The 55,874-nt window shown below is 67.0% G+C and carries 57 protein-coding genes (2 of these 57 only partly in view); 28 read left to right on the top strand and 29 right to left on the bottom strand.

All coding sequences use genetic code 11. The annotated features are described in order from the left end of the window. The 4 genes in view from A5744_RS20705 to A5744_RS20690 are tightly spaced (at most 24 nt apart) and all read right to left on the bottom strand, a layout consistent with a single transcriptional unit that may run on beyond the window. Window positions 1-752: the start of an acetolactate synthase large subunit gene (locus tag A5744_RS20705; RefSeq protein WP_076064240.1), read on the bottom strand. It extends 799 nt beyond the left edge of the window; only the first 752 of its 1,551 coding nucleotides appear in the window; it begins with the start codon at window positions 750-752; its stop codon lies beyond the left edge, outside the window. Beyond that, window positions 749-1,573, bottom strand: a complete 825-nt coding sequence (locus A5744_RS20700; RefSeq protein WP_076064239.1) for an amidohydrolase family protein — start codon at window positions 1,571-1,573, stop codon at window positions 749-751. The genes A5744_RS20705 and A5744_RS20700 overlap by 4 nt, the downstream gene beginning before the upstream one ends. Before the next feature lie 24 nt (window positions 1,574-1,597). Then, window positions 1,598-2,365, bottom strand: a complete 768-nt coding sequence (locus tag A5744_RS20695; protein WP_076064238.1) for a fructosamine kinase family protein — start codon at window positions 2,363-2,365, stop codon at window positions 1,598-1,600. A gap of 4 nt (window positions 2,366-2,369) precedes the next feature. After that, on the bottom strand, window positions 2,370-4,010 hold the full coding sequence (locus tag A5744_RS20690) for an acyl-CoA synthetase (RefSeq protein ID WP_076064237.1): 1,641 nt from the start codon (window positions 4,008-4,010) through the stop codon (window positions 2,370-2,372). A 64-nt stretch (window positions 4,011-4,074) separates the two neighbouring features. Here A5744_RS20690 and A5744_RS20685 point away from each other — a divergent pair, with 64 nt between their 5' ends. Both A5744_RS20685 and A5744_RS20680 read left to right on the top strand, forming a co-directional pair. Beyond that, window positions 4,075-4,887 (top strand): crotonase/enoyl-CoA hydratase family protein, encoded by an 813-nt coding sequence (locus tag A5744_RS20685; protein ID WP_076064236.1) that lies wholly within the window; start codon window positions 4,075-4,077, stop codon window positions 4,885-4,887. A gap of 101 nt (window positions 4,888-4,988) precedes the next feature. Continuing rightward, a complete protein-coding gene (locus A5744_RS20680; protein ID WP_076064235.1) occupies window positions 4,989-5,828 on the top strand; it encodes a hypothetical protein in 840 nt (279 codons plus the stop codon). A gap of 58 nt (window positions 5,829-5,886) precedes the next feature. Here the strand turns inward: A5744_RS20680 and A5744_RS20675 are convergent, their stop codons facing one another. From A5744_RS20675 to A5744_RS20665, 3 genes are read right to left on the bottom strand one after another with little or no spacing between them, the layout of a single operon-like run. Continuing rightward, a complete protein-coding gene (locus tag A5744_RS20675) occupies window positions 5,887-7,086 on the bottom strand; it encodes a cytochrome P450 (protein WP_076064234.1) in 1,200 nt (399 codons plus the stop codon). After that, window positions 7,083-7,799 (bottom strand): acetoacetate decarboxylase family protein, encoded by a 717-nt coding sequence (locus A5744_RS20670; RefSeq protein WP_076064233.1) that lies wholly within the window; start codon window positions 7,797-7,799, stop codon window positions 7,083-7,085. Before A5744_RS20670 ends, A5744_RS20675 begins: the two co-directional genes overlap by 4 nt. Window positions 7,800-7,842: 43 nt before the next feature. After that, window positions 7,843-8,874 (bottom strand): LLM class F420-dependent oxidoreductase, encoded by a 1,032-nt coding sequence (locus A5744_RS20665; protein ID WP_076064232.1) that lies wholly within the window; start codon window positions 8,872-8,874, stop codon window positions 7,843-7,845. 64 nt (window positions 8,875-8,938) lie between these two features. Here A5744_RS20665 and A5744_RS20660 point away from each other — a divergent pair, with 64 nt between their 5' ends. The 4 genes from A5744_RS20660 to A5744_RS20645 are packed head-to-tail and all read left to right on the top strand — an operon-like array spanning window position 8,939 to window position 12,628. Continuing rightward, window positions 8,939-9,934, top strand: a complete 996-nt coding sequence (locus tag A5744_RS20660) for an OB-fold nucleic acid binding domain-containing protein (protein ID WP_076064231.1) — start codon at window positions 8,939-8,941, stop codon at window positions 9,932-9,934. Window positions 9,935-9,948: 14 nt separating this feature from the next. Next, a complete protein-coding gene (locus A5744_RS20655; protein ID WP_076064230.1) occupies window positions 9,949-11,013 on the top strand; it encodes a thiolase domain-containing protein in 1,065 nt (354 codons plus the stop codon). Next, window positions 11,013-12,200, top strand: a complete 1,188-nt coding sequence (locus A5744_RS20650; protein ID WP_076064229.1) for a thiolase domain-containing protein — start codon at window positions 11,013-11,015, stop codon at window positions 12,198-12,200. Before A5744_RS20655 ends, A5744_RS20650 begins: the two co-directional genes overlap by 1 nt. A gap of 2 nt (window positions 12,201-12,202) precedes the next feature. Next, window positions 12,203-12,628: a nuclear transport factor 2 family protein gene (locus tag A5744_RS20645; RefSeq protein WP_076064228.1), complete on the top strand. Its 426-nt coding sequence runs from the start codon at window positions 12,203-12,205 to the stop codon at window positions 12,626-12,628. Window positions 12,629-12,719: 91 nt separating this feature from the next. Here the strand turns inward: A5744_RS20645 and A5744_RS20640 are convergent, their stop codons facing one another. Further along, window positions 12,720-13,244 (bottom strand): gamma carbonic anhydrase family protein, encoded by a 525-nt coding sequence (locus A5744_RS20640; RefSeq protein ID WP_076064227.1) that lies wholly within the window; start codon window positions 13,242-13,244, stop codon window positions 12,720-12,722. A gap of 115 nt (window positions 13,245-13,359) precedes the next feature. Between A5744_RS20640 and A5744_RS20635 the strand changes: the two genes are divergently transcribed. Next, the gene (locus tag A5744_RS20635) at window positions 13,360-14,529 is read left to right on the top strand and encodes a Rieske 2Fe-2S domain-containing protein (protein WP_076064226.1); all 1,170 of its coding nucleotides are present in this window, start codon (window positions 13,360-13,362) and stop codon (window positions 14,527-14,529) included. A gap of 4 nt (window positions 14,530-14,533) precedes the next feature. Then, complete coding sequence (locus A5744_RS20630; RefSeq protein ID WP_076064225.1) at window positions 14,534-14,986, top strand: hypothetical protein; 453 nt, start codon at window positions 14,534-14,536, stop codon at window positions 14,984-14,986. A 1-nt stretch (window position 14,987) separates the two neighbouring features. Here the strand turns inward: A5744_RS20630 and A5744_RS20625 are convergent, their stop codons facing one another. Further along, window positions 14,988-15,542 carry a TetR/AcrR family transcriptional regulator gene (locus A5744_RS20625; RefSeq protein WP_240563125.1) on the bottom strand — a complete coding sequence of 185 codons (555 nt, stop codon included), beginning with the start codon at window positions 15,540-15,542 and terminating at the stop codon, window positions 14,988-14,990. Window positions 15,543-15,633: 91 nt separating this feature from the next. On the opposite strand from A5744_RS20625, the gene A5744_RS20620 reads away from it, so the two are divergent. Then, window positions 15,634-15,924: a hypothetical protein gene (locus A5744_RS20620; protein WP_240563124.1), complete on the top strand. Its 291-nt coding sequence runs from the start codon at window positions 15,634-15,636 to the stop codon at window positions 15,922-15,924. On the opposite strand, the gene A5744_RS20615 is transcribed toward A5744_RS20620, so the two are convergent. The 7 genes from A5744_RS20615 to A5744_RS20585 form a co-directional block, all read right to left on the bottom strand. Then, entirely contained in the window at window positions 15,925-17,070 is a 1,146-nt protein-coding gene (locus tag A5744_RS20615) for a sulfotransferase (protein WP_076064223.1), read from the bottom strand. It lies immediately after the preceding gene. After that, window positions 17,070-17,852 carry an SDR family oxidoreductase gene (locus tag A5744_RS20610; RefSeq protein WP_076064222.1) on the bottom strand — a complete coding sequence of 261 codons (783 nt, stop codon included), beginning with the start codon at window positions 17,850-17,852 and terminating at the stop codon, window positions 17,070-17,072. Before A5744_RS20610 ends, A5744_RS20615 begins: the two co-directional genes overlap by 1 nt. 2 nt (window positions 17,853-17,854) lie before the next feature. Further along, the gene (locus A5744_RS20605; RefSeq protein WP_076064221.1) at window positions 17,855-18,982 is read right to left on the bottom strand and encodes a hypothetical protein; all 1,128 of its coding nucleotides are present in this window, start codon (window positions 18,980-18,982) and stop codon (window positions 17,855-17,857) included. Between the two features lie 88 nt (window positions 18,983-19,070). Continuing rightward, the gene (locus A5744_RS20600) at window positions 19,071-19,370 is read right to left on the bottom strand and encodes a hypothetical protein (RefSeq protein ID WP_076064220.1); all 300 of its coding nucleotides are present in this window, start codon (window positions 19,368-19,370) and stop codon (window positions 19,071-19,073) included. A gap of 33 nt (window positions 19,371-19,403) precedes the next feature. Next, a complete protein-coding gene (gene dmpG / locus A5744_RS20595; protein ID WP_076064219.1) occupies window positions 19,404-20,444 on the bottom strand; it encodes a 4-hydroxy-2-oxovalerate aldolase in 1,041 nt (346 codons plus the stop codon). Beyond that, entirely contained in the window at window positions 20,441-21,355 is a 915-nt protein-coding gene (locus A5744_RS20590) for an acetaldehyde dehydrogenase (acetylating) (protein WP_076064218.1), read from the bottom strand. The genes dmpG and A5744_RS20590 overlap by 4 nt, the downstream gene beginning before the upstream one ends. Before the next feature lie 44 nt (window positions 21,356-21,399). Then, window positions 21,400-22,185: a 2-keto-4-pentenoate hydratase gene (locus A5744_RS20585; RefSeq protein ID WP_076064217.1), complete on the bottom strand. Its 786-nt coding sequence runs from the start codon at window positions 22,183-22,185 to the stop codon at window positions 21,400-21,402. A gap of 71 nt (window positions 22,186-22,256) precedes the next feature. On the opposite strand from A5744_RS20585, the gene kstD reads away from it, so the two are divergent. From kstD to A5744_RS20565, 4 genes are all read left to right on the top strand, one after another. Continuing rightward, entirely contained in the window at window positions 22,257-23,960 is a 1,704-nt protein-coding gene (gene kstD, locus A5744_RS20580) for a 3-oxosteroid 1-dehydrogenase (RefSeq protein WP_076064345.1), read from the top strand. 1 nt (window position 23,961) lies between these two features. Continuing rightward, window positions 23,962-24,822 carry a MaoC family dehydratase gene (locus tag A5744_RS20575; RefSeq protein WP_076064215.1) on the top strand — a complete coding sequence of 287 codons (861 nt, stop codon included), beginning with the start codon at window positions 23,962-23,964 and terminating at the stop codon, window positions 24,820-24,822. A gap of 81 nt (window positions 24,823-24,903) precedes the next feature. Next, window positions 24,904-26,667 (top strand): cyclic nucleotide-binding and patatin-like phospholipase domain-containing protein, encoded by a 1,764-nt coding sequence (locus A5744_RS20570; protein ID WP_076064214.1) that lies wholly within the window; start codon window positions 24,904-24,906, stop codon window positions 26,665-26,667. A 142-nt stretch (window positions 26,668-26,809) separates the two neighbouring features. Next, complete coding sequence (locus tag A5744_RS20565) at window positions 26,810-27,757, top strand: adenylate/guanylate cyclase domain-containing protein (RefSeq protein WP_076064212.1); 948 nt, start codon at window positions 26,810-26,812, stop codon at window positions 27,755-27,757. 91 nt (window positions 27,758-27,848) lie between these two features. Here the strand turns inward: A5744_RS20565 and A5744_RS20560 are convergent, their stop codons facing one another. The 6 genes from A5744_RS20560 to A5744_RS20535 are packed head-to-tail and all read right to left on the bottom strand — an operon-like array spanning window position 27,849 to window position 33,786. Beyond that, window positions 27,849-29,018 carry a lipid-transfer protein gene (locus tag A5744_RS20560; protein WP_076064211.1) on the bottom strand — a complete coding sequence of 390 codons (1,170 nt, stop codon included), beginning with the start codon at window positions 29,016-29,018 and terminating at the stop codon, window positions 27,849-27,851. Next, the gene (locus tag A5744_RS20555; protein ID WP_076064344.1) at window positions 29,018-29,419 is read right to left on the bottom strand and encodes a MaoC family dehydratase; all 402 of its coding nucleotides are present in this window, start codon (window positions 29,417-29,419) and stop codon (window positions 29,018-29,020) included. The genes A5744_RS20560 and A5744_RS20555 overlap by 1 nt, the downstream gene beginning before the upstream one ends. Continuing rightward, entirely contained in the window at window positions 29,416-30,369 is a 954-nt protein-coding gene (locus tag A5744_RS20550; RefSeq protein WP_076064209.1) for a bifunctional MaoC family dehydratase N-terminal/OB-fold nucleic acid binding domain-containing protein, read from the bottom strand. The genes A5744_RS20555 and A5744_RS20550 overlap by 4 nt, the downstream gene beginning before the upstream one ends. Beyond that, window positions 30,366-31,529: an acyl-CoA dehydrogenase FadE29 gene (gene fadE29 / locus A5744_RS20545; RefSeq protein WP_076064207.1), complete on the bottom strand. Its 1,164-nt coding sequence runs from the start codon at window positions 31,527-31,529 to the stop codon at window positions 30,366-30,368. Before fadE29 ends, A5744_RS20550 begins: the two co-directional genes overlap by 4 nt. After that, on the bottom strand, window positions 31,520-32,533 hold the full coding sequence (locus A5744_RS20540; protein WP_076064206.1) for an acyl-CoA dehydrogenase family protein: 1,014 nt from the start codon (window positions 32,531-32,533) through the stop codon (window positions 31,520-31,522). The genes fadE29 and A5744_RS20540 overlap by 10 nt, the downstream gene beginning before the upstream one ends. Further along, entirely contained in the window at window positions 32,533-33,786 is a 1,254-nt protein-coding gene (locus A5744_RS20535) for a cytochrome P450 (protein ID WP_076064204.1), read from the bottom strand. The genes A5744_RS20540 and A5744_RS20535 overlap by 1 nt, the downstream gene beginning before the upstream one ends. Before the next feature lie 160 nt (window positions 33,787-33,946). Here A5744_RS20535 and A5744_RS20530 point away from each other — a divergent pair, with 160 nt between their 5' ends. Genes A5744_RS20530 through A5744_RS20515 form a run of 4 tightly spaced genes read left to right on the top strand, consistent with a single transcriptional unit; the run spans window position 33,947 to window position 36,428 of the window. Next, window positions 33,947-35,110 carry a steroid 3-ketoacyl-CoA thiolase gene (locus tag A5744_RS20530; protein WP_076064202.1) on the top strand — a complete coding sequence of 388 codons (1,164 nt, stop codon included), beginning with the start codon at window positions 33,947-33,949 and terminating at the stop codon, window positions 35,108-35,110. Continuing rightward, window positions 35,111-35,497: a hypothetical protein gene (locus tag A5744_RS20525; protein WP_076064200.1), complete on the top strand. Its 387-nt coding sequence runs from the start codon at window positions 35,111-35,113 to the stop codon at window positions 35,495-35,497. A 20-nt stretch (window positions 35,498-35,517) separates the two neighbouring features. Then, window positions 35,518-35,973, top strand: a complete 456-nt coding sequence (locus A5744_RS20520; protein ID WP_076064198.1) for a nitroreductase family deazaflavin-dependent oxidoreductase — start codon at window positions 35,518-35,520, stop codon at window positions 35,971-35,973. Window positions 35,974-35,975: 2 nt separating this feature from the next. Then, complete coding sequence (locus A5744_RS20515) at window positions 35,976-36,428, top strand: nitroreductase family deazaflavin-dependent oxidoreductase (protein ID WP_076064197.1); 453 nt, start codon at window positions 35,976-35,978, stop codon at window positions 36,426-36,428. On the opposite strand, the gene A5744_RS20510 is transcribed toward A5744_RS20515, so the two are convergent. Next, window positions 36,425-37,330 carry an SDR family oxidoreductase gene (locus A5744_RS20510; protein ID WP_076064195.1) on the bottom strand — a complete coding sequence of 302 codons (906 nt, stop codon included), beginning with the start codon at window positions 37,328-37,330 and terminating at the stop codon, window positions 36,425-36,427. The genes A5744_RS20515 and A5744_RS20510 overlap by 4 nt on opposite strands. Before the next feature lie 25 nt (window positions 37,331-37,355). Then, the gene (locus tag A5744_RS20505) at window positions 37,356-38,141 is read right to left on the bottom strand and encodes an SDR family oxidoreductase (RefSeq protein WP_170874548.1); all 786 of its coding nucleotides are present in this window, start codon (window positions 38,139-38,141) and stop codon (window positions 37,356-37,358) included. Window positions 38,142-38,197: 56 nt separating this feature from the next. Here A5744_RS20505 and echA20 point away from each other — a divergent pair, with 56 nt between their 5' ends. The 4 genes from echA20 to ipdC are packed head-to-tail and all read left to right on the top strand — an operon-like array spanning window position 38,198 to window position 41,709. Beyond that, window positions 38,198-38,956: a (7aS)-7a-methyl-1,5-dioxo-2,3,5,6,7,7a-hexahydro-1H-indene-carboxyl-CoA hydrolase gene (gene echA20 / locus A5744_RS20500; protein ID WP_076064193.1), complete on the top strand. Its 759-nt coding sequence runs from the start codon at window positions 38,198-38,200 to the stop codon at window positions 38,954-38,956. Next, window positions 38,953-39,837, top strand: a complete 885-nt coding sequence (ipdA, locus tag A5744_RS20495) for a cholesterol ring-cleaving hydrolase subunit IpdA (protein ID WP_076064191.1) — start codon at window positions 38,953-38,955, stop codon at window positions 39,835-39,837. Before echA20 ends, ipdA begins: the two co-directional genes overlap by 4 nt. Before the next feature lie 8 nt (window positions 39,838-39,845). Continuing rightward, window positions 39,846-40,589 carry a cholesterol ring-cleaving hydrolase subunit IpdB gene (gene ipdB, locus A5744_RS20490; RefSeq protein WP_076064189.1) on the top strand — a complete coding sequence of 248 codons (744 nt, stop codon included), beginning with the start codon at window positions 39,846-39,848 and terminating at the stop codon, window positions 40,587-40,589. A gap of 49 nt (window positions 40,590-40,638) precedes the next feature. Continuing rightward, on the top strand, window positions 40,639-41,709 hold the full coding sequence (gene ipdC, locus A5744_RS20485) for a (3aS,4S,5R,7aS)-5-hydroxy-7a-methyl-1-oxo-octahydro-1H-indene-4-carboxyl-CoA dehydrogenase (RefSeq protein ID WP_076064188.1): 1,071 nt from the start codon (window positions 40,639-40,641) through the stop codon (window positions 41,707-41,709). An 82-nt stretch (window positions 41,710-41,791) separates the two neighbouring features. Here the strand turns inward: ipdC and fadA6 are convergent, their stop codons facing one another. From fadA6 to ipdE1, 4 genes are read right to left on the bottom strand one after another with little or no spacing between them, the layout of a single operon-like run. After that, the gene (gene fadA6 / locus A5744_RS20480; protein WP_076064186.1) at window positions 41,792-42,952 is read right to left on the bottom strand and encodes a steroid 3-ketoacyl-CoA thiolase FadA6; all 1,161 of its coding nucleotides are present in this window, start codon (window positions 42,950-42,952) and stop codon (window positions 41,792-41,794) included. 55 nt (window positions 42,953-43,007) lie between these two features. Beyond that, window positions 43,008-43,610, bottom strand: a complete 603-nt coding sequence (gene kstR2, locus A5744_RS20475; RefSeq protein ID WP_139329560.1) for a TetR family transcriptional regulator KstR2 — start codon at window positions 43,608-43,610, stop codon at window positions 43,008-43,010. 45 nt (window positions 43,611-43,655) lie between these two features. After that, entirely contained in the window at window positions 43,656-44,444 is a 789-nt protein-coding gene (gene ipdF / locus A5744_RS20470; protein ID WP_076064182.1) for a (5R,7aS)-5-hydroxy-7a-methyl-1-oxo-2,3,5,6,7,7a-hexahydro-1H-indene-carboxyl-CoA reductase, read from the bottom strand. Continuing rightward, window positions 44,441-45,589 (bottom strand): acyl-CoA dehydrogenase IpdE1, encoded by a 1,149-nt coding sequence (gene ipdE1 / locus A5744_RS20465; protein ID WP_076064180.1) that lies wholly within the window; start codon window positions 45,587-45,589, stop codon window positions 44,441-44,443. Before ipdE1 ends, ipdF begins: the two co-directional genes overlap by 4 nt. A gap of 46 nt (window positions 45,590-45,635) precedes the next feature. On the opposite strand from ipdE1, the gene fadD3 reads away from it, so the two are divergent. The 5 genes from fadD3 to A5744_RS20440 are packed head-to-tail and all read left to right on the top strand — an operon-like array spanning window position 45,636 to window position 51,351. Continuing rightward, window positions 45,636-47,171, top strand: a complete 1,536-nt coding sequence (fadD3, locus tag A5744_RS20460) for a 3-((3aS,4S,7aS)-7a-methyl-1,5-dioxo-octahydro-1H-inden-4-yl)propanoate--CoA ligase FadD3 (RefSeq protein WP_076064178.1) — start codon at window positions 45,636-45,638, stop codon at window positions 47,169-47,171. Between the two features lies 1 nt (window position 47,172). Then, on the top strand, window positions 47,173-48,306 hold the full coding sequence (locus A5744_RS20455; protein ID WP_076064176.1) for an acyl-CoA dehydrogenase family protein: 1,134 nt from the start codon (window positions 47,173-47,175) through the stop codon (window positions 48,304-48,306). After that, entirely contained in the window at window positions 48,306-49,241 is a 936-nt protein-coding gene (locus A5744_RS20450; protein WP_076064174.1) for an acyl-CoA dehydrogenase family protein, read from the top strand. Before A5744_RS20455 ends, A5744_RS20450 begins: the two co-directional genes overlap by 1 nt. Beyond that, window positions 49,238-50,188: an acyl-CoA dehydrogenase family protein gene (locus A5744_RS20445; protein WP_076064173.1), complete on the top strand. Its 951-nt coding sequence runs from the start codon at window positions 49,238-49,240 to the stop codon at window positions 50,186-50,188. The genes A5744_RS20450 and A5744_RS20445 overlap by 4 nt, the downstream gene beginning before the upstream one ends. After that, window positions 50,185-51,351 (top strand): pyridoxal phosphate-dependent aminotransferase, encoded by a 1,167-nt coding sequence (locus A5744_RS20440; RefSeq protein WP_139329561.1) that lies wholly within the window; start codon window positions 50,185-50,187, stop codon window positions 51,349-51,351. The genes A5744_RS20445 and A5744_RS20440 overlap by 4 nt, the downstream gene beginning before the upstream one ends. Here A5744_RS20440 and A5744_RS20435 read toward each other — a convergent pair. Then, on the bottom strand, window positions 51,348-52,178 hold the full coding sequence (locus tag A5744_RS20435) for an arylamine N-acetyltransferase (RefSeq protein WP_076064171.1): 831 nt from the start codon (window positions 52,176-52,178) through the stop codon (window positions 51,348-51,350). The two genes, A5744_RS20440 and A5744_RS20435, sit on opposite strands and share 4 nt — an antisense overlap. Window positions 52,179-52,312: 134 nt before the next feature. Here A5744_RS20435 and A5744_RS20430 point away from each other — a divergent pair, with 134 nt between their 5' ends. Both A5744_RS20430 and A5744_RS20425 read left to right on the top strand, forming a co-directional pair. Beyond that, window positions 52,313-55,477 carry a serine/threonine-protein kinase gene (locus A5744_RS20430; protein ID WP_076064169.1) on the top strand — a complete coding sequence of 1,055 codons (3,165 nt, stop codon included), beginning with the start codon at window positions 52,313-52,315 and terminating at the stop codon, window positions 55,475-55,477. 123 nt (window positions 55,478-55,600) lie between these two features. Further along, window positions 55,601-55,874 carry the 5' portion of a hypothetical protein gene (locus A5744_RS20425; protein ID WP_240563123.1) on the top strand. Its footprint extends 170 nt past the window's final position, so 274 of the gene's 444 nt are visible here — the first part of the coding sequence; it begins with the start codon at window positions 55,601-55,603; the stop codon falls past the right edge of the window.

Genomic DNA, 55,874 nt, shown 5'->3' with positions numbered 1-55,874 from the left:
GCGAAGTATGCGAGCCGCTCGACGGCGGGCACACCGGCGCCTCGTTCCAGCCGCGTCGGGAACGTCTCGCAGAGCAGGCGCGCGCTCGTCGCCGCGGCGATCCGCGCGGCCGCGGCCAGCCCGGGTCCGCGGGTGGCGTCCCCGCCCAGCATGATCACCGCGGGCTCCCCCGACCGCAGCACCTCCAGCACCTTGGGTGCCAGGAGCGGATCGGCGCCCGCGGGTTGCGCGGGTACCACCTTGGCGGGCTGGGCGCCGTCCGACCAGGACGCGTCCGCGGGCAGGATCAGGGTGGAAATGCATGAGCCCGACCTGCTGGCCGCGATGGCCTCGGCGGCATCGGACGCGACATCGCCGGCCGCACCCGTCCGGCGCACCCATCCCGAGACGCTGCCGGCAAGCGCGTCGATGTCGGATTCCAGTGGGGCGTCGTACTTCTTGTGATAGGTGGCATGGTCGCCGACGACGACCACCATCGGCACCCGGGCCCGGCGCGCGTTGTGCAGGTTGGCCAGGCCGTTGCCCAATCCGGGGCCCAGATGCAGCAGCACCGCCGCGGGCCGGTCCGCGATGCGCGCATAACCGTCGGCCGCGCCGGTGGCGACACCTTCGAAGAGGGCCAGCACACCGCGCATCCCCGCGACGTCGTCGAGCGCGGCAACAAAGTGCATCTCCGAGGTGCCAGGGTTGGCGAAGCACACGTCGACGCCGCCGTCCACCAGGGTGTTGATCAGGGCCTGGGCACCGTTCACTTGACTGCCTCCAATTTGAAGACGCGTTCGGCGTTGCCGCGCAGAAAGTCGCGGCGAGCCTCGTCGTCGAGTCCGAGTTCGTCGAGCCCTGCGAGCGCGTGGGCGTGGCCGATCATCGGGTAGTTAGTGCCGAACAAGACTTTGCGTTGTCCGGTAGGAGTTTTCATGAAGCGGACGAGCTCTTGCGGGAGCCGCTTGATCGTGTAGGCCGAGGTGTCGATGTAGACGTTCTCGTGCTTGCGGGCGACGGCGACCATCTCCTCGGTCCACGGATAGCCGACGTGCCCGCACACGATCACCAACTCCGGAAAGTCGAGGGCCACCTGGTCGACGTAGGGGATGGGTCGTCCCGTCTCCGACGGCCGCAGCGGGCCCGTGTGACCGACCTGGGTGCAGAACGGCACACCGGATTCGACGCATTCGGCGAACAGCGGGTAGTAGCGGCGATCGGTGGGCGGGGCGTTCCACAGCCAGGGCACTACCCGAAGGCCCACGAATCCCTCACTCACGCGGCGCCTCAGCTCGCGGACCGCCTCCATCGGGCGATCGAGATCGACCGCGGCCAGGCCGGCAAACCGGGTGGGGTGCAACCGAATCCATTCGGCGACCTCGTCGTTGGAGACGAGATCCAGCCCGCCGGGCCCGCGCCACGCGCTGAGCAAGCCCAGCTGCACGTCGGCCGCATCCATCGACGCGACGGTCGCGTCGATCGGGATGTCGCCCTCCGGAATGGTGCCACCGGTCCAGCGCCGCAACGAGGCCAGCATGTCGCTGCGCAGGAACCGCGCGGTCGGATGCTGCATCCAGACGTCGATCGTCATCGAGAACTGACTCTAGACCGGCGTTCAGCCGGCCAGTGCGGCGCGGGCGACGGCCCGCGTCTGCCCCACATATCCGCCCCCGTAGAGCGCGACGTGCGCCAGCAGCGGAAAGAGTTGGTGCAATCCAATGCGGTTGCGCCAGCCGGGTTTCAGCGGTCGCACCTCCTGGTAGCCGGCGAGGACCGCGTCGTAGTGCGGGCAGCCGAACAGCGCGAGCATCGCGAGGTCGGTCTCGCGGTGCCCCGCGTGCGCGGCCGGATCGATCACGACCACCCCGCCGGGCGTCCACATCACGTTGCCGCTCCACAAATCGCCGTGCAGCCGTGCGGGCGGATCGTCGTCGTCGAAGTCGCCCGCACGGCAGCGCGCCGCCACCGAGTCGACCGCGTCGCGCGTCGATGCGTCCAGCGCCGGCGCCGCGAGCTCGGCCATCGGGACCAGCCGCTCGTCGGCATAGAAATCGCCCCAGCGCCGGTGTTGCCGCAACGACATCGGCAAGGGCTGGGATAAGGGCCCGAAGAACCCGGGCCCGCCCCACCCTTCGGGACCCGCGCCGAACGCCGCCCCACCCGCGTCGTGCGTGACGGCGAGCCGGTTACCGAAGACGCGCGCCGCCTCGCGGCTCGGGGCCGCCGACTCAAGCCGCCGCAGGGTCAGGCTGGTCGCGTCGAAAGAAACAACCTGCGCGCAGGGCACGCCGCCGTCGACGCTCGCAAGCCAGCGCAGCCCGGCCGCTTCCCAGCCGAAGTAGCCGGCGGGCGCGCCCGCGTGCTGTTTGACGAAGTCGGTCAGGGCGTCAGGCGGTTACGTGAGCGGCATGCACGTCGTCGGCGGGCCGCGCCTCGGTCTGCTCCTTGGCCCAGCGGTAGTCGGGTTTGCCGGCCGGCGAGCGCTTGACCTCGTCGACCAGCCAAAGGCTGCGCGGCACTTTGTATCCCGCGATCTCGGAGCGTACGAAGCCGTCCAGCTCCGACAGCGTCGGCCGCGAGCCCGGCCGGGCCTGCACGACGGCGGCCACGTGCTGGCCGTAGCGGGGGTCGGGCACACCGACCACCAAGGCGTCGAAGACGTCGGGGTGGGCCTTGAGCGCGGCCTCGACCTCCTCGGGGTAGATCTTCTCGCCGCCGCTGTTGATCGACACCGATCCGCGGCCCAGCATCGTGACGGTGCCGTCCTCCTCGACCAGCGCCCAGTCTCCGGGGATGGCGTAGCGCACGCCGTTGATGGTCTTGAACGTCTCGGCGGTCTTCTTCTCGTCCTTGTAGTAGCCGACGGGAATGTTGCCCTTCTTGGCGATGAAGCCCCGCACGCCCGAGCCCGGCTTGACCTCGTTGCCCTCCTCGTCGAGGACGACGGTGCGGTGGTCGATCGTCACCCGCGGGCCGCCGCTGTGCGGCGCGTCCTTGGCGACGATGCTGGTGCCGCCGAAGCCGGTCTCCGAGGAGCCGATGGAATCGGTGATGACCCGGTTGGGCAACAGCTCCACCAGCTTCTCCTTGATGCTGGGCGAGAACAACGCCGCGGTGCTGGCAAGCACGAACAGCGACGACAGGTCGTAGTCGTTGTCCTTCTCGAGCGCATCGAGCAACGGCCGCGCCATCGCGTCGCCGGTGAAGAACAACATGTTGACCTTGTGTTTGTGAATCGTGCGCCACACCTCGTCAGCGTTGAATTCTGGTGCGAGCACGGTGGTTTGGCCGGCGAAGAGTGCCATCCAGGTGGCCGACTGAGTGGCGCCGTGGATCATCGGCGGAATCGGATACCGGACCATCGGCGGGTTCTCGGTGGCGCCCTTGGCGAGGTCGTACTCGTCCTTGACGAATTCGCCTGTGGCGAAGTCGGTTCCGCCGAGCAGCACCCGGTAGATGTCCTCGTGGCGCCACATCACGCCCTTCGGGAAGCCGGTGGTGCCGCCGGTATACAGCAGGTAGATGTCGTCGGCGCTGCGTTCGCCGAAGTCCCGCTCGGGCGCGCCCTGCGCGATCGCCGCGTAGAACTCGACGCCGCCGTAGCGCTGGTAATCGTTGTCGCTGCCGTCCTCGACGACCAGGATCGTCTTGACGTTCGGCGTCTCCGGCAGCACGTTGGCCACACGGTCGGAGTACTGGCGCTCGTGCACCAGCGCGACCATGTCGGAGTTGTCGAACAGGTAGCGCAGTTCGCCCTCGACGTAGCGGTAGTTGATGTTCACCAGGATCGCGCCCGCCTTGACGATGCCGAGCATCGCGATGACGATCTCGATGCGGTTGCGGCAGTAGAGCCCGACCTTGTCGTCCTTCTTCACCCCCTGGTCGATCAGGTAGTGCGCCAGGCGGTTGGCCTTCTCCTCGAGTTGCGCGTAGGTCAGTTTCTCGTCGCCGCAGATCAGGGCGACACGGTCGGGCACAGCGTCAATGGCGTGCTCTGCGAGATCGGCAATATTCAGGGCCACGGCCACCAAATTAGAACGTGTTACATTTCTTGACAAGCTCGTGCCCCATGTCGACGGAAAGGCGGTAGCCGTGGCCGACGCTCCAGCAAACGAACAGACCGGTCCCGACGCGCTGGTCGAGCAGCGCGGCCACACCCTGATCGTCACGTTGAACCGGCCGCACGCCCGCAACGCGCTGAGCACGGAAATGATGGAGATCATGGTCCAGGCCTGGGATCGCGTCGACAATGACGACGACATCCGGTGCTGCATCCTCACCGGGGCGGGTGGCTACTTCTGCGCGGGCATGGACCTCAAGACAGCAACCAAAAAACCGCCCGGCGATTCATTCAAGGACGGCAGCTACGACCCGTCGCGCATCGACGCCCTGCTGAAGGGCCGCCGGCTGACCAAACCACTCATCGCCGCCGTCGAAGGCCCCGCGATCGCGGGCGGAACCGAGATCCTGCAGGGCACCGACATCCGGGTCGCCGGCGAAAGCGCCAAGTTCGGCATCTCGGAGGCCAAGTGGAGCCTCTACCCGATGGGCGGGTCGGCCGTGCGGCTGGTACGGCAGATCCCCTACACGGTGGCGTGCGACCTGCTGCTGACCGGACGCCACATCACCGCCGCCGAGGCCAAGGAGATCGGCCTGATCGGCTACCTCGTCCCTGACGGGCAGGCGCTGACGAAGGCGCTGGAGATCGCCGAGCTCATCGAGAACAACGGCCCCCTGGCCGTGCAGGCGATCCTGCGGGCGATCCGCGAGACGGAGGGCCTCAACGAAAACGACGCCTTCAAGATCGACACCCAGATCGGTATCAAGGTGTTCCTGTCCGACGACGCCAAGGAAGGGCCGCGGGCTTTCGCCGAGAAGCGCAAGCCCAACTTCCAAAACCGCTAACCCGTTGCGCCGAACGTGTACTCAGGGCGGTTTTTTGGCCATTTCCTCGCCTTGAGAACACGTTCGGCGAAGGTGTCGGTGCCGATAGGCACACTTCGCGCATGCAGGGACCATTCGTCGGCAGCGAGGAGCTCGCATCGGGCGCACTGACGCGTCACCAGCTGCGCAGCCGATATGTCTCGCTGCATCCGGACGTCTACGTGGCATGCGGCACAAACCTCACCGCGGTACAGCGAGCCCACGCTGCCTGGCTGTGGTCGCGGCGGCGTGGGGTCGTCGCCGGCCTCTCGGCATCGGCACTGCATGGCGCCAGGTGGGTGGATGATCGGACGCCGGCGCAGTTGCTGTACGAGCACCGTCGTCCGCCGGCCGGCATCCACACCTGGTCGGACACCCTCGCGGACGACGAGACCCAAGCCATCGGTGAAATGCCCGCAACCACCCCGGCCCGTACCGCGTTCGACCTGGCCTGTCGTTATCCCGTCGGCAAAGCCGTGGCCGCTATCGATGCGCTGGCCCGAGCGACCGGGCTGAAGGTTGCCGATGCCGAATTGATCGCCGAACGGTACAAAGGCCACCGAAACATCCGGCGCGCGCGGCGTGCGCTGACCCTCGTCGACCCCGGTGCGCAGTCACCGCAAGAAACGTGGCTCCGACTACTGGTCATCGAGGCCGGTTACCCACCCCCGCAGACCCAGCTACCGGTCCAAGGCGAGTATGGAGAGCTTGTCGCCGTTGTCGACATGGGTTGGGACGACATGAGAATCGCACTCGACTACGAGGGACTCCACCACTGGACCGATCCCGAGCAATTCCGCAGGGACGTCGAGCGCTTCGAAGCGCTAGCGCAGCTGGGTTGGATCGCAATCCGGGTCACGGCCGGAAACACGCGCGGCGGCATCCTGGGACGATTGGCGGCGGCTTGGGCCCGCCGAACGTGAAGTCACGGTGAAAATTTGGCCTGATTCTCGCCCTGAGAACACGCTCGGCGCGGGTGGCTCAGCCCAGCGGCGCGCTCGGGGTGAAGGCCACCGGCATCTTCTCGAGGCCGGACACGAAATTCGCGGGCCGCAGGGGCAGCGCGGCGTCTGGAGACGCCAGCCGCAAGTCCGGAAGCCGTTGCAGCAGGCGGGTTTGCATGATCGACAGCTCCAGCCGGGCGAGCTGGTTGCCAAGGCAGAAGTGCGTCCCGAAGCCGAACGCGAGGTGGTTGTTCGGGTAGCGCTCGATGTCGAAGCTCTCCGGGTCGTCGAAGACCTTCTCGTCGAAGTTCGCCGACTCGAACAGCAGGATCATCTTCTCGCCCTGGTGCAGCGGCGTGCCGTGGAACTCGGTGTCGGCGGTGATGGTGCGCGCCATGTTCTTCACCGGCGCCGTCCAGCGCAGCATCTCTTCGATGGCGTTGGGCAGCAGCTCCAGGTCGTTGACCAGACGGCGGTGCTGATCGGGGTGCAGCAGCAGCTGCCTGGTCCCGCCGGACAGCGTGTGACGGGTGGTCTCGTCGCCACCGATCAGCAGCAGCACCTCGGTGACGATCTGATGGTCCTCCAGGCGTGATCCCTCGACCTCCGCGTGCACCAGGACGCTGACCAGGTCATCGGTCGGCTCCTCCTTGCGGGCCGCGATCATCCCCATCATGTATTCGGTGTAGGCGGCGAAGGCATCCATCGACACCTGGAAATCCTCTTGCGCCGCGGTGCTGCTCAAGAAGCTGACCAAATCGTCGGACCACTTGAGGAACATCTTGCGTTCCTCCGGGCGCACACCGAGCATGTCGCCGATTACCGCCATCGGAAGCGGCGCGGCCAGGTCCCAGACGAAGTCGCACTCCCCGCGCTCGCACACCGCGTCAATCAGCGTGTCACACAACGAAACGATCTTGGCCTCTTGGTCTTTCACGCGCTTGCGGGTGAAACCGGAGTTGACGAGCTTGCGGCGCAACAGATGTTGCGGATCGTCCATCTCGATCATCATCTCGACGCCGTCCTGGTCGGGTCGGATGCCACCGGCGTTCGAGAACAACTCGGGGTTGCGTTCGGCGTCGATCACGGCCTGATACGTCGACGCGGCGGCCAACCCGTTGCGGTCGCGAAAGACCGGCTCGTTCTCCCGCATCCAGCGGTAGACGGCTCGGGAGTCACCGGCGTAGAAAGCGCCGTCGGTGAGGTCGACGTCGGGTCTGGTCATCGCAGTCGTCATGAGATCTCCTGAGCGTCACCGAACGTCATCTGTACGTCCTCCACCGAGCTGGACAGCATCGCGCGCTTCGGAAGGCCCAGCGTAGCCAGCTCTTTCGCATACGGGTGATCGCCCAGCCGGACGCGCACTCCGCCGAATCGGGTGCGCACACCGTCAAGCGTGTGTTCGAACGCCGTCTCCCGGGTGACCCCGTCGCGGTGCGAGTAGGTGCGCTGCTCCTGCTGGCGCGGGGTCAGCGAAAACGGCAGGCCGCGACCGAATTCCATGTCGATCACCAGTTGCCCGTCGACAGTGCAGTCGAACCCGAACTGACGGCCCTCGCGAACGGTGAAGTCCGCCATGACTTTCGGGTAACCCCAGATCTTCGTTCCGGCTTCCAGCGTGAACGGCTGGTCGACGGGCAGGTGATGAATGAAGGCGCCCGCCGACTGCAGCGCGCGGGGCCCGCTCGCGTCCGATCCGGGCGGGTTGACCATCACGCTGGTCCCGAACTCGTGGTACTGGCCGAGGTCGCCGTCGATGTAGTGCATCAACATCAGGACCACGATCGCGCGCCCGGGCAGGTAACGGCAGACCCGCAGGCCGCTGTAGTCGATCATCCGCTGGGCGGCGCCGGCGTCCACCGAGAACATCGCCATGTGCTGGGTCGCCTTGCGGATCCGTACCGGCATCGTCAGTACGGTGCCCGCGATGGTGTGCTGCGAGGCTGTCATCGGGCCAATCTAGAACGCGTTCTACTGCCCTGGCAAGGAACGCCTAAACCAGCGTGGCAAGCTCGCTGATCTGCGCGGCAGTGCGCCCGTTGACCACCATCATGGTCACGCCCGCGGCCTCCCACACCTTGACCTGCTCACGCACGTAGTCAATATCGCCGACGATCGCGGCGTCGTCGACGAGTTCGTCCGGGATGATCTCCGCGGCCTTGTCCTTCTGGTTGCTGCGGAAGAGTTTCGTCACGTCGTCGACGACCTCGGCGTAGCCCATCCGGCGGTAGACGTCGGCGTGGAAGTTGGTGTCCTCGGCGCCCATGCCGCCCATGTAGAGGGCCAGATAGGGCTTCATGGCCGCGAAGGCGGCGCTGCGGTCGTCGGTGATGACGATGGTGGCCGTCGCACAGACCTCGAAGTCCTCGCGGCCGCGGCGCGCCCCGGGCCGGGCGAACCCTTCGTCGAGCCACTCGTTGTACATGCCGGCCAACCGCGGGGTGTAGAAGATGGGCAGCCAGCCATCGCAGATCTCGGCGGCCAGCGCGACATTCTTCGGCCCCTCGGCGCCCAGCATGATCGGGATGTCGGCGCGCAACGGGTGGGTGATGGGCTTCAGCGGCTTGCCCAGGCCGGTCGTGCCCTCTCCGCTCAGCGGCAGCGGGTAGTGGGGGCCGTCGCTGGTCACCGGCTTCTCCCGGGCCCAGACCTGCCGCAGGATGTCGACGTACTCCCGGGTGCGGGCCAGCGGCTTGGGGAATCGTTGGCCATACCAGCCCTCCACCACCTGCGGGCCGGAGACGCCCAGACCGAGGATGTGCCGGCCGCCGGACAGGTGATCGAGGGTCAGCGCCGCCATCGCGCACGCCGTCGGGGTGCGCGCGGACAGCTGAATCACCGACGTGCCCAGCCGCAGCCGCTGCGTCGACGAGCCCCACCAGGCCAACGGGGTGTAGGCGTCGGATCCCCACGCCTCGGCGGTGAACACGGCGTCGAAACCGGCCGACTCCGCCGCGGCGACGAGTTCCCCGGCATTCTCCGGCGGCGAAGCGCCCCAATAACCCAGCTGCAAACCCAGCTTCATGACGTTCGCCCTTCCAGCCGACCCGATGTTGAAACCATTCTTAGAACCTGTTCTACTCGAAGGCGTGACACCCAGTTCGAGCGGCCCGACCCTGATCGATCACCCTGAGCCACCACTCTCCGCGCCACTGACGTTGTCCTTCGACTACACCCGTTCGGTCGGCCCCACGCTGAGCAAGTTCTTCACCGCACTGCGTGAGCGCCGCATCCTCGGGGTGCGCGGATCCGATGGCCGGGTACACGTACCTCCGGCGGAATATGACCCGGTTACCTATGAGCCGCTGGGCGAGATGGTACCGGTGTCGGCGGTCGGGACCGTGGTGTCCTGGGCCTGGCAGCCCGAGCCGCTGGAAGGCCAGCCGCTGGACCGGCCGTTCGCGTGGGCGCTGATCAAGCTCGACGGCGCCGACATCCCCCTGCTCCACGCGGTGGATGCCGGCGAACCCGCGGCGATCAAGCGCGGCGCCCGGGTGCACGTGCACTGGGCCGACGAGCCGGTGGGTGCGATCACCGACATCGCGTACTTCGCCCTGGGCGGGGAGGCCGAGCCGGTGCCGGAGCAAACCGAGGGCGACCGGGAACCGGTCACCGTGATCGTCACGCCCATCGAGATGACGATCCAGCACACCGCCTCGCACGAGGAAAGCGCGTACCTGCGCGCCATCGCCGAGGGCAAGCTGCTGGGCGCGAAGACCGGCAAAAACGGCAAGGTCTATTTCCCGCCGCACGGCGCGGATCCCGCCACCGGCCAGCCCACCACCGAGTTCGTCGAGCTGCCCGACAAGGGCACGGTGACGACATTCGCGATCATCAACATCCCGTTCAAGGGTCAGCGCATCAAACCGCCCTACGTGGCGGCCTATGTGCTGCTCGACGGCGCCGACATCCCGTTCCTGCATCTGGTCGCCGATATCGACGCGCACGAGGTGCGGATGGGCATGCGCGTCGAGGCGGTGTGGAAACCTCGCGAGGAGTGGGGTTTTGGCATCGACAACATCGAGTACTTCCGGCCGACCGGCGAACCCGACGCCGACTACGACACCTACAAGCACCACCTGTAAAGGGCTTACCTGCAATGAGCGCTCGCAACGTTGCGGTCGTCGGCTTTGCCCACGCCCCGCATGTCCGCCGCACCGACGGCACCACCAACGGCGTCGAGATGTTGATGCCGTGCTTCGCCGAGCTCTATGAAGAACTCGGCATCTCCCAGGCCGACATCGGCTTCTGGTGTTCAGGTTCTTCGGATTATCTTGCCGGACGGGCGTTTTCGTTCATCTCGGCGATCGACTCGATCGGCGCGGTTCCGCCGATCAACGAATCGCACGTCGAGATGGACGCGGCGTGGGCCCTCTACGAGGCCTACATCAAGATCCTGACCGGCGAGGTCGACACCGCGCTGGTGTACGGCTTCGGCAAGTCCTCGGCCGGAACCCTGCGCCGTGTCCTGTCGCGGCAGACCGACCCCTACACCGTCGCGCCGCTCTGGCCGGACTCGGTGTCGATCGCGGGGCTACAGGCCCGCATCGGAATCGACGCCGAGAAGTGGAGTTTCGAGCAGATGGCGCGCGTCGCCCTGGATTCCTTCGCGCAGGCCAAGCGGGTGGACTCCGTCGAATCCGCGATCACCATCGACGATTTGCTCGACCGGCCGTTCTTCGCCGACCCACTGCGGCGCCACGACATCGCCCCGATCACCGACGGTGCCGCGGCGATCGTACTCGCGGCCGACGACCGCGCCCGTGAATTGCGCGAAAACCCCGCCTGGATCACGGGAATCGAACACCGCATCGAGACGCCGGTGCTGGGCGCACGCGACCTCACCGAGTCGCCGTCGACGACGGCCGCGACCAAGGCGGCCACCGGCGGACACATCCGCAACCTCGACGTCGCCGAAATCCATGCGCCCTTCACCCATCAGCACCTGATCATCGCGGAGGCGATCCGGATTCCGGGGGCGACGAAGGTCAATCCGTCCGGCGGCACGCTGTCGGCCAACCCGATGTTCGTCGCCGGTCTTGAGCGCATCGGATTTGCGGCCCAACATATCTGGGATGGGTCGGCCCAGCGTGTGCTGGCGCATGCCACCAGCGGACCGGCGCTGCAACAGAACCTGGTCGCGGTCATGGAAGGGAAGAACTGATGGCCGGTGCGGGAGCGGTCCTCGCCGCGGTACTGGGTACCGGGCAGACCAAGTATGTCGCGAAGCGGCAAGACGTTTCGATGAATGGCCTGGTGCGCGAGGCCATCGACCGGGCGCTGGCCGACTCAGGGTCGACCTTCGATGACATCGACGCCGTCGTGGTCGGCAAGGCGCCCGACTTCTTCGAGGGCGTGATGATGCCGGAGCTGTTCATGGCCGACGCCATGGGAGCCACCGGCAAGCCACTGATCCGGGTGCACACCGCGGGCTCGGTGGGCGGATCCACCGGCGTGGTGGCGGCGAGCCTGGTCCAGTCGGGCAAGTACCGGCGCGTGCTGGCGATGGCCTGGGAAAAGCAGTCGGAATCAAATGCCATGTGGGCGTTGTCGATTCCGATTCCGTTCATCAAGCCGGTCGGCGCCGGCGCGGGCGGCTATTTCGCCCCGCACGTTCGGTCGTACATCCGCCGGTCGGGCGCTCCGTTGAACATCGGCGCCATGGTCGCGGTGAAGGACCGGCTCAACGGGGCCCGCAACCCGCTGGCGCACCTGCACCAGCCCGACATCACCCTCGAAAAGGTGATGGAGTCCCCCATGCTGTGGGACCCGATCCGCTACGACGAGACGTGCCCGTCGTCCGATGGCGCGGCCGCGGTCGTCATCGGCAACGAGGAGATCGCCGAATCCCGGTTGGCACAAGGACATCCGGTCGCGTGGATCCACGCGACCGCGCTGCGCACCGAGCCGCTGCAGTTCTCGGGCCGCGACCAGGTCAGCCCGCAGGCGGGCCGGGACGCGGCCGCCGCGCTGTGGAAGGCGGCCGGCATCACCAGCCCCATCGACGAGATCGACGCCGCCGAAATCTACGTCCCGTTCTCGTGGTTCGAGCCGATGTGGTTGGAAAACCTCGGGTTTGCGCCCGAGGGCGAGGGCTGGAAGCTCACCGAGGCCGGCGAGACCCGGATCGGCGGGCGGCTCCCGGTGAACCCGTCGGGCGGCGTGCTGTCGTCGAACCCCATCGGCGCGTCGGGCCTGATTCGCTTCGCCGAGGCGGCAATCCAGGTGATGGGCAAGGGTGGGGATCACCAGGTGCCGGGCGCGCGAAAGGCCTTGGGGCACGCCTACGGCGGCGGCTCGCAGTACTACTCGATGTGGGTGGTCGGCGCCGACAAGCCCGAAAGGGGTTGACAATGACGGAGACTCAGCAAGAGACCAAGAACCCCGCCCACGAGGCCGGCCGCCGGTCCCGCGAGGCCGTCATCGCCAGGGACAAAGAGGCGTGGCTGGCGGTGTTCGCCGACGACGCCATCGTCGAGGACCCGATCGGGCCGTCGCCGTTCGACCCGGAGGGCAAGGGGCACCGGGGCCGCGACGCGATCTCGGCGTTCTGGGACAAGGCGATCGCCCCCACCACCAAGATCGAGTTCGTCTTCCGCGACACCTACCAGTGCGGCAACGAGGAAGCCAACGTCGGGCACATCCTGATCACCACGGGCGACTACCAGACCACCGCGGAGGGCGTGTTCACCTACAGGGCCGACGACGAGGGCAAGATGCTCGCCCTGCGCGCGTACTGGGAGATGGATCGCGCGGTCGCCAACACCAAGAAGGTCTAGATCGGCGGCCGACCGTGAAATCCACGACGCGACACGCCGGTTGAGTGTCGCAGGCTGCACGCTCGGCGCCTGAAGCCGCGGGTGGCAACGCCTAGATCGGCTCCAGCCCGGCGATATGCCGCTGCGCCAGGTCTCGATAGGCCTGCGGGTTGAGGTTGACCCACATCTCCGCGCCGGTTCCGGCGATCGGCCCCTTCACCTGGGCCGGCGATCCGACGGCCAGCATCCCCGCCGGAATCTGGGTGCCCGCCAGCACCAGCGACCCGGCCGCGATCAGGCTACGCGCGCCGATCACCGCGCCGTCGAGAACGGTGGCGTGGTTGGCGATCAGCGCCTCGGACCCGACGTGGACCCCATGGATGCAGCACAGGTGCGCCACCGTCGCGCCGGGACCGATGTCCACCGGGATGCCCGGCGGCGCGTGCAGCACCGAACCGTCCTGCACGTTGGCGCCCTCGCGCACCACGATGGGCCCGTAGTCGCCGCGCAGCACGGCGTTGAACCACACCGACGCGCCCGCCTCGACCGTGACGTCGCCGATCAGGGTGGCGGTCGGGGCCACGAACGCGGTGGGATCGATCCGGGGCGAGCGACCCTCGAAAGAGAACAGCGGCATCGTTTACATATACCGCAGCGCGAATATCACGTGGCCAGACGCACCGTCATTGCGCATGGCGACCGCAAAACTGTAACGTGTTCTAGTTAGAGGGCTCGCAAGTTGGAGGTGACAGGTGAGTACCGATACCAAAGCGGTCGGCATCCGGGAAATCGATCCCGGCCCCTTGCCGACCAGGTACGCCCGCGGCTGGCACTGCCTGGGCGTCGCAAAAGACTTCCGGGACGGTAAGCCGCACTCGATCGAGGCGTTCGGCACCAAGCTGGTCGTTTTCGCCGACTCGCACGGAGACCTGAAGGTGCTGGACGGCTATTGCCGCCACATGGGCGGTGACCTGTCCGAGGGCACCATCAAGGGTGACGAGGTCGCGTGCCCGTTCCACGACTGGCGCTGGGGCGGCGACGGCCGCTGCAAGCTGGTGCCGTACGCCAAGCGCACGCCGAAGACGGCGCGCACCCGGTCCTGGACGACCGACGTGCGTGGTGGCCTGCTGTTCGTCTGGCACGACCACGAGGGCAATCCGCCGGACCCCGCGGTCCAGATCCCCGAGATTCCGGAAGCCCACAGCGACGAATGGACCGACTGGCGATGGAACAGCGTCCTGATCGAGGGTTCCAACTGCCGCGACATCATCGACAACGTCACCGATATGGCGCACTTCTTCTACATCCATTTCGGTTTGCCGACCTATTTCAAGAACGTCTTCGAGGGCCACATCGCTTCGCAGTACCTGCACAACGTGGGCCGGCCGGACGTCAACGACCTGGGCACCTCGTATGGGGAGGCGCACCTGGATTCGGAGGCGTCCTACTTCGGGCCGTCGTTCATGATCAACTGGCTGCACAACAAATACGGTGACTACAAGGCCGAGTCGATCCTGATCAACTGCCACTACCCGGTGACGCAGAATTCGTTCGTCCTGCAGTGGGGTGTCATCGTCGAAAAGCCCAAGGGCATGGACGAAAAGATGACCGACAAGCTGTCGCGGGTGTTCACCGAGGGCGTCAGCAAGGGCTTCATGCAGGACGTCGAGATCTGGAAACACAAGACCCGCATCGACAACCCGCTGCTGGTCGAGGAGGACGGCGCCGTCTATCAGCTGCGCCGTTGGTATCAGCAGTTCTACGTCGACGTCGCCGACATCCAGCCGGAAATGGTGGAGCGCTTCGAGATCGAGGTGGACACCACGCGCGCCAACGAATACTGGAACGCCGAGGTCGAAGAGAACCTGAAGGCGCGGGAATCCGAGCCCGCATCCGACGAGGTACCCGCCGAACAACACTAGGCCCATGTCCGAAGATCAGCCCGCGGTCCCCGACGTCGACCGACTCGCGCGTTCGATGTTGTTGCTGCACGGCGATCATCACGACCACGACGAGCGCGACGCCCCGACCAGCCGCGGCGGTGGATCCTGGTCGAAGTCAAGAGATTTCGCCAACGACCCGCAGCGCGCCGCCCAGGTCGCCGACGCCACCCGCGCCGACCGCGAGCGCTACCTCACCTCGGGGCTGCTGCCGGTGGATTGCCGGTTCTGCCACGTCACGGTCACCGTCAGACGGCTGGGCCCGGGCCACACCGCGGTGCAATGGAACAGCGAGGCGTCGCAGCGGTGCGCACACTTCGCCGAAGTGCGCCAGTCCGGTGGGGATACCGCGCGCACCCGGTCCTGCCCAAAGTTGAGCGACAGCATCGAGCACGCGGTCGCGGAGGGTTATCTGGACTCGGTTCCGGAGGACTACTAAGTCAATCGCCTTGGGGCAGTTTGGTGATCGCCTCGAAGGCCTCCAGAAACACCGCGGCGATGTCGTCGTCGCGTGCGCTGGCCATGGGTTTTTTCTGCAAGAGCACACGCTGCACGCCGATGCCCAGCAGTAGCGCCGTGATCATGTCAGCGCGAATCCGGGCGTGGTCGGCGGTTATCCGCTTGGACAGGTTGCGGGTGAGGCCGCGCTCGAGTTGCGAGTTCAGCCGGCTCACCACCGAGGGATCCCCGCTGGAGCGCAGCAGGGCGAACAGCGGCGCGTCGACGTCCCGCCGGGCCCCCAAGACGCGGGCGATCATGCGCCGGCCCACGGCGGCGTCGGCGGCGTTGCGGATTTCGTCGGTGTCCTCCGAGACGTCGGTGGCCTCCGTGAAAAGCCGTTGCTTCGAGCCGAAATAGCGGCGAACCAGGGTGACGTCGACGCCGGCTTTCGCGGCCACCTCGCGCAGGCCGACGGCGTTGTACCCCTGACCGAGAAACAGCTCGCGAGCAGCATCGAGAAGTCGTGTCCTGGTGGCGGCCGCGTCTCGCATCATGTCTACAACTGTAGACATCAAGCCGGCATTGCACTAGCGTAGTGGATATGTCTACGACTGTAGACATAGAAGTTACTCGAAGGAGGTCCTCATGGCCGGAGTCATGCTGGTCAAGCAGCGAGTAGCCAGCGTCGACCGATGGAACGACGTGTTTCGCGACCCGGAACTGGACGCGACCCGGCGCCGGCATGGGCTCGTGGTAACCGGTACCTACGTCGACGGCGACGATCCGAACACCGTTCTCGTCGTCATGGACATGGAAAACATCGACGCCGCACGGCAATTCGCGGCGTCGGCCGAGCTCGCCGAGGCACGGGAACGGGCGGGCGCGATCGGGGCCCCCGACGGGGTGTGGTTGGGGGCGCGGCGGATCGACGCCTGATCACAGCCCGGCGAAGCGCTCCTTGACCGCGTCGACCGTCAGCCCGTAATCGGCCAGTGAATAGGTGTGTTTGGGCGCACGGGCGCCGGACTGGCTTTCGGCATGGCTTTTTTCCATGGCGGCCCGCGCCTCGTCGGTCAGCGTCAGCCCGAAGTGCCGGTAGATGTCGGCGACCGTTCCCAAGGGATCGGCGATCAGTTCCCGGTACTCGACGTCGTAGAACTGCGCAGGGTCGTATTTGGCACGCGCGGTATTGAATCGCTCCAACCCACGCGACCAGGTTTCCATTGAGTCGGCGCCGATTTGGGCGCCGACGTACGTCGTCGACCAACCCTCCGCTGTGTGCTGAGCCAGCGAGCACATCGAGGCCATGATCGTCTCGACCGGCCGATGAGTCTGGATCACAAGTGCATCGGGGTAGGTCTTCATCAAGGCGTCCAGCGCGAAGAGATGGCTGGGGTTCTTCAGCACCCAACGCTTGTCGGCGTCGTTCAGCCCGATCAATTGCAGGTTCTTGCGGTGTCGACGATATGACGGCGTCCAGTCCTGCTCCGACAACCACTTTGAGTAGCTCGGCAGGTGGGCAAGGGTTTCGTAGGACACCGAATGCAGCGATTGCCGCAGCAGCTGCCAGCACTCCTCCAGCTCGTATGCGGCCATGAAGTGCAGCCCGGTATATCCGGGGTTTTCCGCGTGATGCTGGGTGAATTGCGCGTCGAGCTGGCGATACAGCGGGTTTGATTCCCAGGTTTCGCGCGGCGGGCGCGGCTGCGGGAACTCGGCCAACCACATGTGCAGGCCCTGGTGCGCCGGGTCGGCACCGAGCAGCCGGTGCAGCGCCGTGGTGCCGGTGCGTACCAGCCCGGTGACGAAGATGGGCCGTTCGATGGCGACGTCGGCGTGCTGCGGGTGTTGCTTCCACGCGGATTCGGACAGCAGCCTGGCTACCAGTGCGCCGCGCAGGAAGAACCGATTCATCTTGCTGCCCAACACCGTTAGGCCCGCTTCGCGCCGATATGAATCCAGCAAGACCTCCAGCGCTTCGAGGTAGTTGTCGTCGTTGGTGCCGAAGTCGTCCAGCCCGATCAGCTTGGTGGCTGATGCGTGCAACTCCTCGACGGTGCCGATATCGGTGCGATCTGACATCAGGTGTGGTACTCCCCGCAGTTGACATCCAGGGTCTGTCCGGTGATGCCGCTGGACAGGTCGCTGGCCAGGAACAGGATCGCCGAAGCCACCTCGTCCTCGGTGGGCAGCCGCTTGAGGTCGGAGTTCGCGGCGGTGGCCTGGTAGATCTGGTCCATCGTGGTGCCGTACTTGCCGGCTTGATGTTCGAAGTAAGACTGCAACGTGTCGCCCCAGATATAGCCGGGCGCAACCGAATTGACGCGAATACCCTTCTCGCCCAGTTCGGTGGCCAGCGACTGCGACATCGACAGCAGGGCGGACTTGGCCATCTTGTACGCGCCGTATTTCGCCTGCGAGTGCCGCAGGACCATGGAGTTGACGTTCACGATAGATCCGCTCGACTTTTCCAGCGCCGGCGTGAAGGCTTGGATAAGCCGCAGCGCGCCCAGCGCGCTGAGCTCGATCGCGTCCCGGATGTGCTGAAATGTGGTGCCGGCCAACGGCTTCATCGACGGCACCCGGAACGCGTTGTTGATCAGCACGTCCACCTTGCCGTAGGTCTCCATGGTGGCCTCGACGAGGTTGTTCACCGCGTCATCGTCGGTGATGTCGGTGCGCACCGCGAGCGCCTGGTGCCCGGTGTCGGTGATCTCCTTTGCGACGCCCTCGAGCCGTTCCACGGTGCGTGCCGCGAGTACCAGATCGGCGCCGTCGCGTGCGCACCGGTGCGCCAGCGTGGTGCCGAGGCCCGGCCCGACCCCGCTGATGACCACGACCTTTCGTTTGAGCATGCCCGACATCGTCACCCCAGCATCCTGGCCGCAATTTGGCTTTGGCGCAACGCGATTCGCTCGCGCCACTGTTCCTCGGAGATCTTGTTGTGCTCGAAATGCGGCAGCGCGGCCGGCACGGCGTCGAAGTCGACCACCTCGACGGAGGGTCCGTCGGCCTCGGTGAGTTCACGCGACACCCGCTGCCAGCGGAACTGCAGAAAACCGCGCCGATGGCCCAGCGTTTCGACCCAGTTGGTCACTCCCGGATTCTGGTCGGCCACGACGATGCGGACCTTGCCGTCCGGATCCGCCTGTGCCTGGGTGTTGTTCAGCGAGGTTTGGTGGTTGATGTAGTCCAGCGAGATGTACCAGAGGCTGCCCAGCTGGAAGCCGAGATACGGGGCGTCCGAGACTGGGATCGTGATCACCAGCGCCTGATCGGGCCGCAGATCGAAATGTCCCACCGACGAGTACTGAGTCGCCAGGCCGCCGGGCGTCAGCCGGGGCGGCACCATGGTGTTGACCGGGAGGTCGAGGTAGAACCACTGCGGGAACTGCAACCAGGTCTTCACCCGGTTCACCAGCTGCTTACCCGCTGTGGCATAACGCTTTTCGATCGTCTGCCGGGTCAATGGCGGCGGCGCGGTGCCGGCCGTGTCCAGCCTGGAGATGGTCAGCGTGCCGCGCTGCGCCGACCAGTCGCCGTAGACCTCACGAATCACCAACTGCCCGTTGCTGGTCGGCCGCACCCGCCACTCGAAGCTGCCGTCCGCGGCGATCTCGAGTTCACGGTCGTCGAACGCGGCCTGGCTGGCGGGCACGTTGTCGTCGGTGTACTCGCCGCCGAGCAGCTGGAAGCTCAGGTCGGTGGTGGTGCCACGCCGGCCGGTGACCACATAGTCATGGTCCGCATGCACCCGCGTGCCGAAGTAGAGGGTGTCGGGGTTGTCCAGGCCCATCTTGGTGAAGGGGCCGGTGCCCGACTGCAGGAAGGGATGGTCACGCTCGTAGTCGAAGGCCAGGTGCTCACACGCGGCTATACAGCCGCCCAGGTACTGCAGTCCTTCGAGCAGGTCGGCTTCGGATTCGATGTGCGGCGCGGCGGCGACGAGTTTCTCCGCTTCGGCGATCGCTTCGATGAGGGGATCAGAGAACACGCCTAGACGCTAGAACGTGTTCTACTTTTTCGTCAATGGCGAACATTCCCCCGCGTCGTCGACGGCGCGCGACGACGACTGCCGCTCACTACGGCACGCACTGCTGCGACAGGTCGATCAGATGCTGCCGCACGTCCGGGTGCCGGTTCAGGTAGTCGAGGACGGTGCCGTTGCCGCCCTCCGCCCGCGACCTGGCTTCCAGCTGCTGGTGAAGGTCGGGATGGCGCTGGAGGTAAGCGTCGATGGAATTACCCACCGTTTGATTGCACGGGGGATCAGCGTGGGCCACCGGCAGTGCGATCACCGCCGATGCGGCGGCAGTTAGCAGTCCACCGGCGAGCACACCGCAGATTCCGCGGCGAGAACGGCTCGCTGTGTTGGATGTCATGCGCGACAGGCTACTCCCGCAAAATTAGCCGCGTCAGTGCGTGACGGCCGCACCGCTGCCCTGCTCGCGCTTGATTTCCAGCGCGATGTCGATGAGTTGGTCTTCCTGGCCGCCGATGAGCTTGCGCTGACCGGCCCGGTGCAACAGCGCCGCCGCGGGCACCCCGTAGCGCTCGGCCTGGCGCACCGCGTGCTTGAGGAAGCTCGAGTAGACCCCTGAGTAGCCCATGATCAGCGCGTTGCGGTCGAGCAGGCACTCGGCGGGCATCGCGGGCCGCACCACGTCCTCGGCGGCGTCGGCGATGTCGAAGAAGTCGATGCCGGTCTTGACGCCGATCTTGTCGAACACCCCGATCAGGGCCTCGACGGGGGCATTGCCCGCGCCGGCCCCGAAACGGCGCACGCTGCCGTCGATCTGCTTGGCGCCGGCCCGGACGGCCTCGACCGAGTTGGCCACCCCCAGGCCGAGGTTTTCGTGGCCGTGGAAGCCAACCTGGGCGTCGTCCCCGAGTTCGGCGACCAGTGCGGCCACCCGGTCGCGCACCCCTTCGAGGACCAGCGCCCCCGCCGAATCGACCACGTAGACGCACTGGCACCCGGCGTCGGCCATAATGCGGGCCTGCGCGGCCAGCTTCTCCGGCGGGATGGTGTGGGACATCATCAGGAACCCGACGGTCTCCAGGCCCAGCTCGCGGGCCAGCCCGAAGTGCTGAATCGACACGTCGGCTTCAGTGCAGTGGGTGGCGATACGGCAGATCGACCCGCCGTTGTCCTGCGCTTCCTTGATGTCGTCTTTAGTGCCCACTCCGGGCAGCATCAAGAACGCGATCCTGGCCTCCTTGGCGGTCTCTGCCGCGAGCTTGATCAGCTCCTGCTCGGGTGTCTTGGAGAACCCGTAGTTGAAGCTCGAGCCGCCCAGTCCGTCGCCGTGCGTCACCTCGATGACCGGCACGCCGGCCGCGTCCAGGGCGGCCACGATGGCGTGGACCTCGTCTTTGGTGAACTGATGGCGTTTGTGGTGCGACCCGTCGCGCAGCGAAGTGTCCGTGATCCGGACGTCCCAAATGCCGGTCATCGTGTACCTCCCGCAACGGAAAGCGTTTCCTTGGCGATCTCCTCGCCGACCTTGGTGGCCGCCGCGGTCATGATGTCGAGGTTTCCCGCATACGGGGGCAGGTAATCGCCCGCGCCCTCGACCTCGATGAACGTGGTGACCAGCGCGCGGCCGCCGGAGTTCATCGACGGGTCGTCGAACTGCGGCTCGTTGAGCAGCCGGTAGCCCGGCACATAGGTCTGCACCTCCGCCACCACGTCGTGGATGGATTTGGCGATCGCGTCGCGGTCGGCGTCCTCGGGGATGGCGCAGAAGATGGTGTCGCGCATGATCATCGGCGGATCGGCCGGGTTCAGGATGATGATCGCCTTGCCGCGCTCGGCCCCGCCGATGGTTTCCACGCCCTTGCTTGTGGTCTTGGTGAACTCGTCGATGTTCGCGCGGGTGCCCGGCCCGGCCGACACCGACGCCACCGACGCAACGATTTCGGCGTAGGGCACGCCGACGACCCGGGACACCGCGTACACGATCGGGATGGTCGCCTGCCCGCCGCAGGTGATCATGTTGACGTTGGGCGCATCCAGATGTTCGCGCAGGTTGGCCGGCGGGATCACCGCGGGGCCCACGGCGGCGGGCGTCAGGTCGATGGCCCGGATGCCGGCGGCCGCGTACTTCGGGGCGGCGTCCCGGTGCACGTACGCGCTCGTCGCCTCGAACACCAGGTCGGGCTTCTCGGACTGCGCCAGCAGCCAATCGACGCCTTCGTGGGTGCTCTCCAGACCCAGCTTGCGGGCCCGGGCCAGGCCCTCGCTCTCCGGATCGATCCCCACCATCCAGCGCGGCTCCAGCCAGTCCGATCTCAGCAGCTTGTAGAGCAGATCCGTGCTGATATTTCCCGACCCGACGATGGCCACGCTTGCCTTAGACGGCATGTCGACGCTCCTGGTATTTGGACTAGTTCAAAAGTAATTCGAGACTATTCAAAGGACAACCGAACCGAACCCAGGCCCGTGAAGTCGGCAACGAACTCGTCTCCGGCGCGTGCGTCGATCGCGCGGGTGCACGATCCGGGTAACACGATGTCACCTTTTCGCAGCCGGACGCCGAAGCTTTCCACCTTGCGGGACAACCACGCGACCGCGGTGACCGGGTTACCGAGCACGGCGTCGCTGCGGCCTTCCGCGATCACCTCGCCGTTGCGGGTCAGCACCGCATCGATCGCCTTGACGTCGACATCGCCCGGCGCCACCCGCGCCTGCCCCAGCACGAAACCCGCCGACGAGGCGTTGTCGGCGATGGTGTCGCACAGCGCGATCTTCCAGTCGGTGATCCTGGTGTCGATCAGTTCGATCGACGGAGCCAGGGCTTCGGTGGCCGCCAGCACGTCGTCCTCGGTGCAACCGGCCCCCGGGAGGTCGGCGCCCAGTATGAAAGCGACTTCGACCTCCACCCTCGGCAGCAGGTAGCGGCCCGCCTTGACCGGGGTGTCCTCGAACACCTGCATCTCGTCGAGCAGATGCCCGTAGTCCGGCTCGTCGACACCCATCATCTGCTGCATCGCCTTCGACGAGAGCCCGACTTTGTGGCCCAGGACCCGGGCCCCCTCGGCGACGCGCTGCCGAATATTGATCAGCTGGATCTCGTAGGCGTCGACGACGTCGATATCCGGGTAGGCGGACGTCAGCGGGGCGATCGGCGCGCGGCTCCGCTCGGCCTGCGCCAGGTCGGCAGCCAGCTCGTCGCGGGTCGCAACACTGAGCATTACCGAAGTCCCCTCGTCCGTTTGACCGGGCCAGTAGCGCCCGACCCGGGCAATTCTATAACGTGTTCTACATGACAGCGCAGGAGTACGACGTCGTCGTGGTCGGGAGCGGCGGAGCCGGCATGGTTGCTGCCCTCGCCGCCGCGCACCGAGGCCTTTCGACAGTAGTCATCGAAAAGGCCCCCCACTTCGGCGGCTCCACCGCGCGGTCCGGGGGTGGGGTCTGGATTCCGAACAACGAGGTGCTGCGGCGCGACGGCGTGAAGGACACCCCCGAGGCGGCCCGCACCTACCTGCACGGAATCATCGGCGACTCATCGGTAAGCAAGGTCGAGCCCCAACGCATCGACACCTACCTCGAACGCGGGCCCGAGATGCTGTCGTTCGTGCTCAAGCACACGCCACTGAAGATGTGCTGGGTGCCGCGCTACTCCGACTACTACCCCGAGGCCCCGGGCGGCCGCGCCAGAGGGCGTTCGATCGAGCCCAAGCCGTTCAACGCCCGCAAGCTCGGCGCCGACGAGTCCGGGCTGGAGCCCGCGTATGGCAAGGTGCCGCTGAATGTGGTTGTGATGCAACAGGACTACGTGCGGCTGAATCAGCTGAAGCGACACCCTCGCGGGGTGCTGCGCAGCCTGAAGGTCGGCGCGCGCACGATGTGGGCCAAGGCGACCGGGAAAAACCTGGTCGGTATGGGCAGGGCCCTGATCGGCCCGCTGCGGATCGGTCTGCAACGGGCCGGGGTCCCCGTGCTGCTCAACACCGCCCTCACCGACCTGTACGTCGAGGACGGAGCGGTGCGTGGGGTCTACGTCCGCGACACGAGTGCCTCAGAATCTGCTGAGCCCCAGCTGATCCGGGCCCGACGCGGCGTGATACTGGCCAGCGGCGGATTCGAGCACAACGAACAGATGCGGGTGAAATACCAGCGCGCGCCGATCACCACCGAATGGACCGTCGGCGCCAAGGCCAATACCGGCGACGGCATCATCGCCGGCGAAAAGCTCGGTGCTGCCTTGGATCTCATGGAAGACGCGTGGTGGGGGCCGACGGTGCCGCTGGTCGGTGCGCCGTGGTTCGCCCTCTCCGAGCGCAATTCGCCGGGATCGATCATCGTCAACATGTCCGGCAAGCGGTTCATGAACGAATCGATGCCGTACGTCGAAGCCTGCCATCACATGTACGGCGGGGAATTCGGCCAGGGGCCGGGGCCGGGCGAGAACATCCCGGCGTGGCTGGTGTTCGATCAGCGATACCGCGACCGCTACATCTTCGCGGGTTTGCAGCCCGGGCAACGCATTCCACGCAAATGGCTGGAATCCGGGGTGATCATCCAGGCCGCCACGCTGGAGGAGCTGGCATCCAAGGCCGGTTTGCCCGTGACCGACTTCGCCGCGACGGTAGAGCGGTTCAACGGCTTTGCGCGCTCGGGGGTTGACGAGGACTACCACCGCGGCGAAAGCGCCTACGACCAGTATTACGGCGACCCGACCAACAAGCCGAACCCCAATCTCGGCGAGATCAATCAGCCGCCGTACTACGCCGCCAAGATGGTGCCAGGGGACCTCGGCACGAAGGGCGGCATCCGCACCGACGTCCACGGCCGCGCCCTGCGCGACGACGGGACGATCATCGAAGGCCTTTACGCCGCAGGCAATGTCAGCGCCCCGGTGATGGGACACACCTATCCCGGCCCCGGCGGCACGATCGGACCGGCGATGACCTTCGGATATCTGGCGGCGCTGCACATTGCCGATCAGGCGGGAGAAAACTGATATGCCGATTGACGTGGACGTCGCGCTGGCGGCGGAGCTGGACCCGATCGAATTCTCTTGGGTCAGTAGCGATATCCAGCTTTACCACCTCGGGCTGGGCGCCGGCGCCGACCCGATGGACCCCCGCGAGCTTCGCTACCTGATGGACGACACGCCCCAGGTGCTACCGACGTTCGGCAACGTGGCCGCGACGTTTCACGCCACCAAACCACCGACGGTGAAGTTTCCCGGCATCGACATCGAGCTGGGCAAGGTACTGCACGCCAGCGAGCGGGTGGAAGTGCCCGGGCCACTGCCGCCGTCGGGTTCCGCGCGCGCCGTCACGCGGTTCACCGACATCTGGGACAAGGGCAAGGCCGCGGTGATTTGGAGCGAGACGACGGTCAGCGCGCCCGACGGCACCCTGCTGTGGACTCAGAAGCGATCGATCTTCGCCCGCGGCGAGGGCGGATTCGGCGGGGAACGCGGGCCGTCTTCGGCTGACGCGGCGCCGGACCGCGCCCCCGACCTGGAGGTCGACATGCCGATCCTGCCGCAGCAGGCGCTGCTCTACCGGTTGTGCGGCGATCGCAATCCGCTGCACTCGGATCCGGAATTCGCCGCCGCCGCAGGCTTTTCCCGGCCCATCCTGCACGGCCTGTGCACCTACGGCATGACCTGCAAGGCGATCACCGACGCACTGCTGGACGGCGATGCCGGGGCGGTGGCCGCCTACGGCGCGCGTTTCGCCGGTGTGGCGTTCCCCGGCGAAACGCTCAGGGTCGGCATCTGGAAGGAGAACGGCCGATTCCTGGCCAGCGTCGTCGCGCCATCGCGTGACGACGCCGTCGTGCTGAGCGGCGTCGAACTTCTGCCCGCATAGCGCCTTTGCGCGCAGCAAACTACCGCTAAACTGCGGAACATGCTTTCCGCCCTGGGGCCGGGACACCAATAGCAGTACCTCATGAGCCCCGAACGGGAGTCACCCGTACCGCATGCGGTCGATGAGCGAACCGCACTGCGGAGTATTCCGATATTCGCTGAGATCGAGGACGAGCAACTCGATCGACTCTCGAGCGCCGTAGCTCGCCAGTACATTCCCGCGAACGAGTGGCTGTTTCGCATGGGAGACCCGCCCGACGCCTTCTATGTCATCGCCTCGGGGCGATTCGCGGCGGTCGGTCCTGATGGACAGGTATTTCGTGAGATGGCGGCCGGCGAGTCGGTCGGAGACCTGGGCGTGATCACCGGCGCCGCTCGATCGGCCGGAATACGCGCCCTTCGGGACGGCGTCGTCTGGAAGATCGCCGCCGACACGTTCACCGAGGTACTCGCGAAGGCTCCGTCACTGCAATACGCGATGTTCCGGGCGATGGCGGGGATGCTTCGGGAATCACGATCTGCCAACGTCTCTCGGGGTCGCCGGGTGGTCGGCGTGCTGTCGACCGGGGATGTGCCCGCGGCGCCGATCGTCGACACGATCGTGACTCGCCTGGGCCCGCACGGTGAGGCCGCGGTGGTCGCGCCGCCCGTCGACACGACGGCCGCGGCCAATCACTACGGCGAGCTCGTCGAAGCGTTCAGCGAGACCGTTGACCGGATGGAGCGCAGCAACGATTGGGTCTTGCTGGTGGCCGATCGAGGCTCGGGCGACAACTGGCGACGATATGTCGTCGCGCAAAGCGACCGACTCGTGGTCCTTGCGGATCAGGCCCGTCCGCCGGAAGCGCTCGATCCACCCGTTACGCAAAAGCCCGTCCACCTGGTCACGCGCGACGTGGTGCCCGATCCCAGCTGGTGGGACCTGCTGCAACCGGTCTCTCATCACCGGGCCGACGACGGCGGAATCGGTGCCCTGGCCCGCAGGATCGCCGGCCGATCGTTGGGTCTGGTGCTCGGCGGTGGTGGCGCTCGGGGGCTCGCGCATTACGGCGTCTACGAGGAGCTCACCCGGGCGGGCATCGTCATCGACAGGTTCGGCGGAACGAGCGCCGGTGCCCTCGCCGCGGCAACCTTCGCGCTGGGGATCGACGCCCGAGAGGCGACCGCCGCGGCGCGAGAGCACATCGCGGAAACCAGGCCAGTCAGCGACTACACGATCCCGGCGATAGCCCTTACCCGGGGTCGGCGCGTCGACCGTCTGATCGAAGGGTTCTTCGGCAGCACCACGTTGATCGAGCACCTGCCGAGGGAGTTTTTCTCCGTCTCCACGGACATGATCACGGGCGATCAGGTCATTCATCAGCGTGGGCTGCTGTGGGTCGCCGTCCGGGCATCGATCTCGATACCCGGTCTGCTGCCGCCGGTGCAACAGCGCGAGCAGCTCCTGGTCGACGGTGGACTGATGAACATTCTGCCGGCCGACATCATGTGCGCCGACCCGGATGGCGAAGTCATCTGCGTCGACCTACGGACAACGTATGTGCCATCGAAGGGCTTTGGTCCGCTGCCGGCAATGCTGCAGCCTCCCGCGTTCGTCCGGCGGCTGCTGACCGGCACCGATGCGGCCCTGCCACCGCTGCAGGAGACCTTGCTGCGCAGCGTCGAACTCGCCGCCCCGAAGGGAAACCTGCGCGAGCTTCCCCGGGTTGCGGCGATCATCGAGCCGGACGTCTCGGCGATCGGCCCGTTGGACTTCAAAAACATCGATGCCGCCCTCGATGCCGGCCGGATCGCAACCCGGGCGGCCCTGGAAGCACAGCCTGGGCTCGTCTCCTCGAGCTTGTAGCATTACCTCTGCAGCAAACGGCTCTTCAGATGGCGGACGCTTCGTGTGTGCACTAGGTCGTCAAGCCGGGCGGGGCAGACAACACGCGGTCTCGCTCGCGACACGGCACGCGGCCGTTCCAGCGCGGCTAGGTTGGTAAGCGATGCGCTCCGATTGGTGGGACAAGCCACAGGCCCATCTCGACATGCGCATAAACGGCGCCGACGTGAGCGTGCCGATTTTCGATCAACTGTTCGTCGGCCGCCAGTGCGCCGGGATCGACGAACAACGCCGACTTGTTATCCCCGACCCGAACATCTCGCGTAACCACCTCGAGATTCGCTTGGACGTCACCACCGACCGGGCTTACCTCATCGACACCAGCACCAACGGGACGTTGCTCAACGGCATGCCGCTCGAGCGCGCCGTACAGGTCCCGATCAAGCCCGACGACCGGATCTCGGTGGGCGACGTCGTACTCACCTTCCGATCGGACCGGTTCAATGCCGTCGGGGTGACCAACACCAGCCCGACCCTGACGCGGATCGTCGAGGAGACCATGGTGATGGTGGTCGGGGATATCACCAACTACTCGACGATCTCCGAAGTCACCGACAACCAGGTGATCGCCCGGAGCCTGAACTACCTTTGGCACGAACTCGGCCGCGTCCTGCGTGCCCACCGCGGCACGCTCAACCATTACGCCGGCGATGCGCTGTACGCGGTCTGGGAACTGCGGACGATTCCCGCGGCCAACGAGCTCGCGATCGACTTCGCGCTCGCCGCGAACCGGAGGGTCGAGGAACTCGGGCCGTCGCTGCCGCTGCGGGCGCCGGACGGCTCGCCGATCCGCATGGGCTGGGGCGTGGTGCAGGGCCGGGCCGCGATCGCGGCGATGACCAGAACGGTCACGGCCGTCATCGGCGACGCGACCAACGTGGCGTTCCGGCTGGCAGGCATTGCCGGGCGCGCCGGGTATGCGGACGTGATGGTTAGCGCCGGCGTGCATGCCGCCGTCGAGGCGCAATACGTCTGGGGCCACTCCCAGCAGGTGGAGATCAAGGGCCGACGCGGGACCGAGACAGTGTTCCCGGTTGTCGGCCGCTGCTAGCCGGCCGCTGCCTCCCCTTGCGCCGAACGTGCGGCTGGACGCACGCTCAACCACGAACGTGCGGCTGGCCGCACATTCGGCACCGAGAAAGCTAGCCGAGGATGAGGCCCGACGTCGGGACGCCCGTCCCCGCGGTGACCAACACGTGCTCGACGTCGGGCACCGGGTTCACGGAGGTGCCGCGCAACTGCCGCACACCCTCGGCGATGCCGTTCATCCCATGGATGTAGGCCTCACCGAGCTGGCCGCCATGCGTGTTGATGGGCAGCCGGCCGCCGACCTCGACGGCACCGCCGGCGATGAAGTCCTTCGCTTCACCCTTGCCGCAGAACCCCAACTCCTCCAACTGAATCAGGGTGAACGGGGTGAAGTGGTCGTACAAGACAGCGGTCTGGATATCCGACGGCTTGAGCCCGGACTGCTGCCACAACTGCCGGCCAACCAGACCCATCTCGGGCAGACCCAGCTCCGGGCGGTAGTAGCTCACCATCGTGTACTGGTCCGGGCTGGAACCCTGCGACGCCGCCTCGATGACGGCCGGCCGCTGCTTGAGGTCCCGCGCACGCTCCGCGGACGTCACAACGATCGCCACCGCGCCATCGGTTTCCTGGCAGCAGTCCAGCAGCCGCAACGGCTCGGCGATCCACCGCGAATTCTGGTGGTCCTCAATGGTTATCGGCTTCTCGTAGAAGTAGGCCTTGGGATTGTTGGCCGCGTGCTTGCGGTCGGCCACCGAGATGACGCCGAAGTCCCGGCTGGTCGCGCCGGACAGATGCATGTACCGCTGGGCGATCATCGCCACCTGCGCGGCCGGCGTGGACAGCCCGTGGGGATAGGAGAAGGAATTGTCCGCCGTCGTCGAATCGGCTTGGGCGCCAGCGTCACCCACCAACCGCGACTGAACCTGGCCGAACCGCATGCCGGAGCGCTCGTTGAATGCCCGATACGCCACCACGACATCGGCCACTCCGGTCGCGACGGCCATCGCCGCGTGCTGGATGGTCGCGCACGCGGCTCCGCCGCCGTAGTGGACCTTGGAGAAGAACTTCAGCTCGCCGATGCCGACCGCACGCGCGACGGCGATTTCGGTGTTGGTGTCCATCGTGAACGTGGTCAGCCCGTCGACGTCGGCCGGGCTCAGGCCGGCATCATCGAGGGCGTCCTGCACCGCCTCGGCGGCCAGGCGCAGCTCGCTTCGGCCGGAGTCCTTCGAGAAGTCGGTGGCCCCGATGCCGACGATCGCAGCTTTACCCGACAACACTAGGCGTCCCCCATCGTGAGCGTGGCTGTGGCGACGACGTGGTCGCCAAGGCTGTTGCTGCCCACCACCTTTACGGTGATCAGGCCGTCGTCCACGGCGGTCACCTCACCGGAGAATGTCACGGTGTCGTAGGCGTACCACGGCACGCCCAGTCGCAGTCCGATCGACTTGATCAGCGCCGACGGCCCCGCCCAGTCGGTGACGTAGCGCTGCACCAGCCCGGTGTCGGTGAGGATGTTGACGAAGATGTCCTTCGAGCCCTTGGCCTGCGCCTTGTCGCGGTCGTGGTGCACGTCCTGGAAGTCGCGGGTGGCCAGGGCCGTCGAGATGATGAACGTCGGATCGCCGTGTAGCTTCAGCTCGGGCAGCTTCGTGCCCACCTCAATCACCGGTGCACTCATGCCGCGGGCTCCCACGCGTAGAGGGTCCACTCCGGCCCCGTCTCACCGGCCGGGAAGTCGATATAGGTTGCGCGAACGGGCATTCCGATCGCCACCGCGGCCGGGTCGGCGCCGCGCAGCTCGCCCAGCATCCGCACGCCTTCCTCCAACTCGACGAGGGCGATGACGAACGGCAGCGTGCGGCCCGGCACCTTCGGCGCGTGGTGCACGACGAAACTGAATACGGTGCCCTTACCGCTGGCCACCACGTAGTCGATCGGCTCGGCCTTGTCCTGCCACACCGCGGGCACCGGCGGGTGCTGCAGGCTGCCGTCCGGCCGGCGCTGGATCCGCAGCTCGTGCGCCTTGACGCCCTCCCAGAAGAATGCGGTGTCCCGCGACATCGAGGGGCGCATCATGGTGTCGGGATCGAGGTCGTCAGGCACCGAGCCGGAGGACTCCGACGACTCGCGCGGCTTGAATTTGAGGATGCGCCAGTTCATCTCGGCGACGTCCTCGTCGCCGACCCGCCAGATGATGTGCTGGTTGACGAAGAAACCTTCGCCCAGCGCGGTCTGCTTGGGCCCGACCACGTCACCCATCTCAGAGGTGATGCTGACTTCCTCGCCGGGCTGGAGATAGCGGTGATAGGTCTGCTCGCAGTTGGTGGCCACCACACCGATGTAGCCGTTGTCGTCGAACAGTTGCATGATCGGGCCGAGCGGATCGTCCTTCGGACGTTCGCCGCCCAGGCCGAACATCGTCCAGACTTGAATCATTGCCGGCGGTGCGACAATTCCCGGGTGACCGGCGGCCCGGGCCGCGGCCTCGTCGGTGTAGATCGGGTTGCGGTCGCCCAGTGCCTCCACCCAGTTGTTGATCGTCGGCTGATTCACCGGATCGCGGGCCGCGCGCGGTTTACTGCTGCCGGCGGCCTTGATCTGCGCGACGGCTTCCTGGATATCGGTCATCTGGGCACCCTCGGCACCTTGAGGCCAGCGGCCGCGATCATCTCACGCATGACTTCGTTGACGCCTCCACCGAAGGTGATCACCAGGTTGCGCTTGGTTTGCGAGTCCAGCCAGTTGAGCAGGTCGGCCGTGTCGGAGTCCGCGGGGTTGCCGTACTTGCCGACGATCTCCTCGGCGAGCCGGCCGATGTACTGAATGCGCTCGGTACCAAAGACTTTCGTCGACGCGGCGTCGGCCACGTTGATGTCCTCGCCTGCGGCTGCCACCTGCCAGTTGAGCAACTCGTTGATCCGCCACATCGCGTGGATCTCGCCGAGCGCCCGCTTGACGTCCTGGTGATCGATCGGCGTAACACCGTCGCTTCCGGGCTTCGAAGCCCAGGCGTGCACGCGGTCGTAGATACCGGCTACCCGGCCCGCCGGGCCGAGCATCACCCGCTCGTTGTTGAGCTGCGTGGTGATCAGCCGCCATCCGCCGTTCTCCTCGCCGACCAGCATGTCGGCGGGCACCCGCACGTCGTTGTAGTACGTGGCGTTCGTGTGGTGGGCACCGTCGGACAGGATGATCGGCGTCCAGGAGTAGCCGGGATCCTTCGTGTCGACGATGAGGATCGAAATGCCTTTGTGCTTAACGGCTTCCGGATCGGTGCGGCACGCCAGCCAGATGTAGTCGGCATCGTGCGCGCCGGTGGTGAAGATCTTCTGGCCGTTGACGATGTACTCGTCACCGTGGCGGACGGCCGTGGTCCGCAGGGAAGCCAGGTCGGTTCCCGCCTCGGGTTCGGTATAGCCGATCGCGAAGTGGACCTCGCCGGCCAGGATCGCGGGCAGGAACTTCTTCTTCTGCATCTCGTTGCCGAAGACCTGCAGTGTCGGCCCTACGGTCTGCAACGTCACCGCCGGCAGCGGCACGTCGGCCCGGTGCGCCTCGTTGACGAAAATCGACTGCTCGATCGGGCCAAAGCCCAAGCCCCCGAACTCCTTTGGCCATCCGACCCCGAGCTTGCGGTCCTTGCCCATTCGCCGGATCACGGCGCGATAGGCCTCGTTGTGCCGGTCCTGCTCCATCGCCTTCATCTCGTCGGACGAGATCAGGGTCGAAAAGTATTCCCGTAGTTCCGCTTGCAGCTGACGCTGCTCGGGCGTGAGGTCTATGAACATTGCGCTCCCACCAAGTCGAGGCGATGAGAAGGTCCGCCCAGTAGCCGTGCCAGGTCCTTGATCGTCGAGTAGTAGCGGTGCATCGGGTACGTGATGTCCATCCCCATCCCGCCGTGCAGGTGATGACACGTCTGCATCACCGGCGGCGCCTGCGACGCGATCCAATAACCGAGCACGTCGAGGTCGTCGTCGGCGTCGCGGCCTTCGGACAGTCGCCAGACCACCGACTTGGCGGCCAAATCTATAGTGCGCGAGGCGATATAGACCTCGGACAGCTGCGCCGCCACCGTCTGGAAGGTGGACAGCGGCTTGCCGAACTGCTTGCGGTTGGCCACGTAGTCGGCGGTGAGCCGCAGCGCCCCGGCGACCAGCCCGTCGGCGTATGCGCCGATCGCGGCCAACGCCAGCTGATTGACTCGGCGCGCCGTCGCGCCCGCCAGAATGTCGCCGTCGGGAACGGCGACGTCGGCGAACGTGACCGTGTACTCGTCCGAACCGTTCGACGTCGGCGTGCGAACCAGCCGCACCCCGTCCGCCTTCGGCGACACCAGGACGACCGCGCTGTCGGACGTCACCATGATCCAGTCCGCCTGTTCGGCATGGGCCACACCGACTTTGGTGCCCGACAACCCCCCATGAACGAAGGTGGTGGCCGGCCGGTCGGGCAGCGCCGCGCCGGGTTCGTTCAGCGCCGCGGTCAACACGCCGCCCTTGGCGACTCCGGCAAGGAAACGGTCCTGCTGTTCGTCGGACGCCAGGTCGAGCAGCGGCACCACGCCGAGGCCCAGCGTGGCCAGCGCCGGGGTGATGGCGCCACGGCGGCCGACTTCGGTGAGCACCGTCGCGACCTCGGGCAGACCCACGCCGTCGCCGCCCAGCCGTTCCGGCACCGGCAACGCCGTCACGCCGCCGTCAACCAAAGCGCTCCACGAGATCTCGCGGTCGAGCACCGACGTGACGACGTCGGCGACCGCGTTTTGCTCGGCGCTGAGGTCGAAGTCCATCAGTGATTCACCGGGCACTTGCCGGTGTAGTCGACCTGCCAATGCTTGATGCCGTTGAGCCAGCCCGACCGCAGTCGCTCGGGCGCCGAGATCGGCTTCAGGTCGGGCATGTGGTCCGCCACCGCGTTGAAGATCAGGTTGATGGTCATCTTGGCCAGGTTGGCGCCGATGCAGTAGTGCGCACCGGTGCCGCCAAAACCGACGTGCGGGTTGGGATTCCGCAGGATGTTGAAGGTGAACGGGTCCTCGAAGACCTCTTCGTCGAAGTTGGCCGAACGGTAGAACATGAGCACCCGCTGGCCTTTTTTGATCTGCACGCCCGACAGCTCGTAGTCCTCGAGCGCGGTGCGCTGGAAGCAGGTCACCGGGGTGGCCCACCGCACGATCTCGTCGGCGGCGGTCTCCGGGCGCTCCTTCTTGTAAAGCTCCCACTGGTCGGGGAATTCGGCGAACGCCATCATCCCCTGGGTGATGGAGTTGCGGGTGGTCTCGTTGCCTGCCACCGCGAGCATCACCACGAAGAAGCCGAATTCGTCGTCGGAGAGCTTCTCCCCGTCGATGTCGGCCTCGATCAGTTGAGTCACGATGTCGTCGCCGGGATTGCGTCCCTTTTCCTCGGCCATCTTCATCGCGTACGAAATCAACTCGAACGACGACATCTGCGGGTCGATGTCCGCGTACTCCGGATCATCGTTGCCGGTCATCTCGTTCGACCACCGGAAGATCTTGTCGCGGTCGTCCTGTGGCACGCCGAGCAAGCCGGCGATCGCCTGGAGCGGCAGCTCGCAGGACACCTGCTCGACGAAGTCACCCGACCCCGCGGCCGCCGCGGTCTTGGCGATTTTCTGGGCGCGTTCCCTGAGTTCGGCCTCGAGGCGTCCGACCGCGCGCGGCGTGAAGCCACGGGAGATGATCTTGCGCAGCCGGGTGTGGTGCGGCGCGTCCATGTTGAGCAGGACCGCCCGCTGCATGTCGATGTTCTCGCGCGGAATGTCGTTCTGGAACCGCGGGATCACGCAGTTTTCGAAGCTGGAGAAGACGTCACTGCGCCGCGACACTTCCTTGACGTCGTTGAGCTTGGAGATCGCCCAATAGCCGCCGTCGTGGAACCCGCCGCCGGTACCGGGCGCTTGTTCGTTCCACCAGATGGGCGCAGTTGCCCGCAACTCGGCAAATTCCTCGACCGGAATCCGCTCGGCGTAGACGTCGGGGTCGGTGAAATCCCACCCGGGCGGAAGATTGGGGCTGGGCACGCTAATTCTCCTTCACTGCAGTCCTCGATGACCTGCGATCCCAGGACACTAGCTGTCCTAGTGATGCTCTGGTGCCAGTAAAACATGCCTCCACCGCAGACAAAAGGCGCCCAAGCATCCTCGCTTGTCAGAGTAATGAAACGTGTTCTAGCCTGACCCCATGGGTAACCCGGTAATCGTTGAAGCCACCCGCAGCCCGATCGGCAAGCGCAACGGATGGCTGTCAGGACTGCACGCCACCGAGCTGCTGGGCGCGGTGCAAAAGGCCCTGGTTGAAAAGGCCGGCATCGACGCCGGCGACGTCGAGCAGGTCGTCGGCGGTTGCGTCACGCAGTTCGGCGAGCAGTCCAACAACATCACGCGGGTGAGCTGGCTCGTCGCCGGCCTGCCGGAGCACGTCGGCGCCACCACCGTGGACTGCCAGTGCGGCAGCAGCCAGCAGGCCAACGGCCTCGTCGCGGGCCTGATCGCCGCGGGCGCCATCGACATCGGCATCGCGTGCGGAATCGAGGCCATGAGCCGCGTCGGCCTGGGCGCCAATGCGGGTCCGGACCGGACCATCCTGCGGCCCGCGTCGTGGGACATCGATCTGCCCGACCAGTTCACCGCCGCCGAGCGGATCGCCAAGCGCCGCGGCATCACCCGCGAGGACATCGACGCGTGGGGGTTCGAGTCGCAACTGCGCGCCAAGCGGGCCTGGGAGGAGGGCCGCTTCGACCGAGAAATCTCGCCGATCGAGGCACCGGTCCTCGACGAGCAAAAGCAGCCCACCAGCGACCGCCACATGGTCTCCCGGGACCAGGGCCTGCGCGACACCACCCTCGAGGGCCTGAGCCAGCTCAAGCCGGTCATCGAGGGCGGGATCCACACGGCGGGCACCTCGTCGCAGATTTCCGACGGTGCGGCCGCGGTGTTGTGGATGGACGAGGACAAAGCCAAGGCGCTCGGGCTGCGGCCACGTGCCCGGATCGTCAGCCAGGCGCTCGTCGGCGCCGAGCCCTACTACCACCTGGACGGACCGGTGCAGTCGACGGCAAAGGTGCTGGAGAAGGCCGGCATGAAGATCGGCGACATCGACCTCACCGAGATCAACGAGGCGTTCGCCTCGGTGGTGCTGTCCTGGGCGCGGGTCCACGAGCCCGACATGGCCAGGGTGAACGTGAACGGCGGCGCGATCGCGCTCGGACATCCGGTCGGCAGCACCGGCAGCCGGCTGATCACCACGGCACTGCACGAACTGGAACGCACCGATCAGAGCACGGCCCTGATCACGATGTGCGCCGGGGGCGCCCTGTCCACCGGCACGATCATCGAACGCATCTAGGTGGTTGTCTCCGAGGAAAGCCGCATCGCCGCGGCGCAGGCGTACATCGACGCGCTCGTCAGCCATGACGGCGACAGTGTTCCGTTCGCCGCTCGCTGCACCCGCATCGAGCAGGGAGTGAAGAACGGATTCTCCGGGAATCACCTGCGGCGCAGCCTGAATCGCGGTCCGCAGTATTGGGTCATCGCCGACACCACGCCGCCGGATTACCGCATCACCGGCGACGAGGTGCACGCGGCGTACGACGTGGTGACCAAGGCGGGCTTCGGCCGCAGGCGGCTCGCTGCCCGGGTTGACGAAACGTTCGTGATCCCCGCCGAAAGCGCTAGCGGCCGCGCCGAAATACAGCACGTCAGGGTTCGCTTCCACCCATTCATCAAGCGCTAACGGGTCTCTAGGATGACGTCATGCCAAAATCACCGCCGCGGTTTCTGAATACGCCCTACACCGACTTCCTGATCAAGTGGATGTCGCGCCTCAATACATTCATGTACCGCCGCAACGGCGGAGAGGGCCTTGGCGGGACATTCCAGAAGATTCCGGTCGCCCTGCTGACCACCACTGGCCGCAAGACCGGCGAGCCGCGCGTGAGCCCGCTGTACTTTCTGCGCGACGGTGACCGGGTGGTGGTCGCGGCGTCCAAGGGCGGCTCCGCGAAAAACCCGATGTGGTACCTCAACCTGAAGGCCAACCCCAAGGTTCAGGTGCAGATCAAAAAAGAGGTGCTCGACCTGACGGCGCGGGATGCCACCGACGAAGAGCGCGCCAAGTACTGGCCCAAATTGGTCGACATGTATCCGTCCTACGACGATTACCAGTCCTGGACCGACCGGACCATCCCGATCGTCATCTGCGACCCCTAGCGTTGCCGAGCCGACACCGGATCCGCAATTCCCGCCCGGTCGCGCTGTTGCTCAAATACTTTGCGCGTGCCCATATTTGGGTATATCGCAGGACTGGCGGCAGGATCGGCGCGAAGCTGTTGTGGCTTCCGGCGGCGCTGCTGACGACGACCGGCCGCGCGTCCAGCGAGCCGCGAACCACCGCGACGCTGTACCTGCGCGACGGTGATCGGGTGATCCTGCCGGCGTCGTTCGTTGGGCGCGACGAGCACCCGTTGTGGTACCGCAACCTGAAAGAAGACCCCGAGGTGCAGGTGCAGATTCGCGGTGAACGCCTGGACCTGGTCGCCCGGGACGCAACGGACTCCGAACGCGACCGCTACTGGCCGCCCTTGATGCGGATGTATCCGCCCTACCGGAAGTACCGCGAGGCCGCGGACCGGGTGATTCCGTTGGTGGTGTGCGAACCGCGCTAGGCGCCGTAAACGGGGACCGGCGGCCGCGCCTTGGCCAGCAGGTCGGCCACCACCGGCCCCAGCTCGGCGGGCTCCCATCTCGCGCCCTTGTCGATCTGCGGTCCGTGTGCCCAGCCCTCGGCGACGCGGATCTTGCCGCCCTCGACCTCGAACACCTTCCCGGTCACGTCGCGTGATTCGGCGCTGCCCAACCAGACGACCAGTGGCGAGACGTTCTCCGGCGCCATGGCGTCGAAATCCTGGTCCTGCGTCGCCATCATCTCGGCGAAGACGGTCTCGGTCATGCGGGTGCGGGCCGACGGTGCGATGGCGTTGACGGTCACGCCGTAGCGACCCATCTCGGCGGCGCCGACCAACGTCATCGCCGCGATACCGGCCTTGGCGGCGCTGTAGTTGCCCTGCCCGACGCTGCCCTGCAGGCCGGCACCCGAACTGGTGTTAATGATCCGTGCGTCAACGGTTTTGCCCTCTTTGGACAGCCCGCGCCAATACGACGCCGCGTGCCGCATCGTTGCGAAGTGGCCCTTGAGGTGCACGGCGATGACGGCGTCGAACTCCTCCTCGCTGGTGTTGGCCATCATCCGGTCGCGCACGATGCCGGCGTTGTTCACCAAAACGTCGAGCCCGCCATAGGTTTCGACGGCGGTCCGGATGAGGCCGGCCGCTTGATTCCAGTCCGCGACGTTGGATCCGTCGGCGACGGCCTCGCCACCGGCCGCGGTGATCTCGTCGACCACACCCTGCGCGGCGCTGCCTCCCCCGGCGGGCGACCCGTCCAGGCCGACGCCGATGTCGTTGACGACGACGCGCGCGCCCTCGGCTGCGAAGGCCAGCGCGTGCGCGCGCCCGATACCGCCTCCCGCGCCGGTGACGATGACGACTCGGCCGTCGACCACTCCCATATGCCTTATCTCCTCTACTGGATCTTTACTTGATCGAGCTCGCGTTCGTGGTGGCCAGATAGTGCGGTGGCTCGCCGCCGCCGTGCACCTCCAACGAGGCGCCGCTGATGTAGGACGCGGCATTCGAGGCCAAAAACGCTGCGGCCCAACCGACATCCACCGGCTTGGCCAGCCGGCCCAACGGCACGTTCTTCGAAATCGCGGCGATCGACTCCGCGTCGCCGTAGAACAGGTCGGCCTGTTCGGTTTCCACCATCCCGACCACGCAGGCGTTGACCCGCACCTTGGGTCCCCATTCCACCGCCAGTGTCTGCGTGAGGCTCTCCAGGCCGGCCTTGGCCGCCCCGTATGCGCCGGTGCCCGGCGATGGCCGCCGGCCGGACAGGCTGCAGATGTTGACGATCGATCCGCCCCCCGGCTGGTCCTGCATCTTGTCGTTGGCAAACTGCGAAACCAGCAGCGCACCAATGAGGTTGAGCTCGATGATCTTGCGGTTGAATTTGGGGCTGGATTCCGCGGTCGGCACGTAGGGCGACCCTCCGGCGTTGTTGACGACCACGTCCAACTGGCCGTGTTTGTCGAGGATGGTGTCGATCAGCGACTTGACGGCCTCCTCGTCGCGCACGTCGCACGGGTGAAACTCGTAGGGCACGCCCTCGACGGCGCGGCGCGCGCAGGTGATCACGGTGGCGCCCTGTTCGGCGAAAACCGAACTGATACCGGCGCCTACGCCTCGCACGCCGCCGGTGACCAACACCACCCGCCCGGCCAGCCCTAGGTTGATACCGTCGGCTGCTTCGGCGTGAGTCACTGTGCTAGCGTACCAAGCAAGTGCTTGCTTAGGTAACCGCCCACCAGGAAGTGCCAATGACGATCACATCCACCACCACGGAACCCGGCATAGTCGCCGTCACCGTGGACTACCCGCCGGTCAACGCCATCCCGTCGCAGGGCTGGTTCGAACTCGCCGATGCCATCACGGCCGCCGGCGCCGATAACGCCACTCATGCGGTGATCCTGCGGGCCGAGGGGCGCGGCTTCAACGCCGGCGTCGACATCAAGGAAATGCAGCGCACCGAGGGATTCACCGCGCTCATCGACGCCAACCGCGGCTGCTTCGCTGCCTTTCGCGCGGTCTACGAATGCGCGGTGCCGGTGATCGCGGCCGTGAACGGATTCTGCGTCGGCGGCGGCATCGGCCTGGTCGGCAACTCCGACGTCATCGTGGCCTCCGACGACGCGACCTTCGGGCTCCCGGAGGTGGAGCGTGGTGCGCTGGGGGCGGCCACCCACCTGTCGAGGCTGGTGCCCCAGCACTTGATGCGGCGCCTGTTCTTCACGGCGGCCACCGTCGATGCCGCCACCCTGCACCACTTCGGCTCGGTGCACGAGGTGGTGCCGCGGGAGGAATTGGACGAGGCCGCGCTGCGGGTGGCGCGCGACATCGCGGCGAAGGACACCCGGGTGATCCGGGCGGCGAAGGAGGCGCTCAACTTGATCGACGTGCAACGGGTCAACTCGAGTTATCGCATGGAGCAAGGCTTTACCTTCGAACTCAACCTCGCCGGGGTGTCCGACGAGCACCGCGACGCGTTCGCCGGAACAGCGAAGGGCAAGAAGGAGTGAGCGACAAAAGGACGACGCTGGACGAGGCGGTCGCGCAATTGCGCAGCGGCATGACGATCGGCATCGGGGGCTGGGGGTCGCGGCGCAAGCCGATGGCCTTCGTGCGCGCGATGCTGCGCACCGAGATCACGGACTTGACGGTGGTCACCTACGGTGGCCCCGACCTGGGGCTGCTGTGTTCTGCGGGCAAGGTCAAGCGCGTGTACTACGGGTTCGTCTCGCTGGATTCGCCGCCGTTCTACGATCCGTGGTTCGCCAAGGCGCGCACCGCCGGCGCGATCGAAGCCCGGGAAATGGACGAGGGCATGCTGCGCTGCGGGCTGCAGGCGGCGGCGCAGCGGCTGCCGTTCCTGCCGATCCGCGCGGGGCTGGGCAGCTCAGTGCCCGACTTCTGGGAAGGCGAATTGCGGACCGTAACCAGCCCGTACCCCGCCCCGGGCGGCGGACACGAGACGCTGATCGCCATGCCCGCATTGCGATTGGACGCCGCATTCGTGCACCTCAATCTCGGTGATAGTCAAGGCAATGCGGCCTACACCGGCATCGACCCCTACTTCGACGATCTTTTCCTGATGGCCGCCGAGCGGCGCTACCTGTCGGTGGAACGTGTCGTGCCGACCGACGAGCTGATCAAGGCGGTGCCACCGCAGGCGCTGCTGGTGAACCGGATGATGGTCGACGCGGTGGTAGAGGCGCCCGGCGGGGCCCACTTCACCACCGCCGCACCGGATTACGGGCGGGACGAGAAGTTCCAGCGACACTACGCCGAGGCCGCCTCGACAGAAGACGGCTGGCAGCGCTTCGTCCAGACTTATCTCTCGGGCGGCGAAGACGAATATCAGGCGGCCGTGCGCGCGTTCGCGGAGGAGGCGTCGTCATGAGCGGGGAAATGCCCACCCGGGCCGAGGTCTGCGCCGTCGCCTGCGCCGAGTTGTTCAGGGACGCGGGCGAAATCATGGTCAGCCCGATGACGAACATGGCCTCCGTAGGCGCGCGGCTGGCGCGGCTGACGTTCTCACCGGACATCCTGCTCACCGATGGCGAGGCCCAGCTCCTGGCTGACACCCCGGCGCTGGGCAAGACCGGAGCGGTCGAAGGCTGGATGCCGTTCGGCCGGGTGTTCGAGACCCTGGCCTGGGGCCGGCGGCATGTGATCATGGGCGCCAATCAGGTCGATCGCTTTGGGAATCAGAACATCTCGGCGTTCGGCCCGCTGCAGCACCCCACCCGGCAGATGTTCGGCCTCCGCGGCGCGCCCGGCAACGCGATCAACCACGCGACCAGCTACTGGGTCGGCAACCACTCGAAGCGGGTGTTCTGCGAAGCCGTCGACGTCGTCTGCGGCATCGGCTGGGACAAGATCGACGAGGCAAACCCGGCGTTCCGGTTCGCCAACCCCTACCGGGTGGTGTCCAACCTCGGGGTGTTCGACTTCGGCGGCCCGGACAAGGCCATGCGCGCGGTGTCCCTGCACCCGGGCGTATCGCCCGACGACGTCCGCGAGAACACGTCGTTCGAGGTGCACGGCCTCGACGAGGCGGGAGAGACGCGGCTGCCGACCGACGACGAGCTGAACCTGATCCGTTCGGTCATCGACCCGAAGTCGCTGCGCGACAGAGAGATACGTTCATGATTGTTCCGCCTCCTCCTCATCGCTTCGCTCTGCATCGTCGGCGGTGGCTATGAGATTGCGCACGCCGCTGACCGAGCTGGTCGGCGTCGAGCATCCGGTGGTGCAGACCGGGATGGGCTGGGTGGCCGGTGCCCGGCTGGTGTCCGCCACGGCCAACGCGGGCGGCCTGGGCATCCTGGCGTCGGCGACCATGACGCTGGACGAGCTGGCGACCGCGATCGGCAAGGTCAAGGCGGCCACCGACAAGCCGTTCGGCGTGAACATCCGCGCCGACGCGGCCGACGCGGGTGACCGGGTCGAGTTGATGATCCGCGAGGGCGTGAAGGTCGCGTCGTTTGCGCTGGCACCCAAACCGGAGTTGATAGCGCGGCTGAAAGATGCTGGGGCGGTGGTCATCCCCTCGATCGGTGCGGCCAAGCATGCCCGCAAGGTCGCGGGCTGGGGCGCCGACGCGATGATCGTTCAGGGCGGCGAGGGCGGCGGGCACACCGGGCCCGTCGCGACGACGCTGCTGTTGCCGTCCGTGCTGGACGCGGTCAAGGGCACCGGCATCCCCGTGATCGCGGCGGGCGGGTTCTTCGACGGGCGTGGCCTCGCCGCGGCGCTGTCCTACGGCGCCGCCGGGGTCGCGATGGGCACCCGGTTCTTGCTCACCTCGGATTCCACCGTGCCCGACGCGGTCAAGCGGCGGTACATAGAGGCGGCGCTGGACGGCACGGTGGTCACCACGCGCGTCGACGGCATGCCGCACCGGGTGCTGCGCACCGGGCTGGTCGAGAAGCTGGAAAGCGGTTCACGGGCAAGGGGTTTCACCGCGGCGCTGCGCAATGCCGCCAAGTTCAAGAAGATGTCGCAGATGACTTGGCGCTCGATGATCAGCGACGGGCTGGCGATGCGGCACGGCAAGGAGCTGACCTGGTCGCAGGTGGTGATGGCGGCCAATACGCCGATGCTGCTGAAGGCCGGCCTCGTCGAGGGCAACACCGACGCCGGTGTGCTGGCGTCGGGACAGGTGGCCGGCATCCTCGACGACCTGCCGTCGTGCGCCGAGCTGATCGAAGCGATCGTGCGCGACGCAATCGAACACCTCCAGGCGGCGTCGTCTTGCGTCGTGGAGTAGCCATCGCTTTTCGGCGAGCGTGCGCAGTTGTACACGCGAACGTGCGTGTCGGCGTACAGACACGCACGTTCGCCGCAGTGTGTTAGAGCCGCTCGATGATGGTGACGTTGGCCGTGCCGCCGCCCTCGCACATCGTCTGCAGCCCATAGCGGCCGCCGATGCGCTCCAACTCGTTCAGCATGGTGGCGAACAGCTTGGCCCCGGTGGCGCCCAGCGGATGACCGAGGGCGATCGCGCCGCCGTTGGGGTTGACCTTCTCCGGGTCTGCCTTGATCTCCTTGAGCCAGGCCATCACAACGGGTGCGAACGCCTCGTTGATCTCCACGGTATCGATGTCGCTGATCGACAGCCCGGTCTTCTCCAGCGCGTGGCGGGTGGCCGGGATCGGGCCGGTCAGCATGAACACCGGGTCGGCGGCGCGCGCGCTGATGTGGTGGATGCGAGCCCTGGGCGTCAATCCGTGGTCCTTGACGGCCTGCTCGGAAGCCAGCAGCACCGCACTGGCGCCGTCGGAAATCTGACTGGCCATCGCCGCCGTCAGCCGTCCGCCTTCGACGAGCGGTTTCAGGCCGGCCATCTTCTCCATCGACGACTCGCGCGGGCCTTCGTCGACGCGGAACGGCCCGGATTCGGTTTCGACGGTGAGGATTTCGTTGTCGAAGTGGCCGCCGCGGATCGCCGCGAACGCGCGCTCGTGGCTGGTCAGCGCGTAGCGCTCCATCTCCTCGCGCGACAGGTTCCACTTTTCGGCGATCAGCTCCGAGCCGCGGAACTGTGAGATCTCCTGATCGCCATAGCGATGCAGCCACTGCTTGGATTCATTGGTCGGTGAAGTGAACCCGAACTTCTCGGCGACGGTCATCGCCGACGAGATCGGGATCTGGCTCATGTTCTGCACGCCGCCGGCCACGATGAGGTCGGCCGTGCCGGACATGATCGCTTGCGCGCCAAAGGAAATCGCCTGCTGGCTGGAGCCGCACTGGCGATCCACGGTGACACCGGGAACCTCTTCGGGGTAGCCGGCGGCCAGCCAGGAGAGCCGGGCGATGTTGCCCGCCTGTCCCCCGATGGCGTCAACGCAGCCGGCGATCACATCGTCGACGGCGGCGGGGTCGACGTCGATCCGGTCCAGAAGTCCGCGCCACCCCAGCGCGCCCAGGTCGATGGGATGGATCCCGGCCAGCGATCCGCCGCGCTTGCCGACCGCGGTACGCACAGCGTCGATGACGTACGCCTCAGCCATTGTGTCGCTCCTCCTCATCGCTACGCTCGGCATCGTCGCCGACACGAGACATCTTTCAAACTCCTTCTTTGGTGATCCCGCCGAGCACGATGGCGAGATATTGCTGACCCACCTGCTGCGCGGTGAGCGGTCCGCCGGGTTGATACCAGCGCACCGACACCCAGGTGGTGTCGCGGATGAATCGGTAGACGAGGTCGACGTCGAGGTCGGGCCGGAAGTAGCCCTCGTCGACGCCCTGGTTGAGCACCTCGACCCACATCTTGCGTTGCTGGCGGTTCATGTCCTCGATGTAGGAGAACCGGGCCTGCGACAGCAGCCGTTTGGCTTCGTCCTGATAGATGACGACCTGCGCGTGACGATCCTCGATCGCCTCGAACGACGCCATGAACAGGCCCTTGAGCCGCTCGAGCGGGTTGGCCTCGCTGTCCACGATCTCGCGGTAGCGGGCGAACAACCAGTCCAGGAAGCTGCGCAGCAGCTCGTCGACGATCTCCTCTTTCGAGGAGAAGTGGTGGTACAGACTGCCGGACAGGATGCCGGCACCGTCGGCGATGTCGCGCACGGTGGTGGCGCGCAGGCCCCGCTCGGCGAACATGGTCGCGGCGAGGTCCAGCAGCTCGTCTCGCCGGCTGTTCGCCTGACCGGGCACTCGGTCCACCGGATCAGAGTATCAACCAAGCGCTTGCTTGGCCAGTCGCCTTGCTCACGGATGCTGGCTCGAGACGGAGATGACCTCGCCCGTGAGGTAACTCGAGTAGTCGCTGGCCAGGAACGCGATGGTGGCCGCCACCTCCCACGGCTCGGCGGCTCGCCCGAACGCCTCGCCCGCGGAGAGCTGGTCGAGTAGCTCCGCCGACGTGGTCTTGTCCAGAAATTTGTGCCGGGCGATGCTCGGCGACACCGCGTTGATCCGGACGCCGTACTCGACGGCTTCGATTGCGCTGCAACGGGTTAACGCCATCACCCCGGCCTTGGCAGCCGCGTAGTGCGACTGCGAGTGCTGCGCGCGCCAACCCAGGACGCTGGCGTTGTTGACGATCACCCCGCCGTGTGGGGCATCACGGAAGTATCGCAGCGCAGCGCGAGTCGCCCGAAACACCGACGTCAGGGTGACGTTCAGGACACGATCCCACTCGTCGTCGGTCATGTCGACCACCGGCGTCTGCCCACCGAGCCCGGCGTTGTTGACCAGTACGTCGATGCGGCCCATCCGGGCATGGGCCGACGCGAACAATGCGTCGACCTGGACGCTCGACGTCACGTCGCACACCACCTTCTCGACGCGACCCTGCCCCAGCGCCGACAGCTCGTCGGCGGCCTCGCCCAACCGTCGTTCGTGGTGGTCGGAGATCACCACGTCGGCACCCTCGGCCAGCGCCCGCCGTGCGGTCGCCGATCCGATGCCGGTGCCCGCGGCGGCCGTCACGATGACCACCTTGCCGGCCAGAAGCCCGTGTCCGGCAACCTCTTTCGGTGCTTCGGCCAGACTCATCCCTTAACCTCTCGCGGTAGGCCGAGCACCCGCTCGGCGATGATATTGCGCTGGATCTCGTTGGACCCGCCGTAGATGGTGTCGGCGCGGGTGAACAGGTACAGCCGCTGCCACTCGTCGAACTCGCCATCGGTGAGCGTCAGGCCGGGCTTGCCGATGACGTCCATCGCCAGCTCGCCCAGATCGCGATGCCAGTTGGCCCACAACAGCTTCGACACGTTGTCCTGGCCGGGCTGCTCGACATCCATGGTGGCTAGCGCGTACGAACGCATCGCCCGCAGCCCCGTCCACGCCCGCGTCAGCCGCTCCCGGATGAACGGATCGTCGGCTGCGCCGTTGCGTTGTGCGAGCTCGGCGAGGTTGGAAAGCTCGCGGGCATAACGGATTTGCTGCCCTAGCGTCGAGACGCCGCGCTCGAACGTCAGCGTTCCCATGGCGACCCGCCAGCCATCGCCCGGCTGGCCGACCACCATCGATGCGTCGGTGCGGGCGTCGTCGAAGAACACCTCGTTGAACTCCGCGGTGCCGGTGATCTGGACAATAGGCCGGATCTGCACACCCGGTTGGTCCAGCGGCACCAGCAGATACGACAGCCCGGCGTGCCGCTTGGAGCCCTTCTCGGTGCGCGCCACCACAAAGCACCACTGCGACAGGTGCGCCAGCGACGTCCAGACCTTCTGTCCGTTGATCACCCACTGGTCGCCGTCGAGCTCGGCGGTGGTCGAGACGTTGGCCAGGTCGCTGCCGGCGCCGGGCTCCGAATATCCCTGGCACCACAGTTCGGTGACGTCCAGGATCCGGGGCAGGAAGCGCTCCTGTTGCTCGGGTGTCCCGAACGCGATCAGGGTCGGGCCGAGCAGCTCCTCACCGAAGTGGTTGACCTTGTCCGGGGCGTCGGCGCGGGCGTATTCCTCGTAGAAGGCCACCCGATGCGCCGTCGAAAGGCCGCGGCCGCCGTGCTCGACCGGCCACCCCAGACAGGTCAGCCCGGCCGCGGCCAGATGCTGGTTCCAGGCCCGGCGCTCTTCGAACGCTTCGTGTTCACGCCCGGGGCCACCGAGGCCCTTGAGCGCTGCGAATTCGCCGACCAGATTGTCGGCGAGCCAATCTCGGACCTCCGCCCGGAACTCCTCGACATCCTGCATGCCCTGTAGGCTAACCTACCAAGCACTTGCTTTGTTAGGAGCATCGATGACTGACGATCCGCGCACCGTGCCCGCGGCGCTGGACCGTTTCGTCGACCAGCTCCCGGACCACGCCGCGCTGATCACCGACGACCGCTCGTTCACCGCGGCCGAGCTGCGCGACGAGGTGCACCGCGCGACGGCCGCGCTGATCGCGCTCGGCGTCCAACACCGCGACCGGGTGGCCATCTGGTCGCCGAACACCTGGCACTGGGTGGTCGCCTGCCTGGCGATTCACCACGCTGGAGCCGCGATGGTGCCGCTCAATACGCGCTATACCGCCTCGGAGGCCGCCGACATCCTGGCCCGCACCGAGGCGCCGGTGCTGTTCGGGATGGGCCGATTTCTCGGCAACGATCGACTCGCCGACCTCGACAGCGCGGCCCTGCCCGCGCTGCGGCACATCGTGCGCATCCCGGTCGAAGCCGAGGACGGCACCTGGGACGAATTCATCGCCCAGGGTTCGGGGTCCGCCGCCGTCTCCGAACGTGCCGCGGCCGTGGTCCCCGACGACGTCAGCGACATCCTGTTCACCTCCGGGACCACCGGCCGCAGCAAAGGCGTGCTGTGCGCGCACCGGCAATCGCTCTCGGCGTCGGCCTCGTGGGCCGCCAACGGCAAGATCACCAGCGACGACCGCTACCTGTGCATCAACCCGTTCTTCCACAACTTCGGATACAAGGCCGGCATTCTGGCCTGCCTGCAGACCGGGGCGACGCTGATCCCGCACCTGACCTTCGATCCGCTGCGCACGCTGCAGGCCATCGAGCAACACCGCATCACCGTGTTGCCCGGTCCGCCCACGATCTACCAGACCCTGCTCGATCACCCGGCCCGCAACGACTACGACCTGAGCTCGCTGCGGTTCGCGGTGACCGGCGCGGCCACCGTTCCCGTGGTGTTGGTCGAACGCATGCAGTCCGAGCTCGACATCGACATCGTGCTGACCGCCTATGGCCTGACCGAGGCCAATGGCATGGGCACCATGTGCCGAGCCGACGACGACGCGGTGACCGTCGCCACCACCTGCGGCCGTCCGTTCGCGGACTTCGAATTGCGCATCGACGCAACGGAACCCGGCGAATCGGGAGAGGTGCTGCTGCGAGGGCCCAACGTGATGCTGGGCTATCTCGACGACCCGGAGGCCACCGCCGCGGCCATCGACGCCGACGGCTGGCTGCACACCGGTGACATCGGCGCCGTCGACAAGGCCGGAAACCTGCGCATCACCGATCGGCTCAAGGACATGTACATCTGTGGCGGCTTCAACGTCTATCCCGCCGAGGTCGAGCAGGTGCTGGCCCGGCTGGAGGGCGTGGCCGACGCCGCCGTGATAGGGGTTCCCGACGAGCGCCTGGGCGAGGTGGGCCGGGCGTTCGTGGTGACCCGGCCCGGCTCGGACCTCGACGAGCAATCGGTAATCGCTTATACCCGTGAACATTTGGCGAACTTCAAGGCACCTCGGTCGGTGCGGTTCGTCGACGCGTTGCCGCGCAATGCGGGCGGCAAGGTGGTCAAACCACAACTGCGAGAGCTGGCCTGAATTGGATCTGGAACTAGACGAAGAGACATTGGCCTTCCAGGCCGAGGTGCGCGACTTCCTCTCCGCCAACGCCGAGGCGATCCCGACGAAGTCCTACGACAGCGCGGAAGGCTTTGCGCAACACCGGCATTGGGACAAGGTGCTCTTCGATGCGGGCCTGTCGGTGATCACCTGGCCGAAGAAGTACGGCGGCCGCGACGCGCCGCTGCTGCACTGGGTGGTGTTCGAAGAGGAGTACTTCCACGCCGGGGCGCCGGGACGTGCCAGCGCCAACGGCACCTCGATGCTGGCCCCGACGTTGTTCGCGCACGGCACCGAGGAACAGCTCGACCGGATACTGCCGAAAATGGCCAGCGGCGAACAGATCTGGGCCCAGGCCTGGTCGGAACCGGAATCCGGCAGCGACCTGGCGTCGCTGCGGTCCACCGCGACCAAGACCGACGGCGGCTGGCTGCTGAATGGGCAGAAGATCTGGAGTTCGCGGGCACCGTTCGCCGAGATGGGCTTCGGGTTGTTTCGATCCGACCCCTCGGCGGAGCGACACCACGGGCTGACGTACTTCATGTTCGACCTGAAAGCCAAGGGCATCACCGTGCGGCCCATTGTCCAGCTGGGCGGCGACACCGGCTTCGGTGAGATCTTCCTCGACGACGTCTTCGTGCCCGACGAGGACGTCATCGGCACGCCCAACGACGGCTGGCGGGCCGCCATGAGCACGTCCAGCAACGAGCGTGGCATGTCGCTGCGCAGCCCGGCCCGCTTCCTGGCGGCCGCCGAGCGGCTGGTGCGGCTGTGGAAGGACACCGGCTCGCCCGCTGAGTTCGCCGACCGGGTCGCCGACGCCTGGATCAAGGCGCAGGCCTACCGGCTGCAGACCTTCGGCACGGTGACCAGGCTGGCCGCCGGCGGCGAGCTGGGCGCCGAATCGTCGGTGACCAAGGTGTTCTGGTCCGATCTTGACGTGGCCATCCATCAGACCGCGATCGACCTGCGGGGCGCCGACGGCGAGCTCGCCGGGCCGTGGACCGATGGCCTGCTGTTCGCGCTGGGCGGCCCGATATATGCCGGTACCAACGAGATTCAACGCAACATCATCTCCGAACGCCTGCTGGGCCTGCCCAGGGAGAAGCGGTAATGGACTTTGCGCTAGACCAACAGCAACGCGACTTCGCGAACAGCATCGACGCGGCGCTCGGCGCGGCCGACCTGCCCGGGGCGGTGCGCGCCTGGTCAGCCGGCGACGTCGCGCCCGGCCGCAAGGTGTGGGAGCAGCTTGCCAACCTCGGCGTCACCGCCCTGGCCGTGCCCGAGAAATACGACGGCCTGGACGCGGACCCGGTGGACCTGGTCGTCGCGCTGGAGCGCCTCGGTCGCTGGTGCGTGCCGGGCCCGGTGGCCGAATCCATCGCCGTCGCACCGGTTTTGCTTGCCGAAGACGATCGAAGCGCCGGGCTGGCGTCCGGTGAGCTGATCGCCACCGTCGCACTGCCGCCCGAGACCCCGCGCGCGGTGGACGCCGAGGCGGCCGGGCTGGTGCTGCTGGCCACCGACGCCGGTGTCAGCGAAGCCGTAGCGGGTGAGTGCCACCAATCCGTCGATCCCAGCCGCCGCCTCTACGACGTGACGGCAACCGGCGACACCTGGCAGGCGGACGTCGAGCGTGCCTACCGGTTCGGCGCGCTGGCCACCGCGGCGCAGCTCGTCGGCGTCGCGGAGGCGCTGCTCAACGGCGCGGTCGATTACGCGAAGCAGCGCACGCAGTTCGGCCGGGTGATCGGTTCGTATCAGGCCATCAAACACAAGCTGGCCGATGTGCACATCGCGATCGAGCTGACCCGTCCGTTGGTGTACGGCGCGGCGCTGACGTTGGAGCCGCGCGACGTGAGCGCCGCCAAGGCGGCCGCGTCCGAGACCGGGCTGTTGGCGGCGCGGGCGTCGTTGCAGACGCACGGCGCGATCGGCTTCACCCAGGAGCACGACCTTTCGCTGTGGCTGCTGCGGGTGCAGGCATTACGCTCGGCGTGGGGTGATCCCGAGGCGCATCGGCGCAGGGTGCTGGAGGCGTTATGAGCGAAGAACGGGAGATGCTGCGCGAGACCGTCGCAGCCCTGGTCACCAAACACGCGGACCCGGCGGCCGTGCGCGCCGCGATCGAGTCGGAGGCGGGCTACGACGAATCGCTGTGGCGGCTGCTCTGCGAGCAGGTTGGCGCCGCCGCGCTGATGGTGCCCGAGGACCTCGGGGGTGCAGGCGGCGAACTGGCCGATGCCGCAACGGTTTTGCAGGAACTGGGCCGCGCGCTGGTGCCCTCCCCGCTGTTGGGCACCACACTGGCCGAGCTGGCGCTGCTGGCGGCGCCGGAGCCCGACGCCGACGCATTGGCGGGGCTGGCGGAGGGTAGCTCGATCGGTGCGCTGGTGCTCGACGCTGACTATGTGGTCAACGGCGACATCGCCGACGTGGTCGTCGCCGCGGTGGACGGCGAGCTGGCCAGGTGGACCCGCTTCAGCGCGCAACCGGTGACGACGATGGACCCCACGCGCCGGCTGGCCCAAGTGCGGCCCGAGGAGACCACCGCGCTGGGGCCCGACCCCGGCCTGGCCGACTCCGCGGCGATCCTGGTGGCCGCCGAGCAGATCGGGGCCGCCGAGCGCTGCCTGGAGCTGACCGTCGAATATGCCAAGAGCAGAGTGCAATTCGGCCGCCCCATCGGCAGCTTCCAGGCGCTCAAGCATCGGATGGCGGATCTGTACGTCGCGATCGCGGCGGCGCGGGCCGTCGTCGCCGACGCGTGCGTCGACCCCACACCCACCAACGCCGCCACCGCGCGCCTCGCCGCAAGCGAGGCGCTGAGCAGGGCGGCCGCCGAAGGCATTCAGCTCCACGGTGGCATCGCGATCACCTGGGAACACGACATGCACCTGTATTTCAAGCGCGCACACGGCAGTGCCCAGCTGCTGGGCGCGCCGCGAGAACTGCTGAGCCGGCTGGAATCCGAGGTGCTCAAAACGCCGTGAACGCCTCCGTCGCGCTGCGTGCCGGCATCCCGCCGTTCTATGTGATGGATGTCTGGCTGGCGGCCGCGGAGCGCCAGCGCAGCCATGGCGATCTGGTGAACCTGTCGGCGGGACAACCGAGTGTCGGTGCCCCCGAGCCGGTGCGGGCGGCCGCGGCGAGCGCGCTGCATCTCAACGAGTTGGGTTACACAGTGGCACTGGGCATCCCGGAACTGCGCGACGCGATCGCGGCGGATTACCAGCGCCAGCACGGAATCTACGTCGAGTCCGACGCCGTGGTGATCACCACGGGCTCCTCGGGCGGGTTCCTGCTCGCTTTTCTCGCGTGTTTCGACGTCGGCGATCGGGTGGCGCTGGCCAGTCCCGGCTACCCGTGCTATCGAAACATCCTGTCGGCGCTGGGATGCGAGGTGGTGGAGATCCCGTGCGGACCGGAGACTCGGTTCCAACCGACCGCGCGGATGCTGGCCGAACTGGACCCGCCGGTGGCCGGAGTCGTCGTCGCCAGCCCGGCCAACCCCACCGGGACGGTCATACCGCCGGCCGAGTTGGCGGCGATCGCGTCGTGGTGCGAGGCCTCGGGGGTGCGGCTGATCAGCGACGAGGTCTACCACGGCCTGGTCTACCCGGGCGCCCCGCAAACCAGCTGCGCCTGGCAGACGTCGCGAAACGCGGTGGTAGTCAACAGCTTTTCCAAGTATTACGCGATGACGGGCTGGCGGCTGGGCTGGCTGCTGGTGCCGCCGGAGCTGCGCCGCGCGGTGGACTGCCTGACCGGCAACTTCACCATCTGCCCGCCCGTGCTGTCGCAGATCGCGGCGGTGGCGGCGTTCACGCCCGAGGCGATCGCCGAGGCCGACGGCCATCTGCGTCACTACGCCGTCAACCGCTCGCTGCTGCTCGACGGGCTGCGCCGGATCGGGATCGACCGGCTGGCGCCGACCGACGGCGCGTTCTATGTGTACGCCGATGTCTCCGACTTCACCGACGATTCGCTGGGTTTCTGCGCAAAGCTGCTGTCCGACACCGGCGTTGCCATCGCACCGGGCATCGACTTCGACCCCGCGCGCGGCAATGCCTTCGTCCGGCTGTCCTTCGCCGGGCCGACCACCGACATCGAGGAGGCGCTGCGGCGCATGGGGCCCTGGCTGGTGCGCCGCTAAGCGTCCAGGACCTTGTCGATGCGCGCCTCGAGGGCACCGCGCTCGGCGACGTCATCGACATTGATGCCGAACCGGTCGCGCAGCGCGTCGACGACCGCGGCGGCGTCCTCGAGCCGGGTTTTCTCGCTACCGTCGGCGCGGTGAACGGTCAGGTTGCGGCCCGCCAGGTTCATTCGGGCGCCGTCGGTCAACCGCGCGACCGTCAGGCTCGTCACGAAGTGCGACGACGGGTGGGTCGACACCCACCAGCTACCCACCCGCAGGTCGATGTCCGGCCTGGTTCGCGTGGTGAACTCGTAGAGCGACTGCCACTCGCCGCGGATCTGGGCCTCTAGCACCAGTCCGTCGCGGCGGTCCCGCAACCGGTACGGTTCCAGCGTCGTCTGCTGGACGCTGCCCGTTTCCAGCCGGATGGGCGAAGGCAGGGTCTGGCCGCCGAAACCGACGTCGACGAGATATGGGCCCGCGGAACCGGGGAACGTCACCGCCAACACCGTATGAGTCTGCGCCCCGACCGGTGCGTCGGGCGGGACCATCCAGATCACCCGCCCGGCGAATCGCCGCACCCGAAAGCCGATTTTGCCGAGCGCATAGCCCATTAGGCCGTTCTGCTCGTAGCAGTAGCCGCCCCGACCCCGGCGAACCAGCTTGTCGGCGAGGGATTCCGGGCTCAGGTCGTCGACCGGCACCCCCAACAGCGGATCGAGGTTCTCGAAGGGAATGGTCCGAGTGTGGGCGGTCACCAGATCCTGTAATACCTCGAGGTTCGGCTCGGCGGCGCCGTGGTAGTCGATGCGATCGAAGTATCCGTTCAGATCGAGCGTCATGACGCCATTCTGGCCCAGGGAGGCGTCAGAATATGTCCCGCGGAAACTATCCTCGCCGAATCTTCTCCGCGGGAGATCGCGAGCGATACTCTTGACCTCGCTAATTCATTCATTGCACAGATTGGCGCCCAGAAATGGCTGAAGGACCTGCCAGCGACGGTCCGACGCCGGCCCCGAGCGGGCTCGCTGCGGAGTTGGCTTCCGCCGGATTCGAAGATGCCCGCCAAGTCGCCCGGGGCGGCGCCGGCGTGATCTATTGCTGCTACGAGACGGCGCTCGGGCGAAATGTCGCGGTCAAGGTGCTGCCATCGCATTTCGACGAAGACAGCAGGGAGCGCTTTCTGCGCGAGGGCTATGCGATGGGCGGCCTCTCGGGGCATCCGAATATCGTCAACATCTTGCGCGTCGGCGTGACCGAGAGCGGCAAGCCGTACATCGTGATGCCCTACCACGCAGCGGATTCGCTGGCCGTCAGGTTGCGCCGCGAGGGGCCAATTTCTTGGCCCGAGGCATTGCGGATCGGGGTGAAGTTGTGCGGGGCACTGGAAACCGCACACAAGAGCGGAACTTTGCACCGCGATATCAAGCCCGCAAACGTGCTTATCAACGACTACGGCGAGCCCCAGCTGAGCGATTTCGGGATCGCCCACATCGAAGGCGGGTATGAAACCGCGACCGGGTTCTTCTCCGGCACAATCGACTACACCGCGCCCGAGGTTATGACCGGTAATCCGGCAACGGTGAGTTCCGACCTTTACTCTCTCGGCGCCACAATTTATGCGCTCATTGCCGGCAGCGCCGCACACGAACGCCGCAGCGGCGAGGACCTCATTGCGCAGTATCTGCGGATCAGCACGACACGGGTCCCGGACATGCGTCCGGACGGGATCCCGGACGCGGTGTGCGCGGCGATCGAGCATGCGATGGCCATCGATCCGGCCGAGCGGCCCACGTCCGCGGCGCAGTTCGGCCGCGAATTGCAATCGGCGCAGCGCCAGAATGGCCTGAAACCCGATTCGATGGCGATCACCAGCGTCGGTGTCGAGCCGGGGCACACGGTCAACGTGACGGCGGGCCTCACCGCAACTCCCTCCGCTTCCCCCCGCGGACACACGGCAACGGGGCGGCCGCCGGATCGCACGACGTCGTCCGTTCCCAAACCGCCGCCGCCGAGCGAGTCCGCCCCCGCGACCGCGCCGCTGGCGGCGTCCGGGTCCGACGAGTACTCCGCCGCGGCGACCAGATTGCGCGGCGGAGGCATCACCGGAACGCAGGGGCCGGTGCCCGCTCCGCCGCCCCCGCCGTCGGGAAACGGCAACGCAATGACCCCACCGAGGATCCCCGCGCAGCCGCCGGGCGCCGTCCCGCCCCCGGGCGGGAAACCGCCGCTGCAGGCGCGGGCCGCCGCTTGGTTCGGCGAGCCGGGAAAGAAGCGGAGTCGCATTGCGCTGGTCGCCGGCGCGGCCGCCGCCGTCGTGCTGCTGGTGATCGTCGTTGTGGTTTTCGCGATTCCGGGCGACAACGGCCACAAGACCGCCGCGAGCCAACCGAGCACGGAGGCGCCGGTCGAATGGAAACCGATCACGAATGCGCGCGTCGCCCGCGACGCCGGGGCCACCACCCAGGTCGACGGCACGATCTGGATCTTCGGCGGGATTCGAAGCGACGGAGCCCTCAGCGCGATGCAGGAGGGCTACGACCCAGTCATCGATAGCTGGAAGGGGGGCGACGATCTCCCGGTTGCCGTCCAGCGCGCGACCGCGGTCAATTGGCAGGGAAACCCCGTCGTGCTGGGCGGGCTCAAGTCAGTGGGCGGCAAAAGCGTTGCGTCGGACCAGGTTTGGCGGGTAATCAACAGTCGCTGGGTAGAGATGCCGCACCTGTTGCAGCCCAGGGCGGCGGCGGCAGCGGCCGTCGTCGGTGATCGGCTCGTTGTCACCGGCGGTGTCGACGCGGGCGGTGCGCTGCTGAACACGACCGAGGTCTTCGACGGCAACTCTTGGAGCCTGGGCGCGCCCATACCGACTCCGCGGCAGATGCTTGCCGCGGCCTCGGACGGAAAGTTGGTGTACGCCGTCGGCGGCACCAACGGCGGCTCGGATCTGCCGACACTCGAGGCGTATGACCCGGCGGCGAAAGCCTGGACGTCGTTACCCGCGCTTCCCCAGGCGCGCAGTGACCTCGGCGTGGCCATCACGGACGGCCGCCTGGTGGCCGTCGGGGGGGTGTCGTCGGGGCAAGTCCTCAAAACCGTTTCGGTGTTCGATCTGATGACCAAAACGTGGACCGGGTTGCCGGACATGACGACCCCGCGCCACGGGATGGCCGTCGCGGCGGTGGAGAAATCCGTCTACGCGATCGGCGGGTCCACCGGTGTCGGAGATGGCCAGGTAACCGCTGCGGCGGAGGTGCTGAAGCTGCCGGCCCGCAAGATCCAGCCGGCCTCGCAGTGGCGGTCCCTGCCCGACGCGCCGACGGCCCGGTTGATGATGGCCTGGGCGGTCCTCAACAACAAGATCTGGATCCTCGGCGGCCTGCAGAACGGAGTAGCGCTCCAGACCGTCGAAAGCTACGACCCGCGCAGCGGCGCCTGGGAAACCGGCCCTCCGTTGCCCATCCCGCTGCACCACGCGGCGGCGGCGACGTACCGCGGCGAGGTGGTGGTGCTCGGCGGTGCGAGCGACAACCTCGCGAACGCGTCCAACAAGGTGTTCGCGCTGCGGGGCGGCAGCTGGGTGGAGCTGCCGAGCCTCACGCACGCTCGGGCGGCGCCGGCCGCGGCCGTCGTGGGTGACAAACTCGTGGCGGTCGGCGGGCAGAACGCCAAGCAACTCGTCCCGCAGACCGAGGTCTTCGACGGCACCTCGTGGAACGACGCGGCCGACATGCCGACGGCGCGCGAACACCTGGCGGCAGTCTCCGACGGCACCTACGTGTACACGGTCGGCGGCCGGTTCCTCTCGGCTGACAAGAATTCCGCGGCCCTCGAACGATTCGATCCCGCGGCGGGGACCTGGACCAGGCTGGTGGGCATGCCGACGCCGCGGGGAAGTTACGGCGCCACGTATATCGATGGCCGCATCGTGGCCGTCGGCGGCGAAGAGCCGACGATGGTGCTGAACACGGTCGAGATGTATGACATCGCCAGCGGGAAGTGGAGCACGCTGGCGCCCATGCCAACGGCGCGGCACGCCGAGGTGGTGGCGACCGTCGGCAACACGGTGTACTGCATCGGCGGGGCAAATCGGCCGACCCACGAGGGTCCGATCGCGACGGTCGAGGCGCTGGACTTCATGTAACGGCGCCGGCGCCGGCATTGGCTGTTTGGCATACGTCGAGTACGGGGACCCCGGGTAGACGGGCAGACCAATACACCGAGCAACGGAGCCCCATTTATGAGCACCAGCAATATCGTCTGGATCGTGATCGCCGTGGCGGTGGCAGTCCTCGTGGTCGTTGCCCTGATCGTCATCGCGACCAGGGCAACGCGGCGACGCCGGCAACGGCGGGCCGAAGAGATTCGCGAACACGCGCGGTCCGAGGAGGCCAAGATCGATCGGCGTCAGGCGCTAGCCGATGAAACAGCGGCGAAGGCACGCGCTGCGCGGGCTGAGGCCGAGGTCAAGGCCGCCGAAGCCGCCAAGCTGCAGGAGCGAGCGGCCACGCATCAGAGCCAGGTGGCGACATCGCGTGAGG

This window comes from Mycobacterium sp. IS-1264 (assembly GCF_001954195.1).
GTDB lineage: Bacteria > Actinomycetota > Actinomycetes > Mycobacteriales > Mycobacteriaceae > Mycobacterium.
The sequence above is the reverse complement of the archived record's forward strand: the minus strand, read 5'-3'. Positions and strand labels throughout refer to the sequence as shown.

Bases quoted from the DNA above. Each gene is read 5' to 3' on its own strand.
- A5744_RS20700 (WP_076064239.1), bottom strand. From the start codon at position 1,573: ATGACGATCGACGTCTGGATGCAGCATCCGACCGCGCGGTTCCTGCGC.
- A5744_RS20680 (WP_076064235.1), top strand. From the start codon at position 4,989: ATGCAGGGACCATTCGTCGGCAGCGAGGAGCTCGCATCGGGCGCACTG.
- A5744_RS20675 (WP_076064234.1), bottom strand. From the start codon at position 7,086: ATGACGACTGCGATGACCAGACCCGACGTCGACCTCACCGACGGCGCT.
- A5744_RS20670 (WP_076064233.1), bottom strand. From the start codon at position 7,799: ATGACAGCCTCGCAGCACACCATCGCGGGCACCGTACTGACGATGCCG.
- A5744_RS20665 (WP_076064232.1), bottom strand. From the start codon at position 8,874: ATGAAGCTGGGTTTGCAGCTGGGTTATTGGGGCGCTTCGCCGCCGGAG.
- A5744_RS20655 (WP_076064230.1), top strand. From the start codon at position 9,949: ATGAGCGCTCGCAACGTTGCGGTCGTCGGCTTTGCCCACGCCCCGCAT.
- A5744_RS20650 (WP_076064229.1), top strand. From the start codon at position 11,013: ATGGCCGGTGCGGGAGCGGTCCTCGCCGCGGTACTGGGTACCGGGCAG.
- A5744_RS20645 (WP_076064228.1), top strand. From the start codon at position 12,203: ATGACGGAGACTCAGCAAGAGACCAAGAACCCCGCCCACGAGGCCGGC.
- A5744_RS20640 (WP_076064227.1), bottom strand. From the start codon at position 13,244: ATGCCGCTGTTCTCTTTCGAGGGTCGCTCGCCCCGGATCGATCCCACC.
- A5744_RS20630 (WP_076064225.1), top strand. From the start codon at position 14,534: ATGTCCGAAGATCAGCCCGCGGTCCCCGACGTCGACCGACTCGCGCGT.
- A5744_RS20625 (WP_240563125.1), bottom strand. From the start codon at position 15,542: ATGATGCGAGACGCGGCCGCCACCAGGACACGACTTCTCGATGCTGCT.
- A5744_RS20620 (WP_240563124.1), top strand. From the start codon at position 15,634: ATGGCCGGAGTCATGCTGGTCAAGCAGCGAGTAGCCAGCGTCGACCGA.
- A5744_RS20615 (WP_076064223.1), bottom strand. From the start codon at position 17,070: ATGTCAGATCGCACCGATATCGGCACCGTCGAGGAGTTGCACGCATCA.
- A5744_RS20610 (WP_076064222.1), bottom strand. From the start codon at position 17,852: ATGTCGGGCATGCTCAAACGAAAGGTCGTGGTCATCAGCGGGGTCGGG.
- A5744_RS20600 (WP_076064220.1), bottom strand. From the start codon at position 19,370: ATGACATCCAACACAGCGAGCCGTTCTCGCCGCGGAATCTGCGGTGTG.
- dmpG (WP_076064219.1), bottom strand. From the start codon at position 20,444: ATGACCGGCATTTGGGACGTCCGGATCACGGACACTTCGCTGCGCGAC.
- A5744_RS20590 (WP_076064218.1), bottom strand. From the start codon at position 21,355: ATGCCGTCTAAGGCAAGCGTGGCCATCGTCGGGTCGGGAAATATCAGC.
- A5744_RS20585 (WP_076064217.1), bottom strand. From the start codon at position 22,185: ATGCTCAGTGTTGCGACCCGCGACGAGCTGGCTGCCGACCTGGCGCAG.
- kstD (WP_076064345.1), top strand. From the start codon at position 22,257: ATGACAGCGCAGGAGTACGACGTCGTCGTGGTCGGGAGCGGCGGAGCC.
- A5744_RS20575 (WP_076064215.1), top strand. From the start codon at position 23,962: ATGCCGATTGACGTGGACGTCGCGCTGGCGGCGGAGCTGGACCCGATC.
- A5744_RS20570 (WP_076064214.1), top strand. From the start codon at position 24,904: ATGAGCCCCGAACGGGAGTCACCCGTACCGCATGCGGTCGATGAGCGA.
- A5744_RS20565 (WP_076064212.1), top strand. From the start codon at position 26,810: ATGCGCTCCGATTGGTGGGACAAGCCACAGGCCCATCTCGACATGCGC.
- A5744_RS20555 (WP_076064344.1), bottom strand. From the start codon at position 29,419: ATGAGTGCACCGGTGATTGAGGTGGGCACGAAGCTGCCCGAGCTGAAG.
- A5744_RS20550 (WP_076064209.1), bottom strand. From the start codon at position 30,369: ATGACCGATATCCAGGAAGCCGTCGCGCAGATCAAGGCCGCCGGCAGC.
- fadE29 (WP_076064207.1), bottom strand. From the start codon at position 31,529: ATGTTCATAGACCTCACGCCCGAGCAGCGTCAGCTGCAAGCGGAACTA.
- A5744_RS20540 (WP_076064206.1), bottom strand. From the start codon at position 32,533: ATGGACTTCGACCTCAGCGCCGAGCAAAACGCGGTCGCCGACGTCGTC.
- A5744_RS20530 (WP_076064202.1), top strand. From the start codon at position 33,947: ATGGGTAACCCGGTAATCGTTGAAGCCACCCGCAGCCCGATCGGCAAG.
- A5744_RS20520 (WP_076064198.1), top strand. From the start codon at position 35,518: ATGCCAAAATCACCGCCGCGGTTTCTGAATACGCCCTACACCGACTTC.
- A5744_RS20510 (WP_076064195.1), bottom strand. From the start codon at position 37,330: ATGGGAGTGGTCGACGGCCGAGTCGTCATCGTCACCGGCGCGGGAGGC.
- echA20 (WP_076064193.1), top strand. From the start codon at position 38,198: ATGACGATCACATCCACCACCACGGAACCCGGCATAGTCGCCGTCACC.
- ipdB (WP_076064189.1), top strand. From the start codon at position 39,846: ATGCCCACCCGGGCCGAGGTCTGCGCCGTCGCCTGCGCCGAGTTGTTC.
- ipdC (WP_076064188.1), top strand. From the start codon at position 40,639: ATGAGATTGCGCACGCCGCTGACCGAGCTGGTCGGCGTCGAGCATCCG.
- fadA6 (WP_076064186.1), bottom strand. From the start codon at position 42,952: ATGGCTGAGGCGTACGTCATCGACGCTGTGCGTACCGCGGTCGGCAAG.
- ipdF (WP_076064182.1), bottom strand. From the start codon at position 44,444: ATGAGTCTGGCCGAAGCACCGAAAGAGGTTGCCGGACACGGGCTTCTG.
- ipdE1 (WP_076064180.1), bottom strand. From the start codon at position 45,589: ATGCAGGATGTCGAGGAGTTCCGGGCGGAGGTCCGAGATTGGCTCGCC.
- fadD3 (WP_076064178.1), top strand. From the start codon at position 45,636: ATGACTGACGATCCGCGCACCGTGCCCGCGGCGCTGGACCGTTTCGTC.
- A5744_RS20450 (WP_076064174.1), top strand. From the start codon at position 48,306: ATGGACTTTGCGCTAGACCAACAGCAACGCGACTTCGCGAACAGCATC.
- A5744_RS20445 (WP_076064173.1), top strand. From the start codon at position 49,238: ATGAGCGAAGAACGGGAGATGCTGCGCGAGACCGTCGCAGCCCTGGTC.
- A5744_RS20435 (WP_076064171.1), bottom strand. From the start codon at position 52,178: ATGACGCTCGATCTGAACGGATACTTCGATCGCATCGACTACCACGGC.
- A5744_RS20430 (WP_076064169.1), top strand. From the start codon at position 52,313: ATGGCTGAAGGACCTGCCAGCGACGGTCCGACGCCGGCCCCGAGCGGG.